Origin of the sequence: Polynucleobacter antarcticus, assembly GCF_013307245.1 — a bacterium.
In the GTDB taxonomy this organism is placed as follows: domain Bacteria; phylum Pseudomonadota; class Gammaproteobacteria; order Burkholderiales; family Burkholderiaceae; genus Polynucleobacter; species Polynucleobacter antarcticus.
Genome location: NZ_CP028941.1, coordinates 461,374 through 519,044 on the forward strand (window position 1 = coordinate 461,374; position 57,671 = coordinate 519,044).

Here is a 57,671-nt window from a genome sequence, read left to right on the forward strand (position 1 = left end):
TGCTGTCAGTTCAGTGTATCAACATGCAGCCTGAATTCAAGTCCCAGAGACCCTTTAAGATAAATATAGTTGGCGAGGAGAAAATACCCCTGATATTCCAAGGTAAATCCCCATATCAATATCAGTAAAAGCATGTTGAAATTGAAGTAATATTCATTTATGCAATTAGCATATTCACTAGCAAAAAGAAGGGTAATAAACCATGGCTACAAAGAAGTCACCAGCAAAAAAGAAAGTAGCTACTAAGGTGGTAAAAAAAGCCCCTGCAAAAAAAGCTGTCAAGAAGGCTACTTCTAAAAAAGCAGTGGCTAAAAAGACAGTAGCAAAAAAAGTAGTCAAGAAAGCTACCGTAAAGAAAGTTGCCCCAAAGAAACCGGCTGTCAAAAAACCAGCCGCCAAAAAGATTGCGGTCAAGAAGCCCGCAGCAAAAAAAGTTGCTAAAAAATCCCCTAAGGTCGCAAAACCTAAACCGCTCAAGGTAGACCAATATGGGCTAGAAGAAGATGATGAGTTTTACGGTCTGTACTTTGCTAAATCAACCAAAAAAGGGTTAGTTGAAGTAAAACCTTGCACCTTCTCCTTAATGTACTGGTGGAAGGGCTTGCTGGGCTACCCCGACATGATTGAGATTTCAAAAGATAGCAATACTGCCATGTTGCAATTTGAATCCACTTTTGGCGGTGGCGATTCTGGAGAAACTGAATTGACAGAAAAAGATGTATTTGATGTGGATCACATCATTGAAGTAGATGAAGATGAGCAACTGCTTTCTCTTTACTCTTACATCCCTATCCCAGTTCCAGAGAGCCTAATCGGTGCCCTAGGCCTCGCTATTTTGAACATCAACCCAGAAACCCGTTATGGCAATCTAGAAATCTGCTCTACGGATAATGAAGATGGCAAGAATGAGCACTTTTTGCGCTACCGTGCTGCCACGTATTTACGAGGCATTAAATCGGGCAAGGTAGAGGCTATTGAAAGCATGATCACCAATGGATCAGAATTCTTTGGCCTTGCTTTAGATGCCATGTGTGTCAATAAGTCTATTAAGAAATGGTTGCTAAGCTAAAAGCTAGTACACCTAAATATGTAAGTCATAGGAAAGCGGTCGTTAACAGTTGTTCGGGTTTCGACAATACTGGCGCCCTGCTTTCCTAGTTTTTTACATTCCAAAACTGCCGCAGCCTGCGCCTCAGTATCTTTTGCAGATTTAGGGGCATGCACCCCAACCGTGCCATCAGATTGACGATAGACTCCAAACTCACTTTGTGGGGTGCCACAACTGAGCATAGTCATACCTAGACTCAATATCAAAATACTACGAATGTTTTTCATGGGCAAAAGTCTGTGCGTGATGTAAGAATATTTCATTTTAACGACCTTCCAATGCAATGCCTCTGACTTTCAATTACGATTACTACTTAGGTAATTTCATTATCAATGAGAAAGATGCAAATGATCCAGGTACTTTTAATCAATCCCAATACCAAAACAGTCAGCTACGTAGATATTGCCGATACTAAGGAGGCGCTTCAAGAGCTGATTGGCTTTACCAGTATTGACTCAGACGAAATTGACGATAACGGAGATAGATTATTTTTTGATGAAGATTGCTTTATTAGACAGCAAGCTAATATAGGCAGATTTAAAATCGATAGCCTAGCGCCTGTTGCTGGCATTGGTGTGATCGTGAATAATAAGGATGGGAAAACATATCAATCTGCTGCCGTTGATCTCGAGGCATTAGTAAAGCGAGTAAGTTTTTTATAGTCCTTCTTGCTTACTTGTAGCCTACTCGATCCAAAATTCGCTGGGCTGCAATTTGATTTCTACCAATAGCGGCAATAGAAATATTTTCAGCCTTAAATGGTCCCAACAATTTGAGACCTTCATTCTCAATTTTCACAGACTTGACTACAGGCCACTCATTATTACCGTTGGCAAAGTACTCTTGCGCTGAATCGCTAGCCAGATATTCTAAGAACTGAATGGCTGCCTGCGAATGCGGTGCATTTTTGGCGACTCCACCACCCGCAATATTGATATGCGCGCCACTAGTTTGTTGATTAGGCCAAATAAATCCAATCTTTGACACTATCGCTTGATCTTCAGGCTTAGTAGATCGCAATAACCGCACCAAGTAATAAGAATTCGTGAGTGCTACCCCACATTCACCTGAGGCAACCGATTTAATTTGATCCGTATCACCGCCTCTTGGAGGGCGAGCCATATTGTTCACCATGCCTTTAGCCCATGCTTCTGTAGCAGCCTCGCCGCGGCGTTCAATCATTGCACCAATCAGGGACAGCATATAAGGATGAGCGCCAGAGCGAGTGCATACCTTGCCTTTGTTTATGGGCTCTGCAAGCTTCTCGTAGGTATCAACGTCTTGTGGGTTTACTTTCGCTTTGTTGTAAACCACTAAACGTGCTCTCGTTGAGAATCCAAACCAAGTAGAACCTTCGGGATCTGGTTTGGCGCGCAAATTTTCCGGAATCCGACTCTCCAGGTACTTAGACTCAATAGGCTTAAAGAAGCCATCTATTTGGGCACGCCACAGCCTCGCAGCGTCTACCATCAAAATCACGTCGGCCGGACTGTTAGCACCCTCGCTTTTTAATCTCTCTCCCAGAGCATTGTCATCCGCCTCAATACGATTAATTTTGATACCTGTCTTATTGGTGAAGTTCTTGTATAGCGCTTCATCCGTTTGATAGTGGCGAGCCGAATAGAGATTGAGCTCTTTGTTGCCACCACCCTCTTTGATGGACTGCGCATTTACAGAAGCCAACGCGGAAACCATGAGTCCGCACATAGTGACAATTTTGAGAGCTTGTTGAGTAGTCATGATCGCATTGAGAATGAATATTAGATGAGACCCAATATATCACAAATACGAATGATTATCAGTTATAAAACAGGGTGATTACAGATTTTTAGGACTTGGAGATCACTCTAGAAAGTATCAATACCGGAAAAAGCCCAACTAAAACAATGGTTAAGGAAGGTAAGGCGAGCTCCGCTAAGCGTTCATCCGCAGCCAATTGATAGGTGGCCACGGCCAAAGTATCAAAATTAAATGGCCGTAATAACAAGGTTGCCGGCAACTCTTTCATCACATCCACAAACACAAATAAGCCTGCAGTAATAAGGCTGCGCTTTAGGAGTGGTACGTGCACCCTACGCAATATTTGTATTTTAGAAAGCCCCAATAGAGCAGCAGAACCATCCATAGAGGGCGTGATACGAGTCAGCCCAGCCTCTACGCTTTGCAGGCTGGATGATAAGAATCGGACTAAATAAGCGTATACCAGGACCAACATACTGGCAGACATCCACCAAGCCAATTGGAAGATCTCTAAAAAAGAAAGGATACCAATAGCCAGTACTGCTCCAGGAAGCGCATAACCAAATCCTAGCAATCGATTTACCCATGCCAACTGGGCATTGAGCCTCACTGCGTAAGCAAAAAATAGAGCGAGCACTACAGAGATGATTGCGGTCACCATCGAGACAGATAAAGAGTTTCTTAACCAATCAAAATATCGAGCATCCACACTAAAACCTTGCTGATACAGTAATTGCAATAATGCAAACGCAGGTAATAAGAACCCAAACAACAAGGTCAATCCGCAAAAAGCAAATGCAATATATGCGGCTTTACCTCTCAATACTTTAGGAAGAGGCTTACTCTGTGAAGTAGCTGCATAGCGTAATTTTGAGCGACTGCTTTGCTCCATAAAAAATATCAGCAATACAAAGCTCAGTAATCCAAGTGCTAATTGAACTGCTGCCAAGCGGTCTCCAAAGGATAGCCATGCCTTAAAAATACCCGTGGCGAAGGTTTGTACACCAAAGTAAGAGACTGCTCCAAAGTCAGCTAACACTTCCATCAGTGCCAAAGCCATACCAGCAAAGATTGCTGGCCTCGCCATGGGTAATACTAATTTAATGAACCCTTGTAGTGGACTATAGCCAAGGGTTTCTGATACTTCGATCAGACGACCACTACGCTCCAGAAAAGCTGTGCGTGTAATGAGATAGACGTATGGAAATAAACAGAATGAGAATGACCAGATGGCACCACTCATAGATCTAGGATCAGGAAAGAACCAGAGAGTATCTGCTCCAAGCAATGTTCGCAGAGCACTTTGTAAGGGCCCAGAAAATTGCAGTACATCGACAAAGAGGTAGGCCATCACATAGGTAGGTACTGCTAAAGGCAGAATCAAAGCCCATTCAAATACTTTTTTTCCTGGAAAATCATAACTGGCAATAATCCACGCATTACCTACACCTAGAATAAAAACGCCAAGCCCTACCCCGAAAATCAACACTAAAGTAGAGGCGATATAACCCCCAAGAACAAAGTTCCATAAATGGCTGAGCGTACCGGATGCCATGAGATCCGTATGGGTACTAAAATTGGGAAATAGGAAGGGCGCTGCCAGACCAAATAGGGGCAAAAATAACAACAAGGCAAGGGGCACCACAATACGATTCATCAAATCGGCATTCCGTTTAGACTCTAGCTATGTATTAAACCATTAGCATTGATGAGAAAATTATAGGGATGAACTTAGTAAACACACTGCTTTCTATTCAGGGACTTGAAATCGACTACCCCGGTCGAGACAACAACGACCGTGTTGTCGCGGTGAAAGACCTTAATTTAGATCTTGAAGAGGGTGAGATTGGCTGCCTCCTAGGCTCTTCTGGCTGCGGAAAATCGACTGTTCTGCGTGCAATTTGCGGTTTTGAGCCAGTCAAGGCCGGCCAAATACGTCTGCGCGATACGCTGGTTAGCTCTCCATCGATTCATCTGGCGACCAATCAAAGACGCATTGGTATGGTTTTTCAGGACTTTGCACTCTTTCCACATCTGAATGTCTTAGAGAATATTGCATTTGGCCTGCGTTCATTCCCCAATACACAAAGAGCCTCTGTAGCTAAAGAATGGCTCAAGCGCGTAGCACTCTCAAACAAAGCAGATGCCTACCCACATGAGTTAAGCGGTGGTCAGCAGCAGCGAGTTGCCCTGGCTAGAGCTATGGCTCCCGAGCCAGATTTAATTTTGCTAGATGAGCCCTTCTCCAGTCTGGATATTGATCTTCGCGAGCGTCTTGCTACGGAGATGCGCGATATTCTTAAAAGTAATAACATCACCGCTCTGCTGGTAACCCATGATCAATTTGAGGCATTTGCAATTGCAGACAAAATAGGTGTCATGGCAGAAGGGAAAGTAGCTCAATGGGATGCGCCCTATGAGCTCTATCACCAACCTATTAATCGCTATGTTGCCGACTTTATTGGTCGCGGTGTTTTTGTTAAAGGCATTGTTCAGCCTGACAGAAAAGTAAAGATTGAACTTGGTGAGCTTGATCTAGATGAAGATCAGGTCTATACCATTGGTAAAGAAATTGATGTTTTGCTGCGCGCCGATGATATTGTCCATGATGATCACAGCGCAATGCAGGCAGAAGTAGTGAGAAAGACTTTTAGAGGAGCAGACTTTCTGTACACCCTCAAACTCAATTCAGGAATAGAGATTTTTGCTTTTGTTCCGAGCCATCATGACCACGCAATTGGCGAAAAGATTGGCATTCATTTAGTAGCAGACCACGTAGTAACTTTTAGCGGCTAATTGATCCCGAATAGACTGTTCTAGAAATTAAATTAATAAGACGCGGTACGTGTTAATCAAATTTTAGTTTCATCTTCAATAGATGAATCGCGTGAAGAAAACTAAAATATTCACTTTCGTCACCAATAGGAACGTGATGTTGAATCGCATTGATATTAATAATATTCAAACGCTCAAAAATTTTCTTTTTATCTTCATCACTCAGATTCTCATGGCATATCCTATTTTCAATCGCAAGCATTTCTTCATAATAAGGTCGCTTTCGAATGCTAAATCTAAATTTTCTAATGTGAAGATTTAATTTAGATAAAGGATAAAAAATTGCAAATATCGTCAATAATAAAAGCCAAGCACGATCGACAAAACCCGCCAACCAAAATGGCAAATATCGCATCGCTTGTGGCGGGCCATAGTCATAAAATCTTGCTGCTACTGGGCTTAATGGAATAGTTGGGTCCATGTAGGCGGGAAATTCGTTACGTTTGGAAAAGAATAGATCCGTAGAATTCCTCAGCATATCTTTTCCAGCAATCAAAAGCGCCAATTGTAGGTCTGGATGCATATCTTTTCGAACCACGAGGCTAGTAGTTGTCGCAAGCAGTCCTACATCTTGATGAGGTAGTTTTTTATAAACATCAATTGAGCTAGCTGGTAATTTCAAAGCCACAAAAGAGTTAAATACTTTCTGAAAGCCGGTAGCATACTTAAAATCAAAAAGCTCTACCCCTGGCTCGCGCATTAAGGTTTGTATGATTGGGTCAAGGTGAGAGGAAACACTAATTAGTACATCGAATTCACCTTTTAAAAACTTTTCCTCAGTGGCTAAAAAGGAATTAGATTTGATATTTTCCAATTGATCAATGTTGATATCGTAAGCTTGAAATAATTTCTTAGCAATAATGTATGAGCCACTCTTAGTTGGACCAAGCCCAACCTTAAGCTTAGCTAAATCAGCGATGTTTGTGATAACACCAACCTTACTTTTTCTGTAAAATATCCAAATAGGCTGGTAATCTATACTCCCCAAGGAGTAAATTCCTTTTACTTGATCAGCATTTAATGCCGAGCCATAAGTAAAAGCCACATTCACATTATCGACATCATTTTTTAATCTAAGAACATTTTCAACAGCGCCATCCGTATTTACAATCGAGACATCTAGCCCCTCTTGTTTTAAATACTCGCGGGCAGTCTCAGCATAGATCGACCAATCAGAGCCTGCATAAGATGTGGCAAATGCGAGCGTCTTATCTGGAAACGGTTTGAGATAAATTAATAATCCAATAATTGCGACGATAAAGGCAATAAGAACTAATTTAGATTCCTTAAATTGTTCTTTAATTGCTAAATACTCATCAATGATGATAATTTTTAAGTAGCTATGGGCATTCATCAATAAACCTTAAGTTAAGCTTTATAAATTAAATTAATAATGTAATTTATACAATATTACTTGTTCAGAAATTATGGTGAAGATCTTATCAAACATTTATATATCGATTTAATTTCCAGCGCCCTGTTTTGATGCAATGAGCTGCTTTATTAAAACAATACTGAACTAGCAGAAGCTCAAGTTAATATGTTCTTTATGCACTCCAAATTCTATGGAGGGATGATAAAAGTGAGATAAAGTCAGCTAGAACACCCATCTATATTGACTCATTGGCGGAGAGGGAGGGATTCGAACCCTCGGTACCTTTGACAGTACGCCTGATTTCGAGTCAGGTACATTCGACCACTCTGCCACCTCTCCGAACCGAAACGCAATTATACCGGGAGCAACCCTTGCGACTAAGTATGAATTTCTGCCACACTTAATCTCAGGCCAACCGAATGCAAAATTCTATTCACAGTATCTAAAGTTGGATTACCACTTTCTGCTAGTGACTTAAAAAGCGTTTTTTCACCTAAGGAGGCGCTACGCGCTACCTCGGCCATTCCATTTGCTTTAGCTACCTGTCGCAATGCAATTAACATTGCGCCTTGATCCTCTAATTCCATTACCGCATCTAAATATGCTGCAGCCTCTTTAGGGTCTGTAAGTGCCTCAAGCAAGCTAGTTTCGTAACTTTTATCTCGTTTACTTGTTCTCATGGCTTTCCTCGCCTTTTCCAATCTTCCAAATATTTAATTGCTTCTTTAATGCTTCGCTCTTGATTACTCTTAAAACTACCGCATAAAAGCAGAATCCATTCGCTACCCTGTCTACTTAAATACACTCGAAAACCTTGAGCATAGTCCAGCCTAAGCTCTTGCACCCCCGAGTGCAGCGGCTTGCAATCACCTAAATTTCCAGCCTGAAGCCTAGTAAGACGGGCTCTAATTTTGGCCTTTGCCAAGGGATCTTTTAATGCACGAAGCCAAATCTCGAATGGGGCACTTCCATTTACATCTGTATAAATCTTAAGGTTTATTATAGTATCTTTTAGAATACTATCAACTTTACTGCCATTTCCCATATGACAAGGTCCTCTATAAATGCCCCTGTCAATTTCAGAGGCGGATAGGGATTGTCTTGGATTGGGAAAGGCATGAAGCTAAGATGGGATAGTCCGATTGCAAGACGAGGCTAGGAATGAACTTGGTACTACTCAGTTATTGCGATGCTTTATTAGGTAGGCCTAAGCACCTCTAAGCCACCCATATACGGTTGCAATGCTTTGGGTATCCGAATACTCCCATCGGCTTGTTGGCAGTTTTCTAGCAAGGCCACACCGGTTCTACCTACCGCTAAGCCAGATCCGTTCAAGGTGTGAAGTAACTCTGGTTTATTGCTACCCACCTTATACCTTGCTTGCATTCGCCTTGCTTGGAAATCACCCATGCTAGAGCAAGAGCTGATTTCACGATAGGCATTCTGTGATGGAATCCATACCTCTAAGTCATACGTTTTAGTACTACCAAATCCCATATCACCTGTACACAGTAATACTTTTCTGTACGGCAGCTCTAGTAACTCCAGAATCTTTTCTGCATGAGCGGTCAATTCCTCTAAGGCCTGCATAGAGTCTTCTGGCTTGGTCATCTGCACCAATTCCACTTTATCGAATTGATGCTGACGAATCATGCCACGCACATCGCGCCCGTAACTTCCTGCTTCAGACCGAAAGCAAGGGGTATGCGCCACAAATTTCATAGGTAACTTATCGGCATCCACGATCTCATCACGCACCAAGTTAGTCACCGGCACTTCAGCTGTCGGAATGAGGTAGAAATTCTCCACTCGCTCTTCCCCGCCCGCATCAGATGACTGTGGGTCGCCGCCCATTTTGCGAGGAACCTTAAAAAGGTCCGCTTCGAACTTAGGTAGCTGACCGGTACCCCGCATAGAGGCCGCATTCACAATATACGGCGTATAAATCTCTTGATAATCATGGCTAGTGGTGTGGGTATCCAACATGAACTGTGCAAGTGCACGATGCAATCTTGCAGCCGGGCCCTTCAGCACCACAAAGCGGGAGCCGCTGATCTTTACAGCCGCTGCAAAATCCAATCCTAGAGGAGCACCCAAGTCAACGTGGTCTTTAATCTCAAAATCAAATGTTGGAACTTCACCCCAACGTTTAATTTCTTGGTTTTGATGCTCATCTTTTCCGACTGGCACAGACGTATCCGGCAGATTGGGGATGCCCATTAAAAAATCAGATATCTCCGTTTGTAATAAAGCAAGGCGAGCAGCACCGGCCTCCATGTCGATATTGATTTGGCTAGCTTCTGCCATTTCAGCAGCAGCATCTTCGCCCTTCCCTTTTTTCATACCAATAGCTTTGGCTAACTGGTTACGCTTAGCTTGCAGCTCTTCTGTTCGAGTTTGTAAAGATTTACGCTCAGACTCAAGGGTATTAAATTTCTCAACATCTAATTCAAATTTCCGAGTGGCTAAGCGTGCCTCTACAGCAGCGATATCTTTGCGAAGTAATTGTGGATCAATCATATATTGCTCAGTGTAAAATATTCGGTATTAATAAATAGCGCGATTAGGTTTATGGACTCTAGTTTAAGCGCAAGACTTCAGCACCAGCAGGCGGACTAAACGTAAAGCGGTTAGCAGGTAAAGAAATATTTAACTGTATCTTATCCAAGGTAACGAGCACGACGCTTCCCAAGCCATCTATCAACTCCAGGGCTTTAGGCAAATTGTTGGCCATGCCCACTGAAATTTTAGTGTACGGCAAATCATGGGCTTTTTCGTTACTGGTATTTTGTTTCCTCTTAGGGATGAGTGCAACCCACCTCATGCCTAAACGCTCTTCACCCTCTACGAGATCAAAGTGTTGGTCTAAAGAAGTTTCACCAAATAGAATGGCTGCTGGCGTGCTTGCCAAGGCCTGACCTGATGATCTAAAAGTAGCTTGATTTAAGTCTTTATCCCACAAGATGAGTTGCTTGCCATCCGCAATCAGTGTTTGCTCGTAAGGTTTTTGGGTGTCCCATATAAATCGTCCAGGACGCTGAAATACAAAACGACCCTGAGTTTGACGAACCACTTTTAAACCCTTATCTTGCGGTTCATTGGCTTTGGGTGCCCGCAATTGTTGCTGCACAAACTCACCCTCTGCTGTTTTAGAGTTGCGCACAAACTGACGTAATTGCTCTGCACCACTATCACCATCCGCAGCCATGACAGGCCGTATGATGCTGGCAGAAACCAGAATGGTTATTCCGAGAACTACTCTAGATAAAAATATATACGCCACACTTGCCTTACTCAGGCGAACGACGGAGAATCTCGCGATTACCACCATTACCCATCTTAGAGACGAGTCCTGCTTTTTCCATATCTTCTAATAAGCGTGCTGCACGGTTATAGCCAATACGCAAATGACGCTGCACTAAAGAAATCGAGGGACGCTTGTTCTCTAAAACAATCGCTACTGCTTGATCATAGAGCGGGTCTGCCTCACCACCGCCTTCTCCAGTCAAAGCATCCATCGTGGATTCATCGGCACCCTCGAGCACGCCATCAATGTAATTGGCTTCGCCTTTTTCTTTTAACCACTCCACGACCCGATGAACCTCGTCATCCGATACAAATGCACCGTGCACGCGCACTGGTAGCCCAGTGCCTGGGGCCATATACAACATATCCCCCATACCCAGTAGCGCCTCAGCACCCTGCTGATCTAGGATGGTTCGACTATCAATCTTGCTGCTTACCTGGAAAGAAATACGGGTCGGTACGTTTGCTTTAATAAGGCCAGTAATCACATCCACGCTCGGGCGTTGCGTAGCTAATACGAGATGAATGCCTGCAGCGCGAGCCTTTTGTGCAATACGCGCAATTAATACCTCAATCTTCTTACCAGCGACCATCATAAGATCGGCCAACTCATCAATCACAATCACAATCACAGGCGCTTTATAAATCGGTTCTGGATCATCAGGCGTCAAACTAAAGGGGTTAGTGAGCTTCTCCCCTTTTTGCTCAGCCTCTAATATCTTTTTATTAAATCCAGCCAGGTTACGAACGCCAAACTTACTCATTAGTTTGTAGCGACGCTCCATCTCATTGACTGCCCAATTGAGTGCGTTGTTCGCCTCCTTCATATTGGTCACGACTGGACACAATAAATGTGGGATCTTGTCGTACATTGCCATCTCGAGCATCTTCGGATCAATCATGATCAAGCGTACTTCATCTGGCTTTGCTTTGAAAAGAATAGACAAAATCATGGCATTAATACCCACTGATTTACCTGCGCCCGTAGTACCTGCAACTAGGCAGTGCGGCATCTTTGCAAGGTCTGCAACCATTGGGCTGCCAGAAATATCTTTACCGAGAGCTAAAGTTAAGAGTGAATGATTGTCGTTATAGACCTGTGACGTCAAAATCTCAGAGAGATAAACGGACTGACGTGTTGGGTTCGGTAATTCCAAAGCCATGCAGGTTTTACCTGGAATGGTTTCCACCACACGCATACTGACAACACCTAGAGAGCGCGCCAGATCGCGTGAGAGGTTAACAATCTGACTACCCTTGACGCCGACAGCAGGGTCAATCTCATAACGAGTCACAACAGGCCCCGGGTAAGCAGCAATCACTTTGACTTCAACATTAAATTCAGCTAATTTGCGCTCAATGAGACGGGAGGTAAATTCCAAAACCTCTTCAGAAATCGTTTCCTTAGCCTCAGGCACAGGATCGAGTAAAGCCAACGGCGGCAGTTCTGAATCGGGGATATCCACAAAGAGAGGTTGTTGTTTCTCACGCTCCACGCGGGCGCTTTTTACAATCTCTGCTGGAGGCCGAACAATTTGTACTGGCTTAGCGATCTCTACGCGACCCCGGAACTCCTCAACAAACTCTTCGCGCTCTTCTGCAGCGACTTCACCAAGCTTGCGATCTTCCTCGCTATCACGCCGCTCGCGTAAGCGTTTATATGCGACTTCCAAAGAGCGGCCTACCTTTTCAGCGATATCTAACCAAGAAAAGTGGAGAAATAAAGACAGGCCTGCAAAAAAAGTAAACAATAAAACTAAGGTAGCGCCCGTGAAACCAAGAGTCATTTGGAGGGGGTCAGCAATCAACTCCCCCAAAATGCCCCCAGGCGGCCTTGGAAGCTCCCAAAGGAGAGAATGAAGGCGTGCGGACTCTAGTCCCATACTGCTGAGCAGGGTGAGTCCAAAGCCCAGCCAACGGATTAGCAAAGAGTCCGGTTTGATATCTGGGTCAATTGGCAATGGAATACTCCACAAATCACGCCAGCCACTTAATACTCGGCGACCAAAGAGAACCACCCACCAAAATGCTGAAATACCAAAGATATAGAGCATTAAATCGGCTATGTAAGCTCCAAAACGCCCTCCCAGGTTCTTAGGCGACTCAAAACTGGCATGGGACCAAGCAGGATCCCCCTTGGAGTAAGTCAACAAAATAGCCAATAAACCCAAGCAAAGGGCGCAGGAGATAAACCAGCGGGCCTCCAGCAAGAGACGAGGCATCCTACCCTGCCCTTCCTGCTTTGGGGGCTCTTGGTTTAAAGGGGTTTTAGACTTCGGATATGCGGTTCTGGCCATGTTCCTCCGATTGTAATCAAGCAATCCTATAATTTGGGTATGACGACAAATACCCCAAAACACTCCAAAGTACTTATTCTCGGTTCTGGCCCTGCAGGCTACTCAGCTGCGGTGTATGCAGCCCGCGCCAATTTGAGCCCCACTCTCATTACTGGCATTGCCCAGGGGGGTCAACTGATGACCACAACCGATGTTGAGAATTGGCCAGCAGATCCCGATGGCGTTCAGGGCCCAGAATTGATGGATCGGTTTTTAAAGCATGCCGAGCGCTTCAATACAGAGATCATTTTTGATCATATTCATACTGCCGCTCTAACAGAAAAACCGATTCGGCTTGTGGGTGACTCTGGCACCTATACCTGCGATGCCTTAATTATTTCCACAGGCGCCTCCGCACAGTACCTTGGACTACCCAGCGAAGAGGCATTCATGGGACGCGGCGTTTCTGGTTGCGCTACTTGTGATGGGTTCTTTTACCGCAATCAGGATGTATGCGTCGTTGGTGGTGGCAATACCGCAGTTGAAGAAGCGCTCTACTTAACTGGCATCGCAAAAAAAGTAACGGTGATTCATCGTCGCGATAAATTTCGTGCAGAACCTATTTTGAATGATCGCTTAATGGCTAAAGTTGCCGAAGGTAAAGTGGAATTGAAACTCAATGCCACATTAGAGGAAGTGCTTGGCGATGAAAAAGGAGTGACTGGCGTTCGCATTAAAAATCAAGATGGAGGCACAGAAGATATCGCTGTGACGGGCGCCTTTATTGCGATTGGTCACAAACCCAACACAGACCTATTTATTGGCCAACTAGATATGAGCAATGGCTACCTAAAAACACATTCTGGCTTAGAGGGCAATGCCACTGCCACCAATATCCCCGGAGTATTTGCAGCGGGCGATGTGCAGGACCACATCTATCGCCAAGCAATCACCAGTGCCGGAACAGGCTGTATGGCTGCCCTCGATGCTCAGCGTTATTTAGAGACTTTGGATTAAGTAAGCCTTGCGTTTAATCCAATAAAAAACGCCTAGCATTGCTAGGCGTTTTCACTTTCTAATCCTGAATACGTGTTTTATTTTTCCATCTGATTAATTAGCTCATTACTGGTAACAATGGCACGATCAGCAATGCGACGATATTGATAATCTTAATCAGGGGATTCACGGCAGGGCCAGCGGTATCTTTGTAAGGATCGCCTACGGTATCGCCAGTGACTGCCGCTTTATGTGCCTCAGAACCTTTGCCACCAAAGTTTCCTTCTTCGATATATTTTTTGGCATTATCCCAAGCTCCGCCGCCAGTACACATCGAGATCGCTACAAATAAACCCGTTACGATGGTACCCATCAAAAGACCGCCCAAAGCAGCAGGACCAAGAATCAATCCAACCAAAATAGGGATGACCACTGGCAATAAGGATGGAACAATCATTTCCTTAATGGCAGCTGATGTCAACATGTCCACAGCCTTGCCATATTCAGGTTTAGCTGTACCTTCCATAATCCCTGGGATATCACGGAACTGACGGCGCACTTCTTCAACGACGGCTCCAGCGCAACGTCCAACTGCTTCCATCGCCATCGCACCAAATAAATAAGGAATCATGCCGCCAATAAAGAGTCCGATAATCACCATATGATTAGAAAGATCAAAAGACACTTGCTGGCCAATAGCCTCCAAAGCATGGGTGTAATCAGCAAAAAGTACTAAAGCCGCTAGGCCAGCAGAACCAATGGCATAGCCTTTGGTCACTGCTTTAGTAGTATTGCCAACTGCATCTAATGGATCGGTAATGTCTCTCACAGACTGTGGCAAACCTGCCATTTCAGCAATACCACCTGCGTTATCAGTAATCGGGCCATAGGCATCGAGTGCGACAACAATGCCTGCCATAGAAAGCATTGCAGTTGCGGCAATAGCGATGCCGTAAATTCCAGCTAACCAATATGCGGCATAAATTGCTGCGCACACAAAAAGTACTGGGTAAGCAGTCGACTTCATTGAGATGCCTAAGCCAGCAATGATGTTTGTACCATGGCCTTTAGTAGAAGCCTCTGCAATATGCTGTACAGGCTTAAATTGAGTACCTGTGTAGTACTCCGTAATCCATACTAATGCCGCCGTTAACACCAAACCAACTACTGTCGATCCAAACAAACGCCACTGGCTTCCCACGATCCCCAATGCATCATCAGGCATGATGAAATTGGTTACAAAATAAAAGGCTACAAGTGATAGGCCGCCAGCAACCATTAATCCCTTATACAAAGCAGGCATGACATTTTTCATACCAGGGGTAGCTTTTACAAATGAGCAACCAATGATCGATGCAATGATGGAAACACCACCAAGGACCAGCGGATAAATGACTGCCTCCACTGGTGCTCCTGTAATCATCAAGGAACCCAATACCATGGTTGCAATTAAGGTGACCGCATAAGTTTCAAATAAGTCCGCTGCCATACCAGCGCAGTCGCCAACGTTATCACCCACATTGTCCGCAATCACTGCTGGATTGCGGGGATCATCTTCTGGAATGCCAGCTTCGACTTTACCGACTAAGTCGGCTCCAACGTCAGCACCCTTAGTAAAGATCCCACCCCCTAAACGGGCAAAGATGGAAATCAAGGAGGAGCCAAATGCCAAACCAATCAGTGGATGTAAAACTGCAGTCAGGTCCTGTCCAGCACCGACTGAGACAAGGAACATAAAGAATAGTCCGACACCGAGAAGACCAAGGCCAACTACTAGCATGCCAGTAATAGCGCCTCCTTTAAATGCGACATTCAGGGCTTCATTCATTCCCTTGGTAGCTGCCTCTGCCGTTCGCACATTAGCTCGTACGGATACATTCATACCAATAAAACCACAAGCACCAGAAAGTACTGAGCCAATAACAAATCCTATGGCGGTTGCGAAGTCCAAAAAGAAGGCAATCAAAATGGTGATCACCACCCCAACAACGGCAATCGTTTTGTATTGGCGGGATAAATACGCTGCCGCACCTTGCTGAATAGCCTCAGCAATTTCTTGCATCTTGGCATTACCCGTACTTTGTCTCAAAATCCAGCTACGCATTACAAAGCCGTAAATTACAGCCAGAACGCCACAGGCTAGGGCAAAATACAGGCCTAAATTGACATTACTCATGCTTGAACCCCTTAAAAAAATGGATCTACATTGCTGCTACTGGATAACTACTCAGTCCAACTCCCTGAAAGCGATAAAATAGAGAGAATTTGCTACATCAGTATGTAACAGAATAACTGCCCTGAACCCTTCCTTGAGTCAGGGTATTTACTAATCATCACCCGGAGTATGTATGAGTTTAGACAATGTAAAGCCAGGCAAAAAAATCCCAGAGAATTTCAACGTCATTATTGAAATCCCTATGAATGCTGACCCTATTAAGTATGAAGTAGATAAGGAAAGTGGTGCCATTTTCGTTGATAGATTTATGGGTACTGCTATGCACTACCCTTGCAACTATGGCTATATTCCTAAAACAATTGCTGGCGATGGTGATCCAGTTGATGTTCTTGTCGTTACGCCATTTCCATTAATTCCTGGTGTTGTCGTGAGTTGTCGTGCCATCGGTGTTTTACATATGGAAGATGAAGGTGGTCAAGATGCAAAATTGCTGGCAGTTCCAGAAGATAAAATTTTATCTATTTATACCCACTGGCAAAAACCAGAGGATGTAAATCCATTGCGCTTAAATCAGATCCAACACTTCTTCGAACACTACAAAGACCTTGAGCCAGGTAAATGGGTAAAAGTAAAAGGTTGGGGTGGCGTTGCGGAAGCTCATAAAGAAATTCTGGAGGGTATTGAAACCTATAACAAAGAACAACAGCAATGAACGTTGTTATTAACCAAGGTCTGTGATTCGGAGTGAGCTCGCAAAAAATCGCCTTAGCGCAAATCAATCCTTTATTGGGTGATTTGCGTGGCAATGCTCAGCTCATTGTCCAAGCGGCAGCGCAAGCGTATGCGGAAGGCGCTTCGATAGTACTTACTCCAGAGCTTTCGCTTACCGGCTACCCCCCCGAAGATTTATTACTCCGCCCTGCTTTTATTGAGGCTGCAGAGTTAGAACTCAAGCAATTAACTCTAGAGCTCAAGCAATTCCCAGGCCTAACCGTGATTGTGGGTCACCCCAAAAAAACAGCGGATGGCTTACAAAACTTCGCCTCTGTATTGCGCGATGGAAAAATCATTGCGGCTTATGCCAAACAAAAATTGCCTAATCATGAAGTATTCGATGAGGTGCGCTATTTTGTTCCCGGCAATACTCCCTGCGTTTTTGAATCACATGGCATTAAATTTGGGCTCATTCTCTGTGAGGATGCTTGGCATATCGAACCTGCTCAGCAAGCGCATGCAGCTGGTGCAAATATTTTGTTAGTACTAAATGCTTCTCCTTATCACTTACAAAAAGAGGTATTGCGAATTGAAGTGCTACGCAAACATATTGTGATCACTAAGATGCCACTTGTTTATGTTAACGCCGTAGGTGGGCAAGATGAATTAGTGTTTGATGGTGGTTCATTTGCATTAAACAGCACCGGTAAATTAGTGATGTCGATGCCTCAATTTGAGGCGGGCTTAGGATTTGTAAACGTGAATAGTACAAGTGACCTAGAACCGGGATCATGCACAGCGGCTCAAAGTGTTGAGGCTCAAGCCTATCAAGCCCTTGTCTTAGGCGTGCGCGACTATGTGCAGAAGAATCACTTTCCAGGTGTCATCATTGGTCTTTCTGGAGGGGTGGACTCAGCCCTAGTGCTGGCCGTTGCAGTAGATGCCTTGGGCGCCGACAAAGTCCGTGCGGTCATGATGGCCTCGCGCTATACCGCAGATATATCTTGGATTGATGCCAGAGAAATGGCTCAAAATCTACATGTTCAGTATGACGAAATTCCGATTAGCGTACCAGTAGATGCGCTAGAGCAATCCTTAGCAGAGCAATTTAAAGGCTTAAAGACCGATGCCACTGAAGAGAATCTCCAGGCCCGAGTACGTGGCACTCTACTCATGGCCCTTTCTAATAAGACTGGACGATTAGTACTCACGACAGGCAATAAAAGTGAAATGGCTGTGGGCTACTGCACCTTATACGGTGATATGGCTGGTGGCTTTGCAGTCATCAAAGACATTGCCAAGACTTTGGTCTACCGCCTGTGTACCTACCGAAATAGTATTGCCCCAATCATTCCCGAGCGCATTTTGACGCGCGCCCCTTCCGCAGAGTTGCGCCCAGATCAAACGGATCAAGACAGCTTGCCCTCCTATGAAGTATTGGATGGCATTGTGGAGCGTTACATGGAACAAAACCAATCTATTGCGCAAATTATTGCGGCTGGATTTGATGCTGAAAGCGTAGAAAAGGTTACTCGCTTGATTAAGCTTAATGAATATAAGCGCCGCCAAGCGCCGCCTGGAGTCCGGGTTACCACTAGGGCATTTGGACGTGACTGGCGCTACCCGATCACCTCTCAATTTAGGGCCTAGAGTACTTTTTAAGCGCTCACTGAGCATTGGATTTGAGTTCTAGGTATGATTGATGTAATTACTATATTGAATGCATCCAAGGAAATATATGAAACTTATTACATCTGTTATCAAACCATTTAAGCTGGATGAAGTACGCGAAGCTTTAGCTGAAGTCGGTGTTACTGGTCTTACAGTCACTGAAGTCAAAGGCTTTGGTCGGCAAAAAGGTCACACCGAGCTTTATCGTGGTGCAGAGTATGTGGTTGATTTTTTACCTAAAGTAAAGGTAGAAGTGGTTGTTTCAAGCGACCGCGTAGATGCCGTCATTGAAGCCATCACAAAGGCAGCGCGTACCGGAAAAATTGGGGATGGCAAAATTTTTGTTAGCTCGATTGAGCAAGCGATTCGTATTCGTACTGGCGAAACAAACGACGCAGCCGTTTAAGACAACTACACGCCTAGGATGCTGCTAATCAAATTGGGTTAGCGCAAACGGGAATCCGTCGAATCAGCAGGTGGCAGTGTAACTACCTCGCTCGCTTCCAATACCAATGTCTTGCTGTTGGGATTTTCTATTCGTGCCTTATACCCCTGGAAATAGACATCCACTTGGGCGAGACCCCCAGTGAGCACCTTAAATGGTGGTTTACCATAAAAGGATGTCCCCATGCCGGATTCCAATACTTTATTTTGGGTCTTGCCGGAACCATCAACAACACATACCACTTGCTTGGATTTAACTTGCACGTAGACCATGTCACCAGATTTGCGAGCGACCTCCGGCTTATAGCTGACCAGTACATCTTCTGCAGGGCAGCTTAGCGCAATATCAGAGCCAGAAACTGGCATAACTGAAGATGGGGGGACAGCTGTAGTAGGTGCTGTGGCGGTAGTTGTAGTTACAGGCGCCACTATTCCAGCTGCTCCCACTGCCCCAACTGAATTAGCCTGGTCCGTGGGGAGATTGCTAGCCTGTGCCGGAACAGGCTCAACCAGCTCTTCCTTAATAAGGATGATGGCCTCTGGTTTATCTGCAAAAAATAAGGGGCGTAGATTAACGACGGCAAACAACATTCCTACGATGATGAAAAAACCTAGAAACCATTTTTTACGCGGCGCTGATTTTGATTTGGATGCAATTGAGTCAAAAGGAATAGCTTGTAAATGCGTTTTTTTAGTAGCTTCTTTTTTCTCGCTCACCACTACTTTTGGCGGATCAATTACTTCAAGTGGCTCTTGTATCTGAGTGGGAGCTTCTTTTACAGGCGTTGATTTTTCAACTGGCTTTATCTTAATATCCGCGTCAACAGGCACTTCAATCGTTTTAGCTGCTGCTTCTGGTGCCGCAATATCTTCTGAGCTTGGTGTAACTGCCTCTGCTGCTAGCCCATCAAAAGCCTCTGCATCAGTTAAATTCAATAACTTCGCTACTTTCCTAGCAGCAGTCAACTTGATCTGAGCACCGTAGAAAGATTTCATCTCCCCATTCTCAATCTGCTCAATTTGACTTTTAGATAGACAGGCAAGACCCCCAAGCTCTTTTGTGGTCAGACTAAGCTTTTCACGCGCCTTGGTAAAGGCCTCGCTACGAATCTCTGGAAGTTTGGAATTAGCGATCAAAATTGCTCTTGAAATGTCTGTTTAAGGAAGTTGGCTATTAGCATAGTGATAAGTTGATCGTAAGCAAATTAGCCTCAAAGCTAGCGATTTTGCAGGTTCCCGAGGCTTGACTCAAGGTATTTAACTACTAATACTTGGACTGATTCCACATGTATTTTGTCCATCACTCTGGCCTTATGAACTTTAATCGTGGCATCAGTGGTGCCAAGTTTTACAGCAATATCTTTATTCAGCAAGCCCTTGACTAGCCAAAAACAAACCTCTTTTTCACGAGGGGTCAGTGTTCCGTAATCTCTTTTGGTTTCTACTTCTTTAGAAATACGTTTTAACTGACGTAAATCAAATTCCAACGCATCGGCAACTGCTTTCAGTAAATCTTCTAAATTAAAAGGCTTAAAGAGAAAATCCAGCGCGCCTTTTTTAAGACCAGTCACGATCTGATGAGGGTGACTTTGCCCACTGACAAAAATAATGGGCGTCTTACGACCGAGTTGCAGTATTTTTTCTTGGAGATCAAGGCCAGTCATATCGGGCATTTGCATATCCAACAGAATGACTGCTGGCGCTACCGGTGATGAATGGTCTAAAAATGTACGTGCAGAAGAAAAATCTTCGACGCCATAGCCAAGTTCCCGCAACATCCTACTTAATGAGGTGCGCATCGACTCGTCGTCATCAATCAGGTAAATATGGCCAGCTTTAGTCATTGAATTTAAAGGGAAAAGTAACAGATATGACAATTTACTGCAGCTTGATTTATAAGGATATTAGCTTCAAAGCTAATAATAGGGATAAATAAATTGCTGTAACAAGTATTTAAACTTATTGCAGCGCATCAAATAACCATAGTTCAAAGATCAAAAACCCCTGCATCTCAGCTAGTCTCACGGCACAATAGAGCCTTTCGACAACTACCCATTTGGAGTCTATATCAGCATGAAACGCCTTAATGAACGCTCACGTAATGTCACTGAAGGGGTTGCCCGCGCACCCAATCGCTCAATGTATTACGCCATGGGCTATGAGGACAAAGATTTCGTTAAGCCGATGGTTGGAGTGGCTAACGGTCATGCCACCATTACCCCTTGCAATAGCGGCCTGCAAAAATTAGCGGATGCGGCTGTTGCCGCGCTTGAGGCAGCGGGTGCTAAGTCCCAATTATTTGGTGTGCCAACCGTATCGGATGGCATCGGCATGGGCACTGAGGGCATGAAATACTCTCTCGTTTCACGGGAAGTGATTGCTGACAGTATTGAAACTTGTGTCAACGGCCTTTGGCAAGATGGTGTTTTAGTGATCGGCGGATGCGATAAAAATATGCCAGGTGGCATGATGGCAATGGCTCGCACTAATGTACCGAGTATTTATGTCTATGGCGGTACCATTAAGCCAGGTCATTTCAAAGGCAAAGAACTGAACATTGTTTCTGCATTTGAAGCTGTCGGTGAGTTTACTTCTGGCCGCATGAGCGAGGAAGACCTTAAAGGTGTCGAGCAAAATGCATGTCCTGGGCCTGGTTCTTGCGGGGGTATGTACACCGCTAACACGATGAGCTCATCCTTTGAAGCACTGGGCATGAGCTTACCCTTCTCCTCTACTATGTCGAACGTGGATGAAGAAAAAGTGGTTAGTGCCCATGACTCGGCACTGGTTCTAGTCGAAGCCATTAAAAACAATTTACGCCCCCGCGACATCATCACCAAAAAATCGATTGAGAATGCAGTCAGTGTCATCATGGCTGTTGGTGGCTCAACCAATGCAGTACTCCACTACTTAGCCATCACCAGCGCTGCAGAAATTGACTGGACAATTGATGACTTTGAACGTATTCGTAAACGTGTACCTGTCATCGCGGATATGAAACCGTCTGGGACCTATTTAGCAACGGATCTGCATCAAGCAGGTGGTATTCCACAAATCATGAAAATTTTGCTGGATGGTGGACTGCTCCACGGCGATTGCATGACCATTACCGGAAAAACCATTGCTGAGACTTTGAAGGATATTCCATCAGTACCACGTGCCGACCAAAAAGTGATTCGTACCTTAGACAACCCTATGTATAAGCAAGGTCACTTAGCGATTCTTAAGGGTAATATTTCTCCTGAAGGTTGCGTTGCCAAAATTACTGGTCTGAAGAACCCCTCTATCACCGGACCTGCTCGGGTCTTTGATTCTGAGGATGACGCAATGGCCGCCATCATGGCGCAAAAGATTAAAGATGGTGATGTCATGGTGATCCGCTACGAAGGCCCCAAAGGCGGTCCTGGCATGCGTGAAATGCTCGCCCCTACCTCTGCCCTTGTAGGTCAAGGTTTAGGTGAGACAGTGGGCCTGATAACTGATGGACGCTTCTCTGGTGGTACTTGGGGAATGGTGGTGGGTCACGTTGCTCCTGAAGCATATGTGGGCGGAACCATTGCCCTCATCCACGAGGGTGATTCTGTCACTATTGATGCACATCAGTTGCTGATTCAACTCAATGTTAGTGATGAAGAAATTGCTAAGCGTCGCGCTGCTTGGGTACAACCCAAGCCACGCTATACCCGTGGACTGCTAGCGAAATACGCCCGCCTTGCAAGCTCAGCCAGTAAAGGGGCCGTCACAGATCTGAACTTGGATTAAACACAAGCAATAAATCCTCAGCAATAAAAAAAGCCCCTAAGTAAAACTAGGGGCTTTTTTAATACCTATGCTAATTGCAATAAAAGTAGCTACTTAGTGTTTCATGGCTCCACCATGTCCACCAGTAGGTTTACCCATTGCATTGACCGGTACCTTTACTTCGACTTCACCTGCTTTGGCAAACTTGAGCTTGACCGGCACTGTCTCACCAGCAGTAAGGGGTGCTTTGATATTCATGAACATCAAATGTAAGCCGCCGGGTTTTAATTCAACAGAACCACCAGCAGGCACCGTAATGTCTTTCACTTGCCGCATTTTCATGACATTGCCTTCCATTGCCATTTCATGCAACTGCACCTCACCTGCTACAGGGGAACTCGCGGAGATCAATTGATCAGCAGCTCCTTTGTTTTCAATCTTCATAAAACCACCAGCAACTTGTTGGCCAGGAACAGTAGCACGGGTATAGGCATTTTCAATTTGTACACTACCAACTTTAGCGTTTTGAGCAAATGTCATATTGCTCATCATCAGCGTTAATGCCGCAATGAGTGATGTAGATAGATAGGATTTCATAATTATTCCTTTAAAAAAAATAGGTCACAAGCAAAATGATTTCCCTCAATAAGGGAGCAACTAATGCGTTGCAATGCTGCGAATAACATAGCTTTTGCTATGTACTCTTTAAAAATTTAGGCTTTTGTGGGCGGTGCCGCTGCGGGCGGCGATAGCCACACAGACATTGGTTGAGGTGATTGATAAAACAGCTGGGGCAAGAATGCAAAACTTTGTGGCGCCTGAAATGTCAGGCTTGTATTAAAGATTGGAGTAATAAGGCTTTGAGCCACACAATCGGGGCAAGACTGCATCCCACTATTCTGAGTGCCCTCTTGGGCTTGTTGATCGGCCCGAACCTCAATCGGTGTCTTATTGCTATCAGCAGAGCAAATCTCCATAGTAAAGCCTTGACCATGCTGTGCCAGTGACGCTGCTTGAGATATTACTGGAGCAAGCGCACTCATTGCAATTGCAAATGCAGCAATCCAGTGAATAAGGAAATTTTTATGGCGATTCATGATGGGGTGATTCTATCGGATTTTTGAAATCCATCGATGGAATAAGAAAGGGGGCTTACGCCCCCTTCTTACTAAGTCTTGTTTGTTTTTAATCCTTAAGCAGCCGCTGCCTTCTTCTTACCAATAAACTTGCCAATTAAAGGCCAGAAGAGCAATAACAGAGCAAGGAAAGTGATGCCGCCTACTAAGTAGTTAGAGAAGAAAATCTCTAAGCTACCTTGGGACATCAACATGGACTGACGGAATGAGTCCTCAGCACGGTCACCCAATACCAAGGCCAAGACCATAGGTGCCATTGGATAGTCTAACTTCTTAAAAACATATCCAAGTATGCCAAAGCCCATCATTAACCATATGTCAAACGTAGCGTTATGAACGGTGTAAGCACCAACCGCACAAATCACAATAATGACAGGAGCAATAATCGAGAAAGGGATTCTCAAAATGGAGGCAAACAGCGGAACGCAAGTCAACACCACAATCAAGCCTGCAATGTTGCCCAAGTACATACTCGCAATCAAGCCCCAAACAAAGTCTGGCTTTTCAACGAAGAGCAATGGACCTGGTTGTAAACCCCAAATCAACAAGCCGCCAAGTAAAACTGCTGCGGTTGGTGATCCTGGAATACCCAATGAGAGCATTGGCAACAAGGCTGCAGTACCTGCAGCATGTGCGGCGGTTTCTGGAGCAATAATCCCTTCCATCTCACCCTTACCAAAGTTCTTACCGTCCTTAGATACGCGCTTTGCAACACCGTAAGCCATAAAGGAGGCTGGGGTCGCTCCACCTGGGGTGATACCCATCCAGCAACCAATTAAGCAGCTGCGCAATGAAGTTGCCCAATACTTTGGCAATTTCGCCCAGGTATCAAGAACAACCTGACGGCGAATCTTAGCAGCGGCACCTTTAAATGATAGGCCCTCTTCCATTGAAAGGAGGATTTCGCCAATACCGAATAAGCCGATCACTGCGATCAAGAAATCAAAGCCGCGCATGAGCTCAGGCTGACCAAAAGTCAAGCGTAACTGTCCGGTAACAGTATCCATACCTACTGTAGCCAGTGCAAAACCGAGCATCATTGCAGAGATAGTCTTAAATGGCGAACCTTTATTCATCCCCACAAAACTACAGAAGGTCAGAAGATACACAGCGAAGAATTCAGGCGGACCGAACTGCAGGGCAAACTTCGCCACAAGCGGGGCCAAGAAGGTAATCATGACAATCGCAAAGAACGCACCTACAAAGGAAGATGTGAATGCTGCAGTTAAGGCTTCGCCAGGCTTACCATTGCGAGCCATTGGATAGCCGTCAAAAGTAGTTGCAACAGACCAAGGTTCACCCGGAATATTGAACAAAATCGAAGTAATCGCACCGCCAAATAACGCACCCCAGTAAATACAGGAGAGCATGATGATGGCGGATGTTGGAGGCATCGTAAAGGTGAGTGGTAACAGAATAGCAATACCATTCGCACCGCCTAAGCCGGGCAATACGCCAATAATCACACCAAGTGTTACGCCTACAAACATTAACATTAAGTTAAAGGGGGTCATTGCGATGGCAAATCCACCGAATAGGGCATTAATTTCTTCCAACTCGTACTCCTTCTTTTCTAATCTTTTTGTATCGTTATTTTGTATTCGTTATGTTGAATTAATTCACGCCGATAAATTCAAGCGGATTAATCAATGAGCCATGAGGCAATGGGATCTGAAACCAGAACTCAAACATCATGTACAGGGCAACACTCACTCCCAATGCAACAGCAAGCGCTTTCAAGAGTGGGTATTTACCCAACCACACCATAAAGATAAAGATATATAAGGTGGATGCAACGTAGATGCCAATTAATTGCACACCCAGAACGAAGATAATAGCTGGCAATAGCACGGCCAATACCTGCTTGAGAGACTCTTTGCCGACGAAAGACTCTGTCTCTTTTTTCTTGTCTACTACCACCGCCTGATACAGGGTGATAGAACTGGAAATAATGAAAATTAAGCTAATGTAGAAGGGAAAATATCCAGCCTCCGGTCCATCGCTACCCCACGAGGCTCCTAGCTTAATACTACCGATGACAACCACCAGGCCAAGCGCAATAAATAGCAGCGCAGTAATGATATCCATCGCGCGTACGCTGATGGCTGATTCTTCTTGGGGGCTGTTTGTATTTTCAGACATAAATTGATTCACTAATAAATTGGGTTAAACAATGTCACTGCTGTTAAATCAAGTACTACCTTTTAAAAAGTGAGGCCTCCTTTTGGAGGCCTCCTTTAATACTGTTACTAATTACTTAGCCAAGAAACCTGCTTCAGTCATCAACTGCTTATGAAGGGCTTCATTCAGCGTTAGCCAGTTAGAAAACTCTTTTCCAGTCATGAATGTTTGATTAAATGCACCATCAGCCATGAACTTTTTCCACTCAGGTGTCTCGCGTACTTTTTTGAACAAATTGACGAAGAAATCAACCTGCTCTTGAGTCACTCCAGGCGCCATAAAGATGCCACGCAACATTACGTAGTCAGTGGGTACGCCAACCTCAGCACAAGTTGGAACATCATTCCAAGATTGAGTTGGAGTAATCTTTTCTTTGTAAGGCATGCGCGTGTCATCAAATACGCATAAAGCACGTAACTTACCGGCGCGCCATTGTGCAACTGCCTCAATGGGGTTATTTACAGATGAATCAATATGATTACCCACTAACTGAACGGCTACATCACCACCCCCTTTAAATGGGATATAGGTGAATTTAGCGCCAGTTGCCTTTTCTAGAGCAACGGTAATAATTTGATCTTCTTGTTTAGATCCCGTACCACCCATCTTAAACTTACCTGGGCCTGCTGCCTTAGCAGCATCAATGTATTCCTTAGCAGTTTTTTGTGGCTTGTCAACGTTATTCCACAATACAAACTGATCCAGTGCCAACATCGCAACTGGCGTAATGTCTTTCCAGTTAAAAGGAACGCCCGTTGCTAATGGCGTAGTAAACAAGTTTGACAAAGTAATCACAATTTTATGTGGGTCGCCCTTGGCTTCTTTCATCGCTAAGAAACCTTCAGCACCGGCACCAGCGCCCTTATTCACAGGGATGATTGCCTGCTTCATCAAGTTATTTTTAGTAACAATTCCTTGAATCATGCGAGCCATTTGGTCAGCACCGCCACCAGGGCCAGCGGGGATAACAAACTCAACCGACTTGGTTGGCTCCCATGCAGCAAAAGCAGGTGAAACTCCAGCAACACCGAGGGCTAATGCGGTGGAAATCAGTGCCCCTTTTAACTTCATTTTCATGAATGCTCCTCCTTAGATTTGGAATACCAATATTACTTTGGCTTCTAATTGTTGTGTATTGATTTTTATCTAATTTGGGGCAGCAATACTTGATGATCATCAATAATCACCAAATACTTCGCTAAGAAGAATCCCTAATTAGTATTAACCCTAATAAGAACATTTGGTGCCGCTTGCCGGAATCGAACTGGCGACCTTTTCATTACGAATGAACTGCTCTACCAACTGAGCTAAAGCGGCGATCTGTTTTGACTTACTAGGGTAAATTTTAGCGGAACCGATCTAAAAACTTTTTACTTAACTTATCGAGCTGAGTCGAGTCCTTAATCAGAAATTGGAGGCCATTTGCATCAGCGACTAATAAGGTATTGCCAGCAACCCGCCGAATATCCTCTTCCGCCTTAAGGCGAATTCTCGTAGGTCCGCGGTCTGTCTCAATATCCCAAATACTGGGAGTAGCAAAAGTGGAGACCTTCGTAATTCTTTCAATCACCGGCATGAACTCACGTGCAGCTAAATCCTGTTCAATCAACTCCATCTCAAGCACTGGAATATCTTCAAGACGATCAAACCAACAAAGTTCTTTGCCTGCTGTATCCATCAAAGAAATCCCTGCACTTGGAGCGGTAATGGGGTAGGCTCTGACGGGATAGACCCCTTCGTGGTGATTCCCAGCATCATCGATGAATACAAGACAACCTAGCGCATCTCGCTCAAGAGAATAAGGCTTGCGATGCGTACTCATATTTTGCCCCCTACTTTGATCTCTGAAACGCCCTCTACTTTTACATCTTGGAGACTTTCACCAATAGCGCCGCCTTCCACCAAGTCTGCAGCTTGGCGAAGTTGCGCTTGATATAAAGCGTAGTAAGCGCCCTGCGCCTCCATCAATTGATCATGAGAGCCAATCTCTACAATTTCACCTTTATCTAAGACTACCAAGCGATCTGCTTTCCTGAGCGTAGATAGACGATGTGCAATTGCAATCGTAGTACGGCCTTTCACAAGATTGTCTAAGGCACGCTGAATTTCTTTTTCAGTTGTGGTGTCGACAGAGGAGGTAGCCTCATCCAAAATCAGAATACTGGGATTAATCAGTAAAGCACGCGCAATGGAAATACGTTGACGCTCTCCACCTGAGAGAGATTGGCCGCGCTCACCTACTAGAGAGTCGTAACCTAAAGGTAATCGTAATATGAATTCGTGAGCATGGGCTGCACGCGCTGCTTCAATGATTTCTTCTCGAGTAGCCTCTGGTTTTCCATACGCAATATTCTCGGCAATCGTGCCAAAGAATAAAAACGGCTCTTGAAGCACTAAGCCAATACGCTTGCGATAGTCTGCGATCGCAATACTACGAATATCGCGACCATCTAAAGAAATAGATCCCGCACTCACGTCGTAAAAGCGGCAGATCAAATTCACTAAAGTACTTTTGCCGGAGCCACTATGGCCCACAAGCCCAATCATTTCTCCGGGCGCAATATCCAGATCAATACCTTTAGAAACCGCACGGTTACCATAGCGGAAACCGACACCTCTAAGAGCGATATGCCCTTTCACGTTGGTCAGGGGGGCTGGATTAATCGGTTCAGGAACGCTAGAGACATGATCCAAAATATCGAAAATCCGCTTTGCCCCTGCCGCTGCTTTTTGGGTATGAGAAACAATTCGACTCATTGAATCTAAGCGAAGATAGAAGCGTCCGATATAAGCTAGGAAAGCAATTAAAACACCCACCGAAACTTTTTGATGCGCAACCTGCCAAATTCCAAAACCCCAAACCACTAATAGACCTGTTTCCGTTAAGAAAGTGACTGTGGGGGAAAATAAACCCCAGATGCGATTAACCCGATCATTAATCTGCAAGTTATGCTTATTCGAATCAACGAAGCGTTTAAGTTCGCGGTCTTCTTGAGCAAAGGCTTTCACTACCCGAATACCTGGGATGGTGTCTGCCAAAATGTTAGTCACTTCAGACCAGGTGCGATCAATCTTTTCAAAACCAAAACGCAACTTATCTCTGACTGTATGAATCATCCACACAATGAATGGCAGTGGTGCCAATGTGACCAAAGCAAGCAAGGGATCAATCGAAATTAAGATCGCTGCTGTCATTGTGATCATAATCACGTCGGTAATAAAATCTAAAGCGTAGAGCGAGAGAAATACACAGATGCGATCAGTTTCAGCGCCAATGCGCGCCATTAAGTCGCCGGTTCTTTTTCCCCCAAAGTACTCCAAAGATAACTTGAGCAAATGTTCAAAGGTTGTATTGCGTAAATCGGCACCGATCCGCTCACTGACTAATGCTAAGAGGTAGGTTTTCCACCAACCTAAACCCCAGGCAACCACAGCAGCAGCAAACAAGGCCACCAGATATTGGCTAGCCAAAGCAAAATCAATCGGATTGCCTTTTTCGTAAGGGATCAACACATTGTCCATTAAGGGCATCGTCAGGTAAGGCGGTATTAAAGTAGCGCCCGTGGAAAGCAGAGTTAATACAAACCCCAGCAATAATTCTTTTTTATAGGGACGAGCAAAACGCCATAATTTAAATAGAGTCCAGGTAGACGGTGGTATATCTCCTTCTGGATCACATGTTGGGCACACATCTGAATTAGCTGGCTTAGGACTCAAACAGGCATGACAGATTTGCTGATCATATTCAGATATCTCAACAATCTCAGTAGGCTGATCCCCACGCGCAAGCTGCCTAAAGCTACTTTGCAAACGCAGGATTTGCGGATTTACCGCTAAAGTGAAATGCCAAACCCGCAATAGGCTGTCATCTGTTTGAAGTTTGAGATACCCGACCCCAGATTGATCGCCATGTAGAAGATGCGCTGCAGGGCTAATAGGCCAGAATTGGGAATGGTCACGATCCACCCAAAAAAGCCCTGCATCAGTGAGACACAGCAGACTTTTACCAAAATGCATGTCACTATCAAGATCTAGCTCAGCCCACGCTAATATGGAGTCAAGATCCTTGATAGGGAATAAAGCGGATCCCAAAATGCCCACCCAATTACTTGGTGGTCGTGTGTTGGATAGGGAAATTTCTGGATTCATGAATCCTAAAAGTATAGTGGAGCCTACTTTTTTCTATTTATATGTTTTGTCAACTTTAAAGGCCAGAAAGCCGTTAAATTATCAAATTGAAGCTTTTTATGTAATTTTGCTAATTTTGTGGATTTTTAATAATTATTAGAAACAGAGAGACAGTTTGAAATATCCCTGCCCTTATCGCTTGCGGTAGCAGAGATCATCCTATTCCACACATGCCCCAATTACTCGATAAAACGATTGAGATTCTCAGTCATAGGCATCTTCGTGGCCCCAATATGTGGAGCTACAACCCAGCACTCGAAGTGTTGATTGATATTGGGGATTTAGAAGATCATCCGTCAGACTTAATCCCAGGTTTTTACGATCGTCTTAGCGCCTGCCTTCCTAGCCTGTTTGAACATCGTTGTAGCTATGGAGAACCTGGTGGGTTTTTAAAGCGCGTCGAGGAAGGTACCTGGCCCGGTCACATTCTTGAGCACCTCACCATTGAATTACAAAACCTATCGGGAATTCCGGGCGGCTTTGGAAGAGCGCGTGATGGCGGTCGAAGAGGCGTCTACAAAGTAATCGTGAGCGCAAGTGAAGAGGCGGTCACACTGCAAGCCTTTACGTATGCACGCGATCTTTTACTGACTTTAATTAAAGATAATGGCGATGCTGTTGCTCAAAAAAACCAAATCATTGAAGCTTTGAAAGAGTTGAGTGATGATCTGTGTTTAGGTCCCAGCACTGCTTGTATTGTGAATGCTGCAACTCTGCGCGAAATCCCGCACATTCGGCTTTCCAGCGGTAATCTCGTTCAACTGGGTTATGGCTCTAAGCAACGTCGTATATGGACGGCAGAGACAGATCAAACTAGTGCAATTGCAGAAACCATTTCTCGTGATAAAGATTTAACGAAGAGCCTATTGGCAAGTGCTGGTGTTCCAACCCCACAAGGTAGAACTGTCACTAGTCCTGATGACGCCTGGGAAGCGGCGCAAGATATTGGCTTACCAGTTGTTGTCAAGCCGATTGATGGCAATCACGGTCGTGGGGTCTTCATTAATTTGCATACCCAGCAAGAAATTGAAGCTGCGTATGCAGTAGCAATTCACGAAGGTAGCGAAGTCTTAGTAGAGCGTCATATTCAAGGCGATGAACATCGACTATTAGTGGTTGGAAACAAAGTGGTTGCAGCGGCGAAAGGTGAAACGGTTTGGATCACTGGAGACGGCAAACATTCTGTACTAGAGCTCATTCAAATTCAGATTAATTCAGATCCACGTCGTGGTAATACCGAAGAGTGCCCTCTGAATCCCGTACGCATTGACTCAGCTGTTGAACTTGAGCTCGCCCGTCAGCAGCTTACTGGCTCTGGCATTCCCGTCAAAGATCAAAAAGTTCTTATTCAAAGTAATGGTAATGTTGCGTTTGATGTCACTGACTTAGTACACCCCGATGTAGCTAGTCAAGTTGCTTTAGCTGCCCGCGTAGTAGGGCTAGAGATTGCAGGGGTTGACTTAGTAGCACAAGATATTAGCCAACCCCTCGCAGATCAACACGCAGCCATAGTTGAGGTGAACGCAGGGCCAGGTCTGTTGATGCATCTGAAGCCTGCCAGCGGCAAGCCGCAACCAGTTGGCGAAGCGATTGCCGAACACCTATTTCCGCTCGATGTTGATTTCCGCCTACCGATTATTGGGGTCAGCGGAGCTAGTGGAAGATCTACAGTCGCTCAAATCGTAGCGCATTTTATTAGACTTACTAATTTACATGTTGGGCTTTCTTCAAGCAAAGGCCTCTACTTTGGAAATCGATCTATCCAAAGACAATCGCCTTCGTATTGGGAGAATGCGCGACGCACATTACAAAATAGAGCAATTGAAATTGCTGTACTCGAGAGCGATAACGCCTCCTTACTACTTGAGGGCTTAGCTTATGATCATTGTCAAGTCGGCATCGTTCTGAATGTAGACCCTCTCCAGCTATTCCCGGAATACTACATTAGCGATGAAGATCAGCTATTTAATGTGGTTCGTACTCAGGTTGATGTTGTCGTGCCTACCGGCTTTGCAGTGCTGAATGCAGACGATCCTATCGTGACGAAAATGGCAGAACTGTGTAAGGGCACCGTGATTTACTTTACTCAAGATGCTGCATCTCCAGTAGCTCAGGCCCATCTGAACAATGGTGGCCGTGCAGTCCTTATAGGCCAACAACAAATTACACTGATGAGCACGGGGCAAGATTCAAAAAGTATTCCGATTCCACGCCATGCAGAAGCAAGTGCCAGCACACCGTGGAAAGTCATCAATTTAGGAGCGGCTATTGCCGCGGCGTGGGCGCTAGATATTCCATTTAACGTCATCGAAGCTGGTGCTGAAACTTTTGTTTTCGAGCCCAGTGTTCCAGTAGGAGCTTAATTGGAAATTACCCGTATCCGCATGTTGCGTGGCCCTAATTTATGGAGCCGCCATACCGCCCTAGAGGCGATTGTTTCTTGCGATGAAACCGAACGCTCGATTGATTCCATTCCGAACTTTGAAAATAAGATTCGTGAGCGCTTTCCTCAATTAGGAAGCATGCGTCGGGGTGCTCATAACGAGGTTCTGTCTTTAGCCCATGCTTTAGAGCACGCTGCCTTGGGTCTGCAGTCACAAGCGGGCTGCCCTGTTACCTTTAGTCGGACAGTGCAAACCATTGAAGTCGGTGTATATCAAGTGATTGCAGAATATACCGAAGAAGTGGTTGGGCGTATGGCATTTGATTTTGCCTTTGCACTGATTCAAGCAACGCTAAGCGACGTGCCATTTGATCTTGCTGCGGCACTTGCTGAATTAGAAGCACTATATGAAGATGTTCGCCTCGGTCCCAGCACAGGCTCTATCGTCGATGCCGCCGTCCAAAGAAATATTCCCTATCGCCGTATGACTGAAGGGAGCATGGTTCAGTTTGGCTGGGGCAGTAAGCAAAAACGTATTCAGGCTGCAGAAACCAGTGATACCAGTGCGATTGCCGAGGCAATTGCACAAGATAAAGAACTCACTAAAAATTTACTGACTGCTGCAGGGGTGTCCGTTCCTGTTGGCGAAGTAGTGACTACAGCCGATGAGGCATGGCATGTGGCCCAAAAAATGGGGGGTCGTATTGTCCTCAAGCCGAAGGATGGTAATCAAGGTAAAGGGGTGGTAGCTAATATTCAGAGTGAAACTGAGGTACGTGCCGGTTTTATTGTCGCGCGAGCCCATGGTCGGAAAATTATTGTGGAGCGCTACTTACCAGGTGCTGACTATCGCTTACTAGTAGTTGGCAATCGCCTCTCTGCAGCAGCCCGTCGTGAGCCTGCTCAGGTAGTAGGCGATGGCAAAAATAGTGTCGCCCAATTAGTGGAACTAGAGAATCAGAATCCCTTACGTGGTGATGGTCATGCAACCGCCTTAACCAAAATTCGTTTTGATGACATTGCACTGGCACATTTAGCCGGCAATGGCTTAAACCCTCAATATGTGCCCAAAACGGGTGAACGGGTGTTATTGCGAAACAATGCCAATTTAAGTACAGGCGGTACCGCAACAGATGTAACGGATGACGTGCATCCCGATGTTGCAGCTAGCGCTATTGCTGCAGCACAAATGATTGGCTTAGATGTTGCTGGCGTTGATATTCTTTGTGAAGCTATTTATAAGCCACTGGAAACTCAGGGTGGTGGGATTGTTGAAGTCAATGCAGCACCAGGTTTACGTATGCACCTCAAACCTTCGTATGGAAAAAGTCGCCCTGTTGGAGAAGACATCATGAACATGATGTACCCCCAAGGTGATGATGGCCGCATTCCGGTTGTGGCCGTTACTGGTACCAATGGCAAAACAACGACAGTACGATTGATTGCACACCTTATTAATGAAACTGGCCAGCGTATCGGCATGACCACTACTGATGGGGTTTACATTAATCATCGCCGCATTGACTCTGGTGACTGCAGCGGTCCGAAAAGTGCGCGCAATGTCCTTATGCATCCTGACGTTGATGCCGCTGTTCTAGAAACTGCCCGTGGCGGCATGTTGCGCGAAGGCTTAGGCTTTGATCGCTGCGAAGTAGCGGTAGTGACCAATATTGGTGAAGGTGATCACTTAGGCTTAAATTACATTGCTAGTGTTGAAGACTTGGCGATTCTCAAAAGGGTGGTGGTGCAGAACGTAGCACCAACAGGCGCTGCAGTACTCAATGCAGCGGACCCGATTGTCGTCAAAATGGGTGATGTCTGTTCGGGACGTGTGATCTTCTTTGCCCAAAATCAACATCACCCTGTGATTGCCGCTCACCGAGCTAAGAATAAAAAAGTCATTTACTTTGATGGTACTTATATTGTGGCATCTAAAGGCGCACGGGTGGTCTATCGCTTTCCAGTGAGCGAGATTCCTGTGACCCAAAATGGCGTTCTAGGATTTCAAATTGAAAATGTGATGGCCTCTATTGGTGCTGCCTGGGCTCTGAATTTGGATGCAGACCATATTGCTCGCGGCCTTCTTTCCTTTGAAAGCACTACCAATGCAGTACCAGGTCGCTTTAATCAGTTTCAGCATAAAGGTGCAACGGTGATTGCTGACTATGGTCATAACCCAGATGCGATGCGTGCCCTAGCGAATGCGATTGAAGCGATGAAGCCTAAAAAGAGTCATGTTGTGATTAGCGGTGCTGGTGATCGTCGAGATGAAGATATTCGAGATCTCACTCGCATTCTGGGCAATAGCTTTGATAACGTCATCCTGTATCAAGACCAATGCCAACGTGGCCGTGAAGATGGTGAGGTATTAAAACTGTTGCAAGAAGGTTTGGTTGGCACGACCAAAGCTAAGCGTGTAAAAGAAATTACTGGTGAATTCTTGGCTATTGATACGGCTTTGGATGATCTATCTCCAGGTGATATCTGTTTGATCTTGATTGACCAGGTTGAAGAGTCTCTTGCCTATCTCAAAGAAAAAGTACAGCCCTAAGTACGACCCCAAGTCCTTAAACTTGTGCATGGTAGTGCTGTAAACGCTCAATCTCTTCTTTAGAACCCAACATGACGGATACGCGCTCATGTAAGTCTGTAGGAATTAAATCCATAATGAGTTGATCGCCGTTGGTGGAGGCGCCGCCCGCCTGCTCTACCAAAAAGCTCATAGGATTAGCCTCATACATTAAGCGCAACTTGCCTGGCTTGTGGGGCTCACGTTGATCCCATGGGTACATAAATATTCCGCCGCGGGAGAGTACACGATGTACATCTGCCACCATAGAAGCAATCCAGCGCATATTAAAATCTTTGTCACGCTCGCCACTGACTCCAGCCAAACACTCCTCGACGTAACGACGAACAGGTTGTGCCCAATGTCGCATATTTGACATATTGATGGAGAATTCTTTCGTTGAATGGGCAATCTCTACCGCATGCTTAATGAGTACAAACTCACCAGTAGTCTTATTCAAGGTAAACATCACCACGCCATCACCTAGTGTCAAGGCCATCGTAGTCTGAGGTCCATAGACGACATAACCAGCAGCCACTTGATGACGCCCGGATAATAAAAAGTCTGCTGTTTGTAAGGGTGCCGTTGGATCTTGTTTCTTCAACACAGAAAAAATAGTGCCGATCGATACGTTCACATCAATATTAGATGAGCCATCAAGCGGATCAAATAAGAGCAAATAGTCGCCAGTACCTTGAACGGGTAATGGCAATTCCATCTCTTCAGAGGCTAAGCCAGCAAGGGATTGACAGCCTTGCACCCCCTCAATTAATAAATCGTTCGCAATTACATCTAGCTTTTGCTGAACCTCGCCCTGCACATTGCCAGTCCCTGCTGAGCCCAATAAGCCAATCAAAGCACCTTGCGCTACTTCATGACTCAGAGTCGTACACGTATCAGCAACCGCAATCAATAGTTCTTGTAGGCCCACAGGAATAGCGACGCCCTTGACCTTGGTGGACTCTAGGTACTGCTGAAATGGGGTATTGAAGTTGGCTGGGGCGGTCAAATGGGTTTTCTCCAAAAATCTAATGAAGCAGGATATGAATGGGGTCTATTTTGCCTTGATATATTTAAAACCTCTGGCTCTATGCCTATTGATGCTGAATTTGATGTTAATATACATCATTATTGATGATGTAATCACAATAGTATCGTAAAGACAAAACCAGAAGGGTAGTCCTATGAGAACGACTGTAACGATAGATGACGATCTTTACCAAAGAGGCTTAGAGCTTGCAGAGCCGGGGATGGATAAATCCGAGCTGTTTCGGGAGGCAATGACTGTTTTTGTCAGAGTGCAGATCGCAAAACGCTTAGCAGCTCTGGGTGGTGCAGCCCCTAATATGAAAAGCATCCCTCGCCGTAGATCTAAGCATGAGGGGCTTTAATGACGATGGTGTTAGCCGATACCTCGGTATGGATTGCTCATTTCAGAAAAGCCAATCCATCACTGCAATCCCTCTTAATTAATGATCAAATTCTCTGCCATCCACTGGTCTTGGTAGAGCTCTCTTGTGGATCCCCGCCCTCCCCCAGAGTCAAAACTTTAGATCAGCTGAAATGCTTACGTCAGGCAACAGTAGCGACTCCAGATGAAGTAATGGCATTTGTAGAAAAGCATCAGTTTTATGAATCAGGTTGTGGAGCCATAGATGTCTCTTTGCTCGCCTCAACGCTGCTATCAAAACATGCCCTCATTTGGACTTTTGATAAAAAGCTAGAGGCACTCGCTAGGCAACTGGATATTGCTTATGAAGAGAGCATTCACTAATAGCTTGTGCTATTGCTCAATATTTCCCAAAGCCTTAGACACCACCTCTTTCACATCTGGAGAGAGTGTTTCGCAATCACTTACCAGCTTGAGGGCTGCCTGCATTTGAGTGCGATAAGGTTCGGAAAACTGCTTCCAGCGATCTAAGCCTCTTGCTAGGCGTGCTGCTATCTGAGTGCTATCTGAGGGTCTAATGGCATCTAAGGCGAGCACTGATTCTGCCCAAAAAGCATAGCCACTACCATCTGGCTGATGAAAGCTGGCAGGGTTATTTAAGCAAAAAGCATGAATCACGCTACGCACACGATTGGGGTTATTCATTTTAAAAGCGGCATGATCGCGTAAGCGTTTCACCTCACTTAAGGTGGAGTCTGCGTTAGCAACGGGCGGTCTACTTGACTGCAAGCCAAACCACTTATCAATGACCAAGGGATCGTCTGCAAAGCGAGTGTAGAAATCTTCTAGGCACGCTGCGGCAGATTTCGAGCCATGGACAACCAACCCGGCTAAGGCCGCATATCGATCTGTCATATTGTCGGCTTGCTGATATTGACTAACAGCCATAGTTGCCCAGATCAAAGGATCAGCCTCAAGCAACATACCTAATGCGAAGTTCTTTAAAGCCCTTTTACCAGCGCTGCTTGCATCTGGATTGAATGGTCCAGGAATTTGCATTTGCTGATAGAGCGCGGCCCACTCTATTCGGAGCTCAGTAGCTATAGCATGGCGGAAAGCACGACGTGCTGCATAGATTTTTTGAGGATCTATACTCGCACACTGCTCATATAGATAAGTCTCCGCTGGCAAGGTCAGTGCAAGCTCTTTAAAAGCCGGGTCTAAATCTACATCCGTCAAGAGTTGGCGATAGGCATCAATCAATGGAGCATCAGGTAAACGATTTTGCAAAATCATCTGCATCGCTAACTTTTGACCAGCTTCCCAGCGATTAAACGCATCATCATCCCCAGAAAACATCGCTAACAAATCTGACTCACTTTGATCAAAATCTAAATTGATCGGAGCAGAGAAATTACGATTAATAGACAGTACTGGGCGGCTTGCTAAATGATCAAAGGTCCAGGTTTGACTCTCTTGAGTCAACTCAAGCAATACCTCTTCCTGCTCGTCTGCTTCAGTCAGTAGGCGCATCTTTAGGGGAATATGAAATGGCTTATATTCTTTATTAGAAATATGCTCTGATGGACTTTGTGTCAAAGTAATTTGATACTCTTGTTTCGCAGCATCATAAGACTCTTTGACGATGACTTTTGGTGTTCCCGCTTGACTGTACCAATTTCTGAACTGGGTTAAATCGCGCCCATTTGCATCGGCCATCGCTGCTAAGAAATCATCACACGTAACGGCTTGGCCATCATGGCGCTTGAAATACAAATCCATTCCCTTACGAAAGCCATCGACCCCCAGCAAGGTTTGATACATGCGTACCACCTCAGCGCCCTTTTCATAGACGGTGACGGTATAGAAGTTATTAATCTCTTGATAGGCATCAGGACGAATAGGATGGGCCATCGGACCAGCATCTTCAGGAAACTGGAGTTGACGTAAGAGGCGCACATCTTCAATACGCTTCACTGCCCTGCCAGACTCACTGCCCATTTGGTCTGCTGAAAACTCTTGATCACGGAAAACGGTTAAGCCCTCTTTGAGTGAGAGCTGAAACCAGTCACGGCATGTCACTCGATTGCCGGTCCAATTATGAAAATACTCATGCGCTACGACGCTTTCGATATTAGAAAAATCAGCATCGGTTGCCGTCCCAGGCTGCGCTAAAACAAATTTTGTATTAAAAATATTGAGGCCCTTATTTTCCATAGCCCCCATATTAAAATCACCCACTGCCACAATCATGAAACGTTCAAGATCTAATTCAAGGCCATAACGCTTTTCATCCCAATGGATGGATGCAATTAAAGAATTCATGGCATGACGGGTCTTTTTTAAATCATGTGGTTCAACCCAAATTTGTAATAACTTTTTTGCCCCACTACTAGTGGTGATTGTCTCTTCGATACATTCCAACTTACCAGCTACCAGCGCAAATAAATAGGAGGGCTTTGGAAACGGGTCTTCCCATACTGCGCAATGCCAGCCATTAGGAAGCTTTTCAGAACTAAGTAAATTTCCATTCGATAACAAGACGGGATACTCAGCCTCACGGGCACGCAGTGTCACCCGATAGCGCGCCATGACATCAGGCCTATCAAGAAAATAAGTAATTTTTCTAAATCCCTCAGCTTCACACTGGGTAAAGAAATTGCCATTAGAAACATACAAACCCATCAGGGAAGTATTTTTCTCGGGCACACAAACACAAATAATTTCAACAACAAAGGGTTTGCCACCTTCATGAGGTAAAGCATGAATAGTTAATGCTTCTGGATTTAATTCAAATTGGCGATGTGCTTCACCATTAACTCGCAAACTCACAAACTCCAGATCATGGCCTTGAAGTACCAAAGATGCTCCCGCCTCATGACCTGGCCCAGGTAGCACCTCTAATCGGCTTTTCACAATGGTCCGAGCTGGGTCTAAGGCGATATCGAGCTCAACCTGACTAAAGGTGTAATTCGGGGCTTGGTATTCGAGCCTTTGGAAGCTTTGTGGCAGATCAGTTTTCATGGAGTAATTTTAAGCCTTCAACAACTACTTTGCTAACCCCAAATGAGCGTTGCTACACCAATAGCAATAAAGGTAATAGCGGCAACGGCATGTATCCATCGGATAGGCATACGCTTAGTAAATTTCTGCCCAACCCAAACTGCTGGAGCATTCGCTAGCATCATGCCTAAAGTAGTGCCTATCGTCACCGCAATCACATCAGGATATTTCGCCCCCAGGGCAATGGTTGCAATCTGCGTTTTATCACCCATCTCCGCCAAGAAGAAGAGTCCAACAGTGAGTATAAATACCTGAAGGGCCCGATCAGCTACTTTAGAGCCTGCTGCATCATCAATATGGTCAGGGACCAATAGCCATAGTCCGATGCCCAAAAAGCTCAAGCCCAAGATCCACTTGAGTAAGTCTGGGCTCATGAAGGTAGTTAACCAGTGGCCTAAAAACGCAGCGCAAGCATGGTTTGCAATTGTCGCAATAAATATGCCGCCAATAATCGCTAAGGCTTGCTTAGGGTAACGGGCAGCTAACATTAAGGAAAGTAGCTGGGTTTTATCACCCATCTCTGCCAGGGCTACAACACCAGTAGAAAGTGCTAATGCAGAATAATCGAGCAATTTAATCTACAAGGAGTGTGTTATTCATCTGATGATAATAAATGAACTCTGCAAATAGAGCCTCAATAAAGACTTAGGAAGATGGTGGCGTACATTAATAGTGAGTTACGCCACCAAACTCTTACACCGTGAGCAATTCTTCGGCAGAGGTATAGGCCTGCTTTTGAGCTTTGGCTACAGGCTCTGAAGTGAGGACACCTTTATGAACACTTAAGCCGTTTCTCAAATGACGATCCTGCGTTAAAGCCATCATGCCCCCTCGATTTGCTAAAGCCTCGACATAAGGATAAGTTGCATTTGTCAAAGCAAAAGTTGAAGTGCGTGCTACAGCTCCCGGCATATTGGCTACGCAATAGTGCAGTACACCATCTACGATAAAAGTAGGATCGGTATGCGTAGTTGGCATCGAAGTTTCAAAACAACCGCCTTGATCAATGGCCACATCGACTACTACTGCTCCTGCCTTCATTTTACGAACCATCTCTCTGCTGACTAACTTCGGTGCAGCAGCGCCGGGTAATAGCACAGCGCCAATCACCACATCTGCCTCACATACTTCGAGCTCTACTAACAGCGGATCTGCATAAAAGGTGCGTACGCGATTTCCGTAAAGCATGTCAATCTGCCTTAAGCGATCAATATCCCGATCAAAAATACATACTTCTGCACCCATGCCAACCGCCATTTGCAGAGCATTGCGCCCCACTACGCCAGCGCCGAGGATGACTACTTTTGCAGGCATCACTCCAGGCACACCCGCCATCAATATGCCTGAACCGCCATGCGTCTTTTCAAGATGGATAGCAGCAGCCTGTATGGACATCCTGCCAGCCACTTCACTCATAGGCGCTAAGAGTGGCAATCCACCACTCCCTGAGGTGACGGTTTCATAAGCAATACAGGTCGCCCCTGATGCCAATAGCGCTTTTGTCTGTAATGGGTCTGGCGCCAGATGTAAGTAGGTAAAGAGCATTTGGTCTTCGCGCAACATAGCGCACTCCTGAGCTTGAGGTTCCTTGACCTTCACGATCATCTCAGCTTTAGCAAAAACCTCCGCAGCACTATTAATTAAAGTAGCGCCTGCTAAGCGATAAGACTCATCTGTTAAACCAATTTGCTCACCGGCACCACGCTGAATTAATACTGAGTGGCCATGTTTACATAAACCCCGCACATTTCCTGGGGTTAAGCCAACACGAAATTCATTATTTTTTACTTCTTGAGGTACGCCAATAATCATTTAAGTCTCCTTATTGAAATTTACGATTCAGTTTTGTTTTGTGATGCAAGCCAGCGAGATAAAACATGATGAGATACAGACCTAACAAACAGGGGCCTAATACCAAGGCAATTCGCGCATCTTCATGAAAGCCCATCATCACTACTACTAAGCCAATAAAGGCCAATGCAAACCAAGAGGAATATGGCCACCATGGAGCGCGGTAACCCAATTGCTCAACCTGATCTTTTGTCAGAGAACGACGGAATTGAATTTGAGTAACAAGAATGGCAATCCACACCATCAGGCCAATAAAAGTCACTGCTGCCATGACGTACTGAAATGCCTTATCTGGAACAAAGTAGTTCAATACCACTCCCGACATGCATACCGCAACGGTTGCTATCACGGCACGATGAGGAACACCATACTTAGATAGTTTGGCAAAGGGGGATGGGGCATAGCCATTTGTTGAGAGTGCATACAACAATCGACCACCACTAAAGATGCCGGCATTACAAGATGACAGCGCTGCTGTAATGACCACAAAGTTAATAATTCCAGCCGCTTCACGCAAGCCAATACGCTCGAACATCACTACAAATGGACTGCCTTGCTGACCTACCTCATTCCAAGGAAAGATCGCTAAGATCACTAAGATGGCGCCCATATAAAAAATCAAAATGCGCCAAGCTAATGAATCAATTGCCATCGGAATAGTTTTGCGTGGGTTCTCTGCTTCACCAGCAGATAAGCCAATCATCTCTATACCAACATAAGCAAACAAGACCATTTGTAAGGAAAGTAGCATCCCTGAAATACCATTCGGGAAGAAGCCGCCATGTTTCCATAAATTACTAAGGCCAATCGGAGTCCAGTCATTGGTAAATCCAAATAGAATCACTGCAGCACCTAATGCAATCATGGCCACAATCGCAACGACTTTGATTAAGGCAAACCAGAATTCAAATTCACCAAACACCTTGACAGCGATGAGATTAATTAAGCCCATCATTAAGATCGAGGAAAGCGCCCAAATCCATTGTGGAGTTTCAGGGAACCAGATGCCCATGTAGATACCAACGGCAGTCACTTCAGCAATACCCACCACAATCCAATAGGTCCAATAACCCCAACCCACCATATAGCCAGCCAATGGTCCGACATAGGTATTGGCATACGCTGCAAATGACCCCGCTACAGGCTCATGTACGGCCATTTCTCCTAAGGTTCGTAGAACAATGAAAGCAACAATGCCTGCCAATAAATATCCCAAGAGGATGGAGGGGCCGGCAATTTTGATGGCACTTGCTGAGCCAAGAAATAGTCCGACACCAATTGTTGACCCTAAAGCCATCAGACGAATATGCCGTACTTTGAGATGACGCTTTAAACCAGTGTGTTCAGTCTGCAAAAGAGACCTCCTTTCGATTTGTCATTGGCAACTCACCAATGGAGCAAAGTCTAGGGAGGAGTTCTCATTAGTACTAGGGGACCAAAATACCCAAATTAACCAAATGAACAAATACGATACGAGGAAAAAAGATCCAGCCCTATGAATAGAGGCTGAGAGAGAAATGCTTCATTGAGGGATGACAGCAGAATACGTACTTTCCTACAGGGATTGCCCTTAAGGGTTTAGCAATACTTTTTGAAAATGACTACTTACTCTGAGGTAATAGCTTGAGCAGCAATGAGATTTAATATCTCAGCCGCAGCAGCTAAGCCACAGGCTGCGGTCACCATCACCGTAGAGCCATAACCAGAACATGCTAAGCCACCACTCGCTGCGCCAGCCCGCGGCTCATGGGAATAGATAGCGCGAATACCGATCTTCCTCTTAAGATTTCTGGAGAAGCCGTGATCTTGTCTCAGCCCTTGGCGTACCTTTGCTAGCAATGCATCTTGCTCAGTACGCGAGAGATCATCACAACGTACCGAGGTGGGATCTGACTTGCCACCAGCTGCGCCACACATCACTAAAGCACGTTGATGCTGCACGGCCCAGACTGCGAGGGCAATTTTTGTTTGTACTGAGTCGGTAGCATCTAAGACCAAAGCATTATCTGGAATCAATTGATCAAGATTTGTGGGCTCTAAAAATGCATCGTGTGTAGTCAGAATGATTTCAGGGTTGATCTGTCTAATGCGATCCGTCATGGCCTCTACTTTTGCTTTGCCATACTGCCCCTCAAGGGCATGCAATTGACGATTGGTATTACTTTCTGCTATGTGATCAAAGTCCACTAGAACCAAATGACCAATCGCAGTCCGCGCTAGAGCTTCAGCCGCCCAAGATCCCACGCCCCCCAAACCAGCCACTACCACGGTGGCATGACGAAAGTGTTCACGCAGCTCAGGGCCATATAGACGTGCTACACCCCCGAAGCGACGATCATCTGCGCTGTCTTCTAACTTGTCTTCTGCCATAGCTTCTCTTTATACTGAATAAATGGATCCTATTGCTCAACTGCGTAAAAACTATACCTTTGGTGAACTTTCAGAAACCGAAGTACCAGTCAATCCCATGACGCTGTTTCAGGTCTGGTTTGATCAGGCTGTCAAAGCCCAATGCCCCGAGCCAAACTCCATGACCTTAGCGACTGCGGATCAAGCAGGCAACCCATCAGCCCGTATTGTCTTACTAAAAGGCGCTGACCAGGATAGCTTTAGCTTCTTCACTAATTATGATAGCCAAAAAGGGAAAGAATTAGCAATACGCCCTCAGGCAGCATTACTCTTTCACTGGCATGAACTTGAGCGTCAAGTGCGTATTAAAGGGCTAGTTGAGCGTATTCCTGCAAGCGAAAGCGATGCGTACTTTCATTCTCGTCCTGCTGCCTCCAGAATCGGAGCCTGGGCATCCCCACAAAGTACCGAGATTCCAAATCGCCAGTTTCTTGAAGAGGCTGAAAAACGCTTTGCTGCGCAATTTGGTGACCAGCCACCGCGCCCCGAGCATTGGGGGGGATACAGCTTACAGCCAACAGAGATCGAGTTTTGGCAAGGCAGACCTTCTCGCTTGCATGACCGCATTCACTATCAATTCACCGGCTCTGGCTGGGATATCCGCCGCCTTGCGCCCTAGCGAAACGCTGGGGCAATACGAGACTGAAACTTTGTCCTGAATTTTGCTAATTTAGGGGCCACTACGGCCATGCAATAACCCTGCCCGGGATGCTGACGGTAATAATTTTGGTGGTAGTCCTCAGCAGGGTAAATGACGGGTGCGACATCAATTTGAGTCACGATAGGGTTGGAATAGATCTTTGCATCCTGTAATTCTTGAACGACCTCATATGCGATGTTACTTTGCACATCGTTGTGAGTAAAAATCACCGATCGATACTGCGTACCATGATCATTACCCTGATAGTTCAACGTTGTAGGGTCATGAATCACAAATAAGATCTCTAATAAATCCCGATAAGTAATAAGAGTAGGATCAAAGTAGATGTCTACAATTTCTGCATGCCCTGTTGTACCAGTGCAAATAGATTCATAGTCTGGATTAGGCAAAGCCCCGCCTGCATAGCCCGACACCACAGCGCTTACTCCCGTAATTTGCTGATAAACCGCTTCGAGGCACCAAAAGCAGCCACCCCCTAAAGTCGCACGCTCCAAGGTTGGTAGATTTTTCTCAATGATTTCGTTCATGGCCTTATGCTAATGCCTTATTCAATCATTTGCTTGCCATTCGTAGACCCCATGTCAATAAACCGCTTCACCCTTCAATTAGATGAAATCAGAGCAGCTTATGCTGCAGAACCCAATCCAAGCCTTGAGGTTCGACTAGAACGCATTGGGCGTATTGAGAAAATGGTACGCGCTAATGAAGAAAAGATCTGCAAAGTGCTCGAAGCAGATTTTGGTATTCGTCACCCTATTGAAACAAAGCTTGCTGAATTTCAAATGGTTTATCAGGCATGCAAACATGTGCATCAACATCTCAAAACCTGGATGAAGCCCCTTCTAGTTGACACCCCTGGATTCCTAGGCTCTTCTAATGCTTGGACTCAAAGCCAATCGATGGGTGTAGTTGGCATCATGAGTCCTTGGAACTATCCAGTTCAGCTGGCACTGGTTCCAGTGATCTCTGCCTTAGCAGCGGGCAATCGAGTTTGGCTTAAACCTTCTGAGAGAAGTTCGCGCACCTCAGGATTCTTGGCCCTATTGATTGAGGAATATTTCCACCCGAGTGAATTTTGTGTGACCACTGGCGGGATCGATGTAGCCGAATCGTTTGCGGCACTACCTTTTGATCATCTATTTTTTACTGGCTCAGAAGAAACTGGCAAAAAAGTGATGCGTGCTGCCGCTGACCACCTCACTCCTATCACTCTCGAGCTGGGTGGTAAATCACCGGCCATAGTCGACTTCTCAGCCCAACTTCCTGAAGCTGCTGCCAGCATCATTTACGGCAAGCTGATCAATAGCGGTCAAACTTGTATCGCACCAGACTACGTACTGATCAGTCCTAATCAATACGATGCTTTTGTACAAGCATTGCAAAGTGCAGCTCAGAAGCAATTTTCTAATCCAGCTGAGTGCACAGGCCCAATCGATAAAGCCCAATTAGAGCGCTGGCAATACTTGGTGCAGGATGCAGTGGATAGAGGTGCTACTGCTATTCCTTTAATTACCTCCATATTTTCCAATTCATTTACTCCTGTTGTGCTCGTAAATGTTTCTACTGATTCCTTGGTGATGCAAGAAGAGGTCTTTGGACCCATCCTGCCGATCATCACCATCAGCGATATCTCAGCAGCGATCAGCTTCATTAATAACAAACCTAAGCCTCTGGCCTTGTACTGGTTTGGCAAAGACAAGCAGTCGATGCAACGTGTTCTCAATGAAACCCGCTCAGGTGGCGTAACGATCAACGACACCCTATTGCATGTGGCAGTGGAAGACCTTCCTTTTGGTGGCATCGGTGCAAGTGGCATGGGCGCATATCACGGTAAAGCAGGGTTCGATACCTTTAGTCATTGCAAATCGATTCTTCAGGTACGCGGTCTCTTAGGATTAAATATCTTACGTGGCACCGCGCTTGCACGACCACCCTACGGAAAAGGCGTAGAGCGTTTACTGCGCTGGCTAAAGTAACAAGTTCACTGCAAAGCCCAGAAGCAATAAACCTACAAATCCCCAAAGCAAGGCTGCATGATCAGGATGCCTCTTAAAGTATCCTAAGAAAAAATATCCTGCAAATATAAGGCTGGCTAAGTAGCTCATGCTCACTATTTGCAGCACAACTGCTAAGTAGAGAAATGCATGTAGGGGTTGTGTATATTGCGGATCAATAAATTGCGTAAAGAATGAGACAAAGAAAAAGATGGCCTTAGGATTTGTTAAGGACAGCGCTAAGGCAGCAAGCGTGGGATGTAGATTATCGAAGTAACGCACACTATGCATCGTCTCTTTTGCATTCTCGGGGCTACGCCATCTCTCGATTCCGGTCCGCAAAAAACTTATGCCCATCCACCCTAAATAGGCTGCGCCCAGTAAGCGCAGAACATTAAAAATGACTGGTGATGAATTCAGTAACGTGGCGGCACCTAAAATAACGCCTAAGATCAAAATAGCATCGCCAATAAAAATACCTAAGGCTGCCCCAGCGCCAGCACGCCATCCTTTTTGCGATGTGATCGCTAATACATAAAGAGAGTTTGGACCCGGGAATAAAATCGTGAGTATCGTTCCCAGCAAATAGGTTGCGAAGTGAACGATGCCAATATTCGAAGGGTTTGTGAGCCAATCCATGACAACATCATAATTAAATTCGGGAAAACCCTTGTAATCGGACTACGACACTGTCATAATAAGAGGCTTTTTTAAGCAATTTGATTCATCGCCCCCCAGCTATATTTCAGCGATTCGTTTAGAAGTTATAAACACACAACGCTGCCGCCTGCCTGATGGTCGATGCCTTTGACCATCACACTCGATAAAAACAATGAGTGTCCATACGGAACCGTCCCTTCAAGGGGATGTGTAATAGCATGACTTTTTCTAAAGAAACGAATCACGAGCCTAAAAACTCACAGCCGGCCGGAAATGAATTCCAGTCCTTTGCCCTCTCGGCATCACTCCTTAAAAACGTTGCTGAACTTGGATACACCCAAGCCACTGAAGTGCAAGCTCAGGTTATTCCTGCAGCACTTGCTGGCGGAGATCTATTAGTTAGCAGCCAAACCGGTAGCGGCAAAACCGCCGCCTTTTTATTGCCTTTGATTAATCAATTGATTGAAGACAACCCAAATAACTCTCCTGTGCCAGGTCGCGCCCAACCTAAGGTATTGGTACTTTGCCCTACTCGCGAACTAGCCCAACAGGTCGCTGCTGATGCAGTAAACTTAGTACGTGGTCTCAAAGGGATTCGTATTGCTACTGTAATGGGCGGCATGCCATACGGTAAACAAATTCAAGCCCTGAAAGGTGCCTTACTCGTAGTTGCCACCCCAGGTCGCTTGCTGGACTTGACCGACAGCAAAGCCATTCGTTTGGATGATGTGAAGCAACTCGTAATCGATGAAGCAGATCGCATGCTCGATATGGGATTTGCTGATGACCTCGAAGCTATTGATAAGCGCTGCTCTGGTCGCAATCAGACCTTAATGTTCTCTGCTACTTTTGCACCAAAGATTATGTCTTTAGCAAATGAGTTAACTACCAATGCCATGCGCATTGAGCTTGCTCATGCTGGTGAGAAGCATGCCAATATCGAGCAAAAGTTACATTGGGCCGATAGCATGTCACACAAGCATAAATTGCTTGAGCATATTTTGGCTGATGCCACCTTAGATCAAGCAGTGGTATTTGCAAGTACACAAATTGAAAGTGAAAAAATCGCTGACACCTTACGTGCAAACGGTTATGAAGCCAGTGCCCTGCACGGTGCAATGCCACAAGCGGTTCGCATGCGTCGTCTCGAGTCTTTACGTAAAGGTCACACTAAAATTTTAGTGGCGACGGATGTGGCGGCACGCGGTATTGATGTGCCCCGCATTAGTCACGTGATTAACTTTGGCTTACCCATGAAGCCTGAAGACTATACGCATCGCATTGGTAGAACCGGGCGTGCTGGTCGTAATGGGGTAGCAATTACTTTAGTAGAGCATCGTGATCGTGCAAAGATTCGCAACATCGAACGCTTTACACAGCAAGACATCGTTGCATCTGTGATTGCCGGCTTAGAGCCACAAGCCAAGCCTAGCTTTGGTGGTGGAGGTGGTGGTCGTCCTGGTGGCGGTCGCTCCGGTGGCGGTAATCGCTCTGGCGGCGGTGGTGGTAGCGGCGGTGGCCGTTATGGATCTGGTGCACGTTCAGAATCACGCTTTGGTGGCGGTGGTTCAGGTGGCGGAGCTGGCGGTGGAAACCGCTCTGGTAATCATTACGAATCTCGCTCTGGCGACTCACGTCCTTCAGGCGATTCCCGTCCAACTGGTGATTCACGGCCAGCTGGCGGTAATCGTTTTGCGGATTCACGCCCTGCACGCTCTGGTGATTCACGTCCAACGGGTGGCAGTCGCTCTGGTGACTCGCGTCCTTCAGCAGGCCCCCGCTTTGCCAAACCCAAAGTAGCTGGTCAACGTAGAAGTTTTAGCGGCAGCTAAATATGATTCACCGTCGTCGCCTCCGTTCTGCATGGGATCGAGTCGATTCTGGTGAATTACATCGCGCGCCACGCAAGTGGCAGCCTTGGCTCAGTGATACGGGCTCTCTGACGCAAAAAATTGAACTCGCCATTGGCCAAAAGCTAGAAGTCATTGTTTTGCGAGATTGCCGGCAAAATCTGAATAGCGACGAGAGTCGCTATTTTCATTTCAAGATTAAACGTTGCCGAGTTCGAGAAGTCCTTCTCTGCGTCAACAATATTCCACTCGTCATGGCGCATAGCATCATTCCTAGTGCTAGCTCTAGCGGCAGCAACCATGCAGTACTACGTTTAGGGAAAAAACCGCTTGGTGCCGTATTATTTTCAAAAAAGCGAATGCACTCTTCAGCTCGACCACTTCGAGAAATCGCTCGCCTTGATCGACACAGTGCGTTGTGGCAGAAGTGTTTCAAACAATATTCAGCATTACCCAAAACTGTCTGGGGAAGACGTACTTTATATTCTCTTAAGGGGCATCCGCTCTTGGTGAGTGAAATTCTATTGCCAGCTCTACAGCACTATTGAGTAAGTAACCAGGTGTGAGTTGCACGCATTAATGCGTCATCACCTGCTTCACAAGTCAGCACTTCCCCAAAGCCAATCTGCCGAGCAGCATCAGCAATATTGCGATGTGAACACAGAGCGCTAGCGCTTGCTATCGGCAACTTCACTTGCCCTAAGTGACGAACTGCTTCAGATGAAGTTAATAACCAAAGAGATTGTGCATAGTCAATCTCACGAATGTCATGCCAAATAGGGCTTTCAAGGTCTAGAGGTATACGTGTGTAAACAGAAATTGCCTCAAGCTGTGCACCTGCACCGATGAGGGTATCGGCCAACCACTCACGGCCCCCTTCTCCTTTAAAAATCACTACTTTTTTATCGGCCCAGTTCCACTGCAATTTTTGCAACTCATGCCATAAGCCTTCTGAATCCCAGTGCGCAGTATCTGAAGGGACAATGATCTTGCTTGGGGCGTCCGCCATAGTCATGCCATGATTTTTTAAAGCATGCAGACTGCTACCCCCCATCACACCAATTAAAATTGGCTTATCGGATAGCACTTGCCAAGACTTCTCAAGCAAACGCATCGTGCACTCAATCGCATTGGGGCTCACAAAAATTGCTAGGTCGGCAGTGTGTAATGATGTCGCTATTTGATTGGCTAAAGCATGATCACTCTTAGGGACAATGGTCAGCAAGGGCAATGAAATCATATGGGGCAAAGCTACTTTAGCAATTCCGCTAGTACGCAAATTTGCCTGCAACATTTCTGACAATTGCTGGGCTTGCCCACTAGGGCGAGTAATAATAATCGTCTTATTACTCATGATGGCTAAGCTGAATTACTTTGGCAAACCATTTGGCAGCAAGCTCGCTGCACCCTGAGCAATGAGGTCTTGGGCTACTGCGAAGCCGAGGGCTTCAGCCTCCTCCATATTCTTTACGGGTCCTTTACTACTCGCTAAGCAGCTTGCTTGTCCATCCACACTGGCTACAAAAGAACGAATGTGCAGATGATCTTGATCCCAAGTAGCATGGGCGGCCAATGGCACTTCGCAAGAGCCGCCTAACTGGCGCGAGACCATGCGCTCAGCTGAGACCGCAAGCAACGTAGGTAGATCATTTAAAGGGGCAAGCCATTCTTTAATATGGGGGTTTGAAGATAGCGTTTCGATTCCCAAAGCACCTTGACCGGCCGCAGGGGTATAGGGGTCATATGGCAACAAAGCCTTAATACGACTGCCAAGGCCCAAACGCTTTAATCCAGCAGCAGCCAAAATGATTGCTTGGTATTGCCCACCATCTAATTTACCCATGCGGGTATCTAAGTTTCCGCGCAGAGGCTCGATGACTAAATGAGGAAAGCGGGCTCTCAAAACGGATTCACGGCGCAGGCTTGAAGTCCCCACCACTGCTCCCTGAGGGAGGTCTTCCAGACTGGCATAGTCATTCGAGACAAAGGCATCACGGGCATCTTCACGCTCCATAACGCAAGTGAGGTCAAAGCCAGCGGGCATATCCATCGGCATATCCTTTAAGGAATGCACTGCCAAATCGGCTCGGCCGTCTTCTAGAGCGGTTTCCAGCTCTTTCACAAAAAGGCCCTTACCGCCCACTTTAGAGAGGGCTCTATCAAGGATTTGATCCCCTCGGGTGGTCATACCCAAAATCTGCACATCGCAGCCTGGGTAACACTGTTTAAGGCAATCTCGGACATACTCAGCCTGCCACATTGCTAGGCGGCTCTCTCGAGAGGCAATCACGAGGCGTACAGGGGGATTAGGGTGCTGGGACGGGGAGAAAGAAGTTTGTGACATAACATTTAAAATAATTAAAGACTGACACCAATATACTGCGTTTATGAGCTCATCGAAAAATTCCCTTGCCAACAAAGCCCAAGCTTGGTCGGCCCGCTTTAACGAACCCGTTGACGAACTTGTGCAGCGCTATACAGCCTCAATTGGCTTTGACCAGCGTTTTGCCTTAGTCGACATTGCCGGTTCTTTAGCCCATGCCGAAATGCTGGCAACCCAAAAAATCATTAGCGCCCAGGATTTGACGGATATTCAGATGGGGATGGCGCAAATTAAGGGTGAAATTGAAGCCGGTGAGTTTCGTTGGCAATTGGCTCTTGAGGACGTTCATCTCAATATTGAGGCGCGCCTTACTCAATTAGTGGGAGATGCGGGCAAACGCTTGCACACAGGCCGCTCACGCAATGATCAAGTGGCGACTGATTTACGTCTCTGGTTGCGTGGCAGCGTAGATGAAATCGCTGGCACTCTGAAGTCACTGCGTTCTGCCCTATTAGATCTTGCAGAAAAGCATGCTGCTACCATCATGCCCGGTCACACCCATTTGCAAGTGGCGCAGCCGATTACCTTTGGTCATCATCTGATGGCCTACTATGAAATGTTTAGTCGCGATGCGGATCGTCTAGTAGATTTGCGCGCCCGTTTTAATCGCCTCCCATTAGGTGCTGCAGCCTTAGCTGGTACTACCTACCCGATCGATCGTGAGCAAGTAGTCCGTACTTTAGGCTTTGACGGTATTTGCAATAACTCTTTAGATGCTGTCTCGGATCGGGATTTCGCGATTGAGTTCTGTGCCTTTGCCGCTATTTTGATGATGCATATCTCACGCTTGTCTGAGGAATTAGTGTTGTGGTTGAGCCCCCGCTTTGGGTTCATTGACTTGCCAGACCGTTTTTGCACTGGCAGCTCAATCATGCCGCAGAAAAAAAATCCCGATGTCCCAGAATTAGCACGTGGCAAAACCGGTCGGGTATATGGGGATTTAATTTCTTTATTAACTTTGATGAAGAGCCAACCTTTGGCCTATAACAAAGATAATCAAGAAGACAAAGAACCTTTGTTTGATGCGGTGGATACGGTCCAAGATACCTTGCGTATTTTTGCAGATATGGTGCCCCATATTGAAGTCAAGGCGGATGTGATGAAGGCTGCAGCAGAAGAAGGTTTTGCTACCGCTACCGACTTAGCCGATTATTTGGTTAAAAAAGGGTTGGCGTTCCGAGATGCTCATGAGGCAGTGGCTCATGCTGTAAAAGCCTGCGTTGGTCGCAATTGCATGCTCACAGATCTCAGCCTGTCGGAATTGCGCTTTGCCTGTGGTCTAGATGATCGCCCCGAACTCATGAGTGACGATGTATTTGCCCTTCTGACTGTAGATGGATCTGTGAACTCACGCCAACATGCGGGTGGCACTGCTCCCGCACAAGTACTCGCCGCAATAAAACGGGGTCGCGCAGATCTCTAGATCCAATGGCTTTCTGGGGAACACTCTGCACAGGAATTGATCGCTTAAATCAGCTACTGGGCAAGGCAGCAAGCATCATGATTTTGCTATCCTGCATCGTATCGGCTACCAATGCTTTACTTCGCTATGGTTTAGATATCAGCAATAACTGGCCTCTTGAGTTGCAGTGGTATCTTTTTGGGGCTGCAGTCATGTTGGCTGCCTCTTATACGCTCAAGCGTAATGAGCATGTTCGCGTGGATTTGATCTATTCGCAACTATCGAATCGTGGACGTCTTTATATTGATCTTTTTGGCTTGATATGTTTTCTCATGCCTGCCTGCCTGCTCTTTACTTGGCTCTCTTGGACCAGTTTGTTTTATCCCTCTTGGTTGGTGCTTGAGCACTCTCCTAATGCAGGAGGGTTAGCACGCTATCCCATTAAATTCATTGTCCCGTTTGGATTTTTTATGCTTAGCCTACAAGGGCTTTCTGAAATCATTAAACGTATCGGCATGCTCAAAGGAAATATTCCTTTAGAAGCTGTAGATGTCAGTTATGAAAAGCCGATGCAATGATCCCACTTGAATGGATGCCGCCGCTGATGTTTGGCGGACTCATTGTGTTTATGTTGATAGGCTTTCCGGTGGCTTTTTCTTTAATGGCCGCAGGACTCTTCTTCGCTGGTATCGCAATCAGTGAAAACTTTTTTGGATTCTCATTTTTGCAGGCAATTCCGCAACGAATTTTTGGCGGGGTTCTCGCCAATGACCTACTCTTAGCCATTCCCTTCTTCACCTTTATGGGCGCCATCTTGGAGCGTTGTGGTCTAGCAGAAGAAATGCTGGACTCGATGGGTCAACTATTTGGACGCATTCGGGGTGGGTTGGGTTACTCCGTCATTATTGTGGGCTTCATCCTTGGCGCCATTACCGGCACAGTAGCCGCCCAAGTGATCGCTATGACTATGATTTCCCTACCAGTAATGATGCGTTATGGTTACAACATGCGCTACGCTACGGGCGTTTTAGCGGCTTCCGGGACCATTACTCAGCTCGTCCCTCCGTCCTTAGTTCTGATTGTGTTGGCGGACCAACTCAAGACCCAAAGTGGTAGCGCAGATGTAGGCAGTATGTATCTGGGTGCTTGGGGGCCATCACTACTTCAAATTGGTCTGTTTGCGCTCTATACCTTTTTCTTATCCCGCTTTCGGCCAAGCTACTTACCTGCCGCACCTGAAAATGAACTCACACTCCAGGGTTGGGCACTTCTAAAAAAATGCCTGCTAGGGATCATTCCTTCGGCGGTATTAATTTTCTTAGTACTTGGGACCATCATGACTGGTATCGCCACCCCAACAGAATCTGGAGCGATGGGGGCGATGGGGGCACTGCTCTTAGCCTGGCTCCGTCGTGCTCAGATTCCGAATCTTAAGGGCCTGGTCAAGGAGGCCTATCAAAACACCACACGCATTACGGCCATGGTGGTATTTATTTTGATTGGCTCCACTTGCTTCTCAGTCGTTTTTCAAGGGGTAGATGGCGGGAACTGGGTTGAAGAACTATTTGCCCAGCTACCCGGAGGTTGGGTTGGTTTTTTAATTGTTGTCAATCTCTTGGTATTTTTCTTATCTTTTTTCTTAGACTTTTTTGAAATCGCATTCATTATCGTGCCCCTATTGGCACCGATTGCTGTCAAATTGCTTTCACCCATACTCTTAGATTCTATGAATGGCAATCCACAAGCAGCTGCAAGTGCTGCACTGGTCTGGTTTGGTGTCATGCTGTGCGTAAACATGCAAACCTCTTTTATGCATCCTCCTTTTGGATTTGCCCTCTTTTATCTGCGCAGCGTCGCACCCAAATCAGTTAAGAGTAGTGATATCTACTGGGGTGCCTTACCTTGGGTAGTATTGCAACTCATCATGGTAGGAGTAGTGATTGCTTTTCCAGCGCTCGTGACTACGCTCTTGGATAAACCCGAAGCAATTGTGCAAAGTCAGGAATACAACTTTCTGAGCGACGAAGAATCCAAAACAGATAAGCCAGCGGGTAAGATCGATGAAGATGCGCCGGTGATCTTTCAGCTGGATAAGCCAGTAGCGAAATAGTCTAATTGCACTAATAAGAAGTAAAAAAATACCCCGCTAAGCGAGGTATTTATGAGTAAGTTCTGTGTTTGGTTACTTTAAATTGCTGTCACACTCTTGTCTGACGCAATCAACGTAATACTGGCTACGGCCATCAATATCGGCTTTTACCAACCCATGGATATCAGTTTCAAATCCCGGGAATTGCTCATTGAAGTCACGAGCAAAGTACAAGTAATCGATGATGCGTTTATTAAACCGCTCTCCCGGAATGAGTAATGGAATGCCTGGGGGATATGGGGTGACCAACATCGCTGTGATGCGATCTTGCAATTGATCCAACGGTACACGATCTACCTTTTTATGAGCCATCTCAGCCCAAGCTTCTGAAGGCATCATTGCTGGCACCATATCTGAGGTGTACATCTCGGTAGTCATACGCGCAACATCACGGCCCTTATAAAATTCATGAATTTGCTGACAAATATCTTTAAGGCCAACACGCTCATAGCGGGGATGCTTCGCAACAAACTCAGGCAAAACTTTCCATAGAGGGGCGTTTTTATCAAAGTGATCTTTAAATTGTTGTAGCTCAGTTACCAAGGTATTCCACCGGCCCTTAGTAATACCAATCGTAAACATAATGAAGAAGGAGTACAGACCGCACTTCTCCACAATCACACCATGCTCCGCTAAATATTTAGTCACAATGCTGGCAGGAATACCCATGGAACCAAAGTTACCTTCAACATCCAAACCAGGCGTCACAATGGTGGCCTTAATGGGGTCCAGCATGTTGAAATCTTTTGCTACGTTGCCAAAGTCATGCCAATTAGCATTGGGCTCCAAAATCCAATCAGAGCGTTCACCAATGCCTTCTTCGGCCAGATGGTCTGGGCCCCATACCTTAAACCACCAATCAGCTCCAAATTTTTCATCTACCTCACGCATGGCACGACGAAAATCCATCGCTTCTGCAATTGACTCTTCCACTAGCGTCGTTCCGCCTGGAGACTCCATCATCGCCGCAGACACATCACACGAGGCGATGATGGCATATTGCGGACTAGTAGAGGTATGCATCAAGTAGGCTTCGTTAAAGCAATCCCGATCGAGCTTGGTATCTTCAGCATCCTGCACCAATACTTGCGATGCCTGAGAGAGACCAGCCAACAACTTATGGGTTGATTGGGTCGCGAACATCAAACTCTTTTTAGTGCGTTGTCGATCTGCACCAATGGCATGCATGTCCTTATAAAAAGGATGGAACGCAGCGTGCGGTAACCAAGCCTCATCAAAATGCAAGGAATCGACTTTGCCATCGAGTAGCTCTTTAATCATTTCAACGTTGTAGATGATTCCGTCGTAGGTACTTTGGGTCAGGGTCATGACACGCGGCACAACATTTTTATCCTTGATGAAGGGATTAGCATCAATTTTCTTCTGGATATTTTTCCATTCGAATTCTTCTTTTGGAATTGGACCAATAATGCCAAAGTGGTTCCGGGTTGGCATGAGAAAAATCGGTATCGCGCCCATCATCGTGATCGAGTGAATCACAGACTTATGGCAATTACGGTCTACTACTACTACGTCACCAGGGGCAACTGTCGAGTGCCAAACAATCTTGTTCGAGGTTGAGGTGCCGTTCGTCACAAAAAATAAATGGTCGGCGTTAAAGATGCGAGCAGCATTACGTTCGCTCTGCAATACCGGACCCGTGTGATCTAAGAGCTGGCCTAATTCTTCTACGGCATTGCAGACGTCGGCGCGTAACATGTTCTCACCGAAAAATTGATGGAACATTCGCCCTACTGGGCTCTTCAAGAATGCAACGCCACCGGAATGACCAGGACAGTGCCACGAATAGGAGCCTTCAGAGGCGTAATTCGTTAAAGCACGGAAAAACGGAGGTGCCAGTGAATCAAGATACACCTTCGCTTCGCGAATAATATGGCGTGCAACGAATTCTGGGGTGTCTTCATTCATGTGAATAAAGCCATGCAACTCACGCAAAATATCATTGGGCATATGGCGTGAAGTACGAGTCTCACCATACAAAAAGATAGGGATATCTTCATTACGTTTACGCACTTCAGTAATAAAAGCACGGAGGTTATTTAATGCCGGTAAATCATGGTCTTCCGAATCAGAAATAAATTCCTCATCATCGATCGAGACAATAAAGGAAGATGCTCTTGAGGCTTGCTGAGCAAACGAAGTTAAGTCGCCGTAACTCGTTAGGCCAATGACTTCCATGCCCTCGGTCTCAATTGCTTCCGCTAAGTCACGAATACCCGAGCCTGAAATGTTCTCAGAGCGAAAGTCCTCATCAATAATGATGATTGGGAAGCGAAATTTCATGATTACCCTTTACGGTTGCCAGTAAGGCAATTAAATAGATTTAAGTCTTTGGCAGAGTGACGCCAACTTGACCTTGATACTTGCCACCGCGATCTTTGTATGATGTACCGCAGACTTCATCACTTTCAAAGAACAGTACTTGTGCACATCCCTCATTCGCATAAATCTTGGCAGGCAATGGTGTGGTATTGGAAAACTCTAGAGTGACATAACCCTCCCACTCAGGCTCGAATGGGGTCACGTTCACGATGATGCCGCAACGCGCATACGTACTCTTACCAACGCAAACTGTGAGTACGGTACGAGGGATCTTAAAATACTCGACGGTTCTCGCCAAAGCAAAAGAATTAGGAGGAATGATGCAGACTGGGCCTTTGAAATCAACGAAAGACTGCTCATCGAAATTCTTCGGATCCACAATGGTGCTGTTGATGTTGGTAAAAATCTTAAACTCATCGGCACAACGTATGTCATAGCCATAGCTCGAGGTGCCATAGCTCACAATTTTTTGCCCAGCGGCATCTTGGCGAATCTGCCCAGGCTCAAATGGGCTGATCATGCCTTGTGCGCCCATACGGCGGATCCAGTGGTCTGATTTAATAGTCATGGCGGAATTGTAAAACCATCGCAGGGCCTACGCCCATGAATTTACTGAGGGGCAGCTGCTGGGGTAAAAATGACCCTCTCTGGGGCATTAAAAATCTCAAAATGCTTAC

The 57,671-nt window shown here is 45.7% G+C and carries 51 protein-coding genes and 2 tRNA genes (1 of these 53 running past the window's edge); 19 read left to right on the plus strand and 34 right to left on the minus strand.

Translation table 11 applies throughout. The features are described from left to right. Positions 1-202 precede the first annotated feature (202 nt). Positions 203-1,069 carry a hypothetical protein gene (locus DCO16_RS02440; RefSeq protein WP_173942190.1) on the plus strand — a complete coding sequence of 289 codons (867 nt, stop codon included), beginning with the start codon at positions 203-205 and terminating at the stop codon, positions 1,067-1,069. On the opposite strand, the gene DCO16_RS02445 is transcribed toward DCO16_RS02440, so the two are convergent. Then, positions 1,066-1,335 carry a hypothetical protein gene (locus tag DCO16_RS02445; RefSeq protein WP_173942191.1) on the minus strand — a complete coding sequence of 90 codons (270 nt, stop codon included), beginning with the start codon at positions 1,333-1,335 and terminating at the stop codon, positions 1,066-1,068. The two genes, DCO16_RS02440 and DCO16_RS02445, sit on opposite strands and share 4 nt — an antisense overlap. A gap of 120 nt (positions 1,336-1,455) precedes the next feature. On the opposite strand from DCO16_RS02445, the gene DCO16_RS02450 reads away from it, so the two are divergent. Further along, positions 1,456-1,770: a hypothetical protein gene (locus tag DCO16_RS02450; RefSeq protein ID WP_217426685.1), complete on the plus strand. Its 315-nt coding sequence runs from the start codon at positions 1,456-1,458 to the stop codon at positions 1,768-1,770. A 10-nt stretch (positions 1,771-1,780) separates the two neighbouring features. Here DCO16_RS02450 and DCO16_RS02455 read toward each other — a convergent pair whose 3' ends face one another. Both DCO16_RS02455 and DCO16_RS02460 read right to left on the minus strand, forming a co-directional pair. Next, on the minus strand, positions 1,781-2,803 hold the full coding sequence (locus tag DCO16_RS02455) for an extracellular solute-binding protein (RefSeq protein ID WP_173943737.1): 1,023 nt from the start codon (positions 2,801-2,803) through the stop codon (positions 1,781-1,783). A gap of 133 nt (positions 2,804-2,936) precedes the next feature. Next, complete coding sequence (locus DCO16_RS02460) at positions 2,937-4,505, minus strand: ABC transporter permease (protein WP_173943738.1); 1,569 nt, start codon at positions 4,503-4,505, stop codon at positions 2,937-2,939. 68 nt (positions 4,506-4,573) lie between these two features. On the opposite strand from DCO16_RS02460, the gene DCO16_RS02465 reads away from it, so the two are divergent. Then, entirely contained in the window at positions 4,574-5,644 is a 1,071-nt protein-coding gene (locus tag DCO16_RS02465) for an ABC transporter ATP-binding protein (protein WP_173942192.1), read from the plus strand. A gap of 52 nt (positions 5,645-5,696) precedes the next feature. Here DCO16_RS02465 and DCO16_RS02470 read toward each other — a convergent pair whose 3' ends face one another. From DCO16_RS02470 to DCO16_RS02500, 7 genes are all read right to left on the minus strand, one after another. Then, positions 5,697-7,037: a TAXI family TRAP transporter solute-binding subunit gene (locus DCO16_RS02470; RefSeq protein ID WP_173942193.1), complete on the minus strand. Its 1,341-nt coding sequence runs from the start codon at positions 7,035-7,037 to the stop codon at positions 5,697-5,699. 270 nt (positions 7,038-7,307) lie between these two features. Then, positions 7,308-7,397, minus strand: a tRNA-Ser gene (locus tag DCO16_RS02475). A gap of 38 nt (positions 7,398-7,435) precedes the next feature. Further along, positions 7,436-7,738: an addiction module antidote protein gene (locus DCO16_RS02480; protein ID WP_173942194.1), complete on the minus strand. Its 303-nt coding sequence runs from the start codon at positions 7,736-7,738 to the stop codon at positions 7,436-7,438. Beyond that, complete coding sequence (locus DCO16_RS02485; protein ID WP_173942195.1) at positions 7,735-8,103, minus strand: type II toxin-antitoxin system RelE/ParE family toxin; 369 nt, start codon at positions 8,101-8,103, stop codon at positions 7,735-7,737. Before DCO16_RS02485 ends, DCO16_RS02480 begins: the two co-directional genes overlap by 4 nt. Positions 8,104-8,255: 152 nt before the next feature. After that, entirely contained in the window at positions 8,256-9,578 is a 1,323-nt protein-coding gene (gene serS / locus DCO16_RS02490; protein WP_173942196.1) for a serine--tRNA ligase, read from the minus strand. A 58-nt stretch (positions 9,579-9,636) separates the two neighbouring features. After that, positions 9,637-10,389 carry an outer membrane lipoprotein periplasmic chaperone LolA gene (lolA, locus tag DCO16_RS02495; RefSeq protein ID WP_254598079.1) on the minus strand — a complete coding sequence of 251 codons (753 nt, stop codon included), beginning with the start codon at positions 10,387-10,389 and terminating at the stop codon, positions 9,637-9,639. Continuing rightward, a complete protein-coding gene (locus DCO16_RS02500; RefSeq protein WP_173942197.1) occupies positions 10,349-12,661 on the minus strand; it encodes a DNA translocase FtsK in 2,313 nt (770 codons plus the stop codon). Before DCO16_RS02500 ends, lolA begins: the two co-directional genes overlap by 41 nt. Positions 12,662-12,700: 39 nt before the next feature. Between DCO16_RS02500 and trxB the strand changes: the two genes are divergently transcribed. Next, on the plus strand, positions 12,701-13,657 hold the full coding sequence (trxB, locus tag DCO16_RS02505) for a thioredoxin-disulfide reductase (RefSeq protein ID WP_173942198.1): 957 nt from the start codon (positions 12,701-12,703) through the stop codon (positions 13,655-13,657). Between the two features lie 97 nt (positions 13,658-13,754). On the opposite strand, the gene DCO16_RS02510 is transcribed toward trxB, so the two are convergent. Then, positions 13,755-15,812, minus strand: coding sequence for a sodium-translocating pyrophosphatase (locus DCO16_RS02510; RefSeq protein WP_173942199.1), 2,058 nt, complete (start codon positions 15,810-15,812; stop codon positions 13,755-13,757). Positions 15,813-15,984: 172 nt separating this feature from the next. Here DCO16_RS02510 and ppa point away from each other — a divergent pair, with 172 nt between their 5' ends. The 3 genes from ppa (at position 15,985) to glnK (ending at position 18,603) form a co-directional block, all read left to right on the plus strand. After that, the gene (gene ppa, locus DCO16_RS02515) at positions 15,985-16,524 is read left to right on the plus strand and encodes an inorganic diphosphatase (protein WP_173942200.1); all 540 of its coding nucleotides are present in this window, start codon (positions 15,985-15,987) and stop codon (positions 16,522-16,524) included. A gap of 32 nt (positions 16,525-16,556) precedes the next feature. Continuing rightward, complete coding sequence (locus DCO16_RS02520; RefSeq protein ID WP_173942201.1) at positions 16,557-18,176, plus strand: NAD+ synthase; 1,620 nt, start codon at positions 16,557-16,559, stop codon at positions 18,174-18,176. 88 nt (positions 18,177-18,264) lie between these two features. Further along, positions 18,265-18,603 (plus strand): P-II family nitrogen regulator, encoded by a 339-nt coding sequence (gene glnK, locus DCO16_RS02525; RefSeq protein WP_173942202.1) that lies wholly within the window; start codon positions 18,265-18,267, stop codon positions 18,601-18,603. A gap of 38 nt (positions 18,604-18,641) precedes the next feature. Here the strand turns inward: glnK and DCO16_RS02530 are convergent, their stop codons facing one another. After that, positions 18,642-19,778, minus strand: coding sequence for a helix-turn-helix domain-containing protein (locus DCO16_RS02530; RefSeq protein ID WP_173942203.1), 1,137 nt, complete (start codon positions 19,776-19,778; stop codon positions 18,642-18,644). Positions 19,779-19,858: 80 nt separating this feature from the next. Continuing rightward, complete coding sequence (locus DCO16_RS02535; RefSeq protein ID WP_173942204.1) at positions 19,859-20,485, minus strand: response regulator transcription factor; 627 nt, start codon at positions 20,483-20,485, stop codon at positions 19,859-19,861. Between the two features lie 229 nt (positions 20,486-20,714). On the opposite strand from DCO16_RS02535, the gene ilvD reads away from it, so the two are divergent. Continuing rightward, on the plus strand, positions 20,715-22,403 hold the full coding sequence (ilvD, locus tag DCO16_RS02540; RefSeq protein ID WP_173942205.1) for a dihydroxy-acid dehydratase: 1,689 nt from the start codon (positions 20,715-20,717) through the stop codon (positions 22,401-22,403). Between the two features lie 93 nt (positions 22,404-22,496). Here ilvD and DCO16_RS02545 read toward each other — a convergent pair whose 3' ends face one another. The 8 genes from DCO16_RS02545 to DCO16_RS02580 all read right to left on the minus strand — a co-directional run bounded on the left by DCO16_RS02545 (position 22,497) and on the right by DCO16_RS02580 (position 29,848). Next, entirely contained in the window at positions 22,497-22,979 is a 483-nt protein-coding gene (locus DCO16_RS02545; RefSeq protein ID WP_173942206.1) for a copper chaperone PCu(A)C, read from the minus strand. 116 nt (positions 22,980-23,095) lie between these two features. Then, entirely contained in the window at positions 23,096-23,479 is a 384-nt protein-coding gene (locus DCO16_RS02550) for a DUF2946 domain-containing protein (RefSeq protein ID WP_173942207.1), read from the minus strand. A 95-nt stretch (positions 23,480-23,574) separates the two neighbouring features. Beyond that, positions 23,575-25,074: a tripartite tricarboxylate transporter permease gene (locus DCO16_RS02555; protein WP_173942208.1), complete on the minus strand. Its 1,500-nt coding sequence runs from the start codon at positions 25,072-25,074 to the stop codon at positions 23,575-23,577. 58 nt (positions 25,075-25,132) lie between these two features. Further along, entirely contained in the window at positions 25,133-25,660 is a 528-nt protein-coding gene (locus DCO16_RS02560) for a tripartite tricarboxylate transporter TctB family protein (protein ID WP_173942209.1), read from the minus strand. Between the two features lie 111 nt (positions 25,661-25,771). Next, on the minus strand, positions 25,772-26,770 hold the full coding sequence (locus DCO16_RS02565) for a Bug family tripartite tricarboxylate transporter substrate binding protein (RefSeq protein ID WP_217426708.1): 999 nt from the start codon (positions 26,768-26,770) through the stop codon (positions 25,772-25,774). Positions 26,771-26,940: 170 nt separating this feature from the next. Continuing rightward, a tRNA-Thr gene (locus DCO16_RS02570) sits at positions 26,941-27,016 on the minus strand. Positions 27,017-27,044: 28 nt separating this feature from the next. Continuing rightward, a complete protein-coding gene (locus DCO16_RS02575; RefSeq protein WP_173942211.1) occupies positions 27,045-27,521 on the minus strand; it encodes a cyanophycin metabolism-associated DUF1854 family protein in 477 nt (158 codons plus the stop codon). Then, a complete protein-coding gene (locus tag DCO16_RS02580; protein WP_173942212.1) occupies positions 27,518-29,848 on the minus strand; it encodes a cyanophycin metabolism-associated ABC transporter in 2,331 nt (776 codons plus the stop codon). The genes DCO16_RS02575 and DCO16_RS02580 overlap by 4 nt, the downstream gene beginning before the upstream one ends. A 209-nt stretch (positions 29,849-30,057) precedes the next feature. Here DCO16_RS02580 and DCO16_RS02585 point away from each other — a divergent pair, with 209 nt between their 5' ends. Both DCO16_RS02585 and cphA read left to right on the plus strand, forming a co-directional pair. Beyond that, complete coding sequence (locus tag DCO16_RS02585) at positions 30,058-32,250, plus strand: cyanophycin synthetase (protein WP_173942213.1); 2,193 nt, start codon at positions 30,058-30,060, stop codon at positions 32,248-32,250. After that, positions 32,251-34,821, plus strand: coding sequence for a cyanophycin synthetase (gene cphA, locus DCO16_RS02590; protein ID WP_173942214.1), 2,571 nt, complete (start codon positions 32,251-32,253; stop codon positions 34,819-34,821). Between the two features lie 16 nt (positions 34,822-34,837). On the opposite strand, the gene DCO16_RS02595 is transcribed toward cphA, so the two are convergent. Continuing rightward, entirely contained in the window at positions 34,838-35,848 is a 1,011-nt protein-coding gene (locus tag DCO16_RS02595) for a class 1 fructose-bisphosphatase (RefSeq protein ID WP_173942215.1), read from the minus strand. 175 nt (positions 35,849-36,023) lie between these two features. Here DCO16_RS02595 and DCO16_RS02600 point away from each other — a divergent pair, with 175 nt between their 5' ends. Then, positions 36,024-36,230 carry a type II toxin-antitoxin system VapB family antitoxin gene (locus DCO16_RS02600; RefSeq protein WP_173942216.1) on the plus strand — a complete coding sequence of 69 codons (207 nt, stop codon included), beginning with the start codon at positions 36,024-36,026 and terminating at the stop codon, positions 36,228-36,230. Next, complete coding sequence (locus tag DCO16_RS02605; protein ID WP_173942217.1) at positions 36,230-36,613, plus strand: type II toxin-antitoxin system VapC family toxin; 384 nt, start codon at positions 36,230-36,232, stop codon at positions 36,611-36,613. Before DCO16_RS02600 ends, DCO16_RS02605 begins: the two co-directional genes overlap by 1 nt. Positions 36,614-36,622: 9 nt before the next feature. On the opposite strand, the gene pepN is transcribed toward DCO16_RS02605, so the two are convergent. The 5 genes from pepN to DCO16_RS02630 all read right to left on the minus strand — a co-directional run bounded on the left by pepN (position 36,623) and on the right by DCO16_RS02630 (position 43,513). After that, entirely contained in the window at positions 36,623-39,253 is a 2,631-nt protein-coding gene (gene pepN / locus DCO16_RS02610) for an aminopeptidase N (RefSeq protein ID WP_173942218.1), read from the minus strand. A gap of 32 nt (positions 39,254-39,285) precedes the next feature. Then, positions 39,286-39,864, minus strand: coding sequence for a TMEM165/GDT1 family protein (locus DCO16_RS02615; protein WP_302480380.1), 579 nt, complete (start codon positions 39,862-39,864; stop codon positions 39,286-39,288). 121 nt (positions 39,865-39,985) lie between these two features. After that, positions 39,986-41,104 carry an alanine dehydrogenase gene (gene ald, locus DCO16_RS02620; RefSeq protein WP_173942219.1) on the minus strand — a complete coding sequence of 373 codons (1,119 nt, stop codon included), beginning with the start codon at positions 41,102-41,104 and terminating at the stop codon, positions 39,986-39,988. Between the two features lie 10 nt (positions 41,105-41,114). Further along, positions 41,115-42,497 carry an amino acid permease gene (locus tag DCO16_RS02625; protein WP_173942220.1) on the minus strand — a complete coding sequence of 461 codons (1,383 nt, stop codon included), beginning with the start codon at positions 42,495-42,497 and terminating at the stop codon, positions 41,115-41,117. A gap of 251 nt (positions 42,498-42,748) precedes the next feature. Beyond that, positions 42,749-43,513, minus strand: a complete 765-nt coding sequence (locus DCO16_RS02630) for a tRNA threonylcarbamoyladenosine dehydratase (RefSeq protein WP_173942221.1) — start codon at positions 43,511-43,513, stop codon at positions 42,749-42,751. Positions 43,514-43,535: 22 nt separating this feature from the next. On the opposite strand from DCO16_RS02630, the gene pdxH reads away from it, so the two are divergent. Further along, positions 43,536-44,171 (plus strand): pyridoxamine 5'-phosphate oxidase, encoded by a 636-nt coding sequence (gene pdxH / locus DCO16_RS02635; protein WP_173942222.1) that lies wholly within the window; start codon positions 43,536-43,538, stop codon positions 44,169-44,171. Here the strand turns inward: pdxH and msrA are convergent. Then, positions 44,168-44,740, minus strand: a complete 573-nt coding sequence (gene msrA / locus DCO16_RS02640; protein WP_173942223.1) for a peptide-methionine (S)-S-oxide reductase MsrA — start codon at positions 44,738-44,740, stop codon at positions 44,168-44,170. The genes pdxH and msrA overlap by 4 nt on opposite strands. 51 nt (positions 44,741-44,791) lie before the next feature. Between msrA and DCO16_RS02645 the strand changes: the two genes are divergently transcribed. Beyond that, complete coding sequence (locus DCO16_RS02645; RefSeq protein WP_173942224.1) at positions 44,792-46,189, plus strand: coniferyl aldehyde dehydrogenase; 1,398 nt, start codon at positions 44,792-44,794, stop codon at positions 46,187-46,189. On the opposite strand, the gene leuE is transcribed toward DCO16_RS02645, so the two are convergent. Next, positions 46,181-46,846, minus strand: coding sequence for a leucine efflux protein LeuE (gene leuE, locus DCO16_RS02650; protein WP_173942225.1), 666 nt, complete (start codon positions 46,844-46,846; stop codon positions 46,181-46,183). The two genes, DCO16_RS02645 and leuE, sit on opposite strands and share 9 nt — an antisense overlap. 239 nt (positions 46,847-47,085) lie before the next feature. On the opposite strand from leuE, the gene DCO16_RS11325 reads away from it, so the two are divergent. Further along, positions 47,086-48,699, plus strand: a complete 1,614-nt coding sequence (locus DCO16_RS11325; RefSeq protein ID WP_173942226.1) for a DEAD/DEAH box helicase — start codon at positions 47,086-47,088, stop codon at positions 48,697-48,699. Between the two features lie 2 nt (positions 48,700-48,701). After that, on the plus strand, positions 48,702-49,265 hold the full coding sequence (locus DCO16_RS02660) for a chorismate--pyruvate lyase family protein (RefSeq protein ID WP_173942227.1): 564 nt from the start codon (positions 48,702-48,704) through the stop codon (positions 49,263-49,265). Here DCO16_RS02660 and DCO16_RS02665 read toward each other — a convergent pair. Beyond that, positions 49,259-50,071: a uroporphyrinogen-III synthase gene (locus tag DCO16_RS02665; RefSeq protein WP_173942228.1), complete on the minus strand. Its 813-nt coding sequence runs from the start codon at positions 50,069-50,071 to the stop codon at positions 49,259-49,261. The two genes, DCO16_RS02660 and DCO16_RS02665, sit on opposite strands and share 7 nt — an antisense overlap. A 15-nt stretch (positions 50,072-50,086) precedes the next feature. After that, positions 50,087-51,061: a hydroxymethylbilane synthase gene (gene hemC, locus DCO16_RS02670; RefSeq protein WP_173942229.1), complete on the minus strand. Its 975-nt coding sequence runs from the start codon at positions 51,059-51,061 to the stop codon at positions 50,087-50,089. A 43-nt stretch (positions 51,062-51,104) separates the two neighbouring features. Between hemC and argH the strand changes: the two genes are divergently transcribed. From argH to DCO16_RS02685, 3 genes are read left to right on the plus strand one after another with little or no spacing between them, the layout of a single operon-like run. Beyond that, positions 51,105-52,523 carry an argininosuccinate lyase gene (gene argH / locus DCO16_RS02675; protein ID WP_173942230.1) on the plus strand — a complete coding sequence of 473 codons (1,419 nt, stop codon included), beginning with the start codon at positions 51,105-51,107 and terminating at the stop codon, positions 52,521-52,523. A 5-nt stretch (positions 52,524-52,528) separates the two neighbouring features. Next, complete coding sequence (locus tag DCO16_RS02680) at positions 52,529-53,080, plus strand: TRAP transporter small permease subunit (protein WP_173942231.1); 552 nt, start codon at positions 52,529-52,531, stop codon at positions 53,078-53,080. Continuing rightward, positions 53,077-54,612: a TRAP transporter large permease gene (locus tag DCO16_RS02685; RefSeq protein ID WP_173942232.1), complete on the plus strand. Its 1,536-nt coding sequence runs from the start codon at positions 53,077-53,079 to the stop codon at positions 54,610-54,612. Before DCO16_RS02680 ends, DCO16_RS02685 begins: the two co-directional genes overlap by 4 nt. Before the next feature lie 72 nt (positions 54,613-54,684). Here the strand turns inward: DCO16_RS02685 and DCO16_RS02690 are convergent, their stop codons facing one another. The 3 genes in view from DCO16_RS02690 to DCO16_RS02700 are tightly spaced (at most 41 nt apart) and all read right to left on the minus strand, a layout consistent with a single transcriptional unit that may run on beyond the window. Further along, positions 54,685-56,955 carry an arginine/lysine/ornithine decarboxylase gene (locus tag DCO16_RS02690; protein WP_173942233.1) on the minus strand — a complete coding sequence of 757 codons (2,271 nt, stop codon included), beginning with the start codon at positions 56,953-56,955 and terminating at the stop codon, positions 54,685-54,687. Positions 56,956-56,995: 40 nt separating this feature from the next. Next, positions 56,996-57,562: a dCTP deaminase gene (gene dcd, locus DCO16_RS02695; protein ID WP_173942234.1), complete on the minus strand. Its 567-nt coding sequence runs from the start codon at positions 57,560-57,562 to the stop codon at positions 56,996-56,998. A 41-nt stretch (positions 57,563-57,603) separates the two neighbouring features. Then, positions 57,604-57,671 carry the 3' end of a formate dehydrogenase accessory sulfurtransferase FdhD gene (locus DCO16_RS02700; RefSeq protein WP_173942235.1) on the minus strand. Its footprint extends 781 nt past the window's final position, so the window shows 68 of its 849 coding nt (coding positions 782-849); its start codon lies off the right edge, out of view; its stop codon occupies positions 57,604-57,606.

Excerpts from the sequence above, each read along its gene's own strand:
- DCO16_RS02440 (WP_173942190.1), top strand. The coding sequence starts at position 203 with ATGGCTACAAAGAAGTCACCAGCAAAAAAGAAAGTAGCTACTAAGGTG.
- DCO16_RS02445 (WP_173942191.1), bottom strand. The coding sequence starts at position 1,335 with ATGAAAAACATTCGTAGTATTTTGATATTGAGTCTAGGTATGACTATG.
- DCO16_RS02450 (WP_217426685.1), top strand. The coding sequence starts at position 1,456 with ATGATCCAGGTACTTTTAATCAATCCCAATACCAAAACAGTCAGCTAC.
- DCO16_RS02455 (WP_173943737.1), bottom strand. The coding sequence starts at position 2,803 with ATGGTTTCCGCGTTGGCTTCTGTAAATGCGCAGTCCATCAAAGAGGGT.
- DCO16_RS02460 (WP_173943738.1), bottom strand. The coding sequence starts at position 4,505 with ATGAATCGTATTGTGGTGCCCCTTGCCTTGTTGTTATTTTTGCCCCTA.
- DCO16_RS02465 (WP_173942192.1), top strand. The coding sequence starts at position 4,574 with ATGAACTTAGTAAACACACTGCTTTCTATTCAGGGACTTGAAATCGAC.
- DCO16_RS02470 (WP_173942193.1), bottom strand. The coding sequence starts at position 7,037 with ATGAATGCCCATAGCTACTTAAAAATTATCATCATTGATGAGTATTTA.
- DCO16_RS02480 (WP_173942194.1), bottom strand. The coding sequence starts at position 7,738 with ATGAGAACAAGTAAACGAGATAAAAGTTACGAAACTAGCTTGCTTGAG.
- DCO16_RS02485 (WP_173942195.1), bottom strand. The coding sequence starts at position 8,103 with ATGGGAAATGGCAGTAAAGTTGATAGTATTCTAAAAGATACTATAATA.
- serS (WP_173942196.1), bottom strand. The coding sequence starts at position 9,578 with ATGATTGATCCACAATTACTTCGCAAAGATATCGCTGCTGTAGAGGCA.
- lolA (WP_254598079.1), bottom strand. The coding sequence starts at position 10,389 with ATGGTGGTAATCGCGAGATTCTCCGTCGTTCGCCTGAGTAAGGCAAGT.
- DCO16_RS02500 (WP_173942197.1), bottom strand. The coding sequence starts at position 12,661 with ATGGCCAGAACCGCATATCCGAAGTCTAAAACCCCTTTAAACCAAGAG.
- trxB (WP_173942198.1), top strand. The coding sequence starts at position 12,701 with ATGACGACAAATACCCCAAAACACTCCAAAGTACTTATTCTCGGTTCT.
- DCO16_RS02510 (WP_173942199.1), bottom strand. The coding sequence starts at position 15,812 with ATGAGTAATGTCAATTTAGGCCTGTATTTTGCCCTAGCCTGTGGCGTT.
- ppa (WP_173942200.1), top strand. The coding sequence starts at position 15,985 with ATGAGTTTAGACAATGTAAAGCCAGGCAAAAAAATCCCAGAGAATTTC.
- glnK (WP_173942202.1), top strand. The coding sequence starts at position 18,265 with ATGAAACTTATTACATCTGTTATCAAACCATTTAAGCTGGATGAAGTA.
- DCO16_RS02535 (WP_173942204.1), bottom strand. The coding sequence starts at position 20,485 with ATGACTAAAGCTGGCCATATTTACCTGATTGATGACGACGAGTCGATG.
- ilvD (WP_173942205.1), top strand. The coding sequence starts at position 20,715 with ATGAAACGCCTTAATGAACGCTCACGTAATGTCACTGAAGGGGTTGCC.
- DCO16_RS02545 (WP_173942206.1), bottom strand. The coding sequence starts at position 22,979 with ATGAAATCCTATCTATCTACATCACTCATTGCGGCATTAACGCTGATG.
- DCO16_RS02550 (WP_173942207.1), bottom strand. The coding sequence starts at position 23,479 with ATGAATCGCCATAAAAATTTCCTTATTCACTGGATTGCTGCATTTGCA.
- DCO16_RS02560 (WP_173942209.1), bottom strand. The coding sequence starts at position 25,660 with ATGTCTGAAAATACAAACAGCCCCCAAGAAGAATCAGCCATCAGCGTA.
- DCO16_RS02565 (WP_217426708.1), bottom strand. The coding sequence starts at position 26,770 with ATGAAGTTAAAAGGGGCACTGATTTCCACCGCATTAGCCCTCGGTGTT.
- DCO16_RS02575 (WP_173942211.1), bottom strand. The coding sequence starts at position 27,521 with ATGAGTACGCATCGCAAGCCTTATTCTCTTGAGCGAGATGCGCTAGGT.
- DCO16_RS02580 (WP_173942212.1), bottom strand. The coding sequence starts at position 29,848 with ATGAATCCAGAAATTTCCCTATCCAACACACGACCACCAAGTAATTGG.
- DCO16_RS02585 (WP_173942213.1), top strand. The coding sequence starts at position 30,058 with ATGCCCCAATTACTCGATAAAACGATTGAGATTCTCAGTCATAGGCAT.
- DCO16_RS02600 (WP_173942216.1), top strand. The coding sequence starts at position 36,024 with ATGAGAACGACTGTAACGATAGATGACGATCTTTACCAAAGAGGCTTA.
- DCO16_RS02605 (WP_173942217.1), top strand. The coding sequence starts at position 36,230 with ATGACGATGGTGTTAGCCGATACCTCGGTATGGATTGCTCATTTCAGA.
- pepN (WP_173942218.1), bottom strand. The coding sequence starts at position 39,253 with ATGAAAACTGATCTGCCACAAAGCTTCCAAAGGCTCGAATACCAAGCC.
- ald (WP_173942219.1), bottom strand. The coding sequence starts at position 41,104 with ATGATTATTGGCGTACCTCAAGAAGTAAAAAATAATGAATTTCGTGTT.
- DCO16_RS02630 (WP_173942221.1), bottom strand. The coding sequence starts at position 43,513 with ATGGCAGAAGACAAGTTAGAAGACAGCGCAGATGATCGTCGCTTCGGG.
- pdxH (WP_173942222.1), top strand. The coding sequence starts at position 43,536 with ATGGATCCTATTGCTCAACTGCGTAAAAACTATACCTTTGGTGAACTT.
- msrA (WP_173942223.1), bottom strand. The coding sequence starts at position 44,740 with ATGAACGAAATCATTGAGAAAAATCTACCAACCTTGGAGCGTGCGACT.
- DCO16_RS02645 (WP_173942224.1), top strand. The coding sequence starts at position 44,792 with ATGTCAATAAACCGCTTCACCCTTCAATTAGATGAAATCAGAGCAGCT.
- leuE (WP_173942225.1), bottom strand. The coding sequence starts at position 46,846 with ATGGATTGGCTCACAAACCCTTCGAATATTGGCATCGTTCACTTCGCA.
- DCO16_RS11325 (WP_173942226.1), top strand. The coding sequence starts at position 47,086 with ATGACTTTTTCTAAAGAAACGAATCACGAGCCTAAAAACTCACAGCCG.
- DCO16_RS02660 (WP_173942227.1), top strand. The coding sequence starts at position 48,702 with ATGATTCACCGTCGTCGCCTCCGTTCTGCATGGGATCGAGTCGATTCT.
- DCO16_RS02665 (WP_173942228.1), bottom strand. The coding sequence starts at position 50,071 with ATGAGTAATAAGACGATTATTATTACTCGCCCTAGTGGGCAAGCCCAG.
- hemC (WP_173942229.1), bottom strand. The coding sequence starts at position 51,061 with ATGTCACAAACTTCTTTCTCCCCGTCCCAGCACCCTAATCCCCCTGTA.
- argH (WP_173942230.1), top strand. The coding sequence starts at position 51,105 with ATGAGCTCATCGAAAAATTCCCTTGCCAACAAAGCCCAAGCTTGGTCG.
- DCO16_RS02680 (WP_173942231.1), top strand. The coding sequence starts at position 52,529 with ATGGCTTTCTGGGGAACACTCTGCACAGGAATTGATCGCTTAAATCAG.
- DCO16_RS02685 (WP_173942232.1), top strand. The coding sequence starts at position 53,077 with ATGATCCCACTTGAATGGATGCCGCCGCTGATGTTTGGCGGACTCATT.
- DCO16_RS02690 (WP_173942233.1), bottom strand. The coding sequence starts at position 56,955 with ATGAAATTTCGCTTCCCAATCATCATTATTGATGAGGACTTTCGCTCT.
- dcd (WP_173942234.1), bottom strand. The coding sequence starts at position 57,562 with ATGACTATTAAATCAGACCACTGGATCCGCCGTATGGGCGCACAAGGC.